The organism is Streptomyces sp. PTL18 (assembly GCF_059510295.1).
In genome coordinates this window covers 1-53,882 of sequence record NZ_JCAJZO010000001.1, presented here as the reverse complement: position 1 = coordinate 53,882, position 53,882 = coordinate 1, and the positions used below count along the sequence as shown (strand labels likewise).

The window sequence follows — 53,882 nt, the reverse complement described above, 5'->3', positions numbered from 1 at the left end:
GACGGGACGAGGACGAGGCGGACGAGGGTGGCGTCGAGGACGACGCTCACGGCGAGGCCGAGGGCGAGCATCTTGACGACGACCGTGGGCGAGGTGGTGAACGACAGGAAGACGGCGGTCATGATGAGGGCGGCGCTGGAGATGACGCGGCCGGTGGCAGCCAGACCGGTGCCGACGGAGCGGGTGTTGTCGCCGCTGGTGTGCCACAGGTCGGCGATGCGGGAGAGCAGGAAGATCTCGTAGTCCATGGAGAGTCCGAAGACGATGGCGAACATCATCATCGGGACGTACGACTCGATGGGCACCGACTCGTGCAGGCCGAGCAGGCTGCTGCCCCAGCCCCATTGGAAGACAGCGGTCAGCACCCCGTAACTGGCCGCGGTGGTGGCCAGATTGAGCAGCACGGCCTTCAGCGGAATGACCAGACTGCGGAAGACCGTCATCAGCAGCAGGAAGGCCGCGGCCAGGACGGTCGCGATGATGACGGGCAGGCGCTGCCGGACGGTGTCACGGAAATCGACCTGGGCGGCCGTGGCGCCGGTGACGTAACCGTGGGCGGCCGTGCCGCGGAGGGCGCTGGGGAGGGTCTCCCCGACCAGGGTGGTCACCAGGGCGGTGGTGGACGCGTCCTGGGGGCTGTGAACAGGGATGACGGTGGTGGTCAGGAGGCTGCCGTCCGGGGTGGACGCGGGCGTGGTCACCTGGGCGACATCGGGGGTCTGCTCCAGGGCCCGCTGCAGAGCAGTGGTGAGACCGGGCGTTTTGGAGCGGTCGGAGCCGAGGTCGATCACCACGGTCAGAGGGCCGTTGGCACCGGGACCGAAACCGGGACCGCTCGCCTCGGCGATGAGGTCGTAGGCGGTGCGGCTGGTGGTTCCGGCGCCGTCCGCGCTCGCGTCGACGTGGCCCAGCCGCATGGACAGGGCGGGGGCGGAGAGCAGAGCGAGGGCCGCAGTGCCTACGGCGAGGAAACGCCATGGGCGCCGGGCGATGCGGGCCGCGTAGCGGTGCCATCCGTCGCGATCGCCGGAGGTCTCGGCTATGGGCCGGCGAACGGAGAAGCGGTCGATGTGGCGGCCGGTCAGGCTGAGAGCGGCCGGGACCAGTGTGACGGCGGCGGTCGCGGTGACAGCGACGGCGAGGGAGGCGGCGAATCCCAGTTTGCCGATGAAACTCAGGCCGCAGGCGTAGAGGCCGAGCATGGCCACGACGACCGTCACCCCGGCGACCAGGACGGCGCGGCCGCTGGTCGCGGTGGTGCGGGTGGCGGCCGAGACCGGGTCGTGACCGTCCCTCAGGTCCTGCCGGAAGCGGGTGGTCAGGAAGAGGCCGTAGTCGATGCCGACGCCCAGACCGATCATGGTGGCCAGGGTCGGGGCGGAGGTCGCGAAGGACACGGTCCCGGCGACGATGCCGACGACGCCGAGCCCGGTACCCACCGCGATCAGGGCGGAGACCAGAGGCAGCACCGCGGCGAGGATGCTGCCGAAGGCGAGGAGCAGTACGAGCAGGGCGGCGACGATGCCGATGAGCTCGCTGGCGCGGTCGTCGGCGGGCTGCCTGGTGACCTGGTCCAGGTCACCGCCGTAGGCGACGTGGACGTGGGAGTCGCGGGCCGGTTGTGTCGCCCGGTCCAGCTGGTGGGTGTAGTCGTGGCCGAGGGCCTTGGCCTCCACGTCGAACCGCACGGTCGTGTATGCGGTACGTCCGTCCTCGCTGACCGCCGGAGCGGAGACGGAGGCCACATGGGGCAGGTGTGCCAGCCTCGACAGCGAGCTGCTCACCGATCGGTCGGAGGCCACTGCACCGCCGGCGCTGTGGAAGACGACACGGCCGCTGGAACGGCCCGCTGCGGGGGAGTGGGCGGCGAGCAGGTCCGCACCGGTGCGGGACTGCGTGCCGGACAGGCTCACCTGGTCGCTGAACGCCGGTGCCACCACGTGACGGCCGGTCAGCGCCGCGGTCAGGGCCAGTACCCAGGCGGCCACGACCACCACGGGGTGGCGGGCGCACCAGCCGCCGAGCCGGGTGAGGCCGCCGACTGGTCGGGCGGAAGCAGGGAGGGCGGACGCGTCCGTCTCGGATGGGGCAGGCGTGGACGGCTGGGATCGGGCAGGCATGGACGGCTCCGGGCGAGGTTCGGTGGGTTGCCGCGAAGGACACTAGACCAAAAGTGGCACGACTGTCATTTGTCATGGGTGTCATTTGGCATACCTGACAAGATAGGCTGACGTCATGCCCACTCCACACGAGTCGTCACCGACCCCGGGACTGCGGGAACGCAAGAAGGACCAGACACGACAGCGGTTGCGTACCTGTGCCGCCCGGCTCTTCGCCGAACGCGGCTTCGCCGACACGACCGTCGCCGACATCGCCGCCTGCGCGGACGTGTCCACCCGCACGTTCTTCCGCTATTTCGACAGCAAGGAGGACCTGCTGCTACCCGACGGCGTCGAACTCTTCGCGGCAGTCGAGCGCGCCTTTGGGCAGCGCCCCGTGGACGAGCCCCCCTTCGACGCCGTCTGCAACGCGCTGCTGGCCGCGGCCGCGCCGTTCCAGAACACCAGCCTGACCGCCCTCACCCACCCTCTGGACGGAACCGAACAACTCATCGCAGCGCGGATGATGCAGGCTTTCACCGAGTTCGAGGACCGTCTCACGCGCCTTGTCCTCGGCCGGCTGGAACCCGGCACACCGGACGCGGATCTGCACGCCGCCGTGGTCGCCGGCGCCGCCCTGGCAAGCGTTCGCGCCGTTCTGCGCACCCAGCGCAGCCGCCGCGCCGCGGGCACCCACCGGCCGGCCGCGATGCTGCCCCAGGCCTTCGACATCCTGCGCGCGATGGGGACCACAGCTTCATGATCCGCAGACGCCTCCTGCCGGCCGCTTGCGCAGCCGTGATCCTCATAGCGCCGCCGGCGGGCAACGCCGTCCTGAGGCATCGGGCCGAACAGCGCATCCGCCACGTCGCCGCATGCCGCCTCGCTCCTGTCGGGAAGGTGAGCGCGACCCTCGACAGCGCGCTGGCAGCCGTGAGCATGCTGCACGGAAGCATCGGCGACGTCGACCTCCATGCCGACGACTTGCGACGCGGCGGCATGGCCCTGCACCTCGATGCGCACCTGCGCCGGGTCATGACAGACGGCGCCACCCACGGCGGAAGCGCCACCGTGACCATCCCCTACACGCAGCTGGCCAAGCGTCTGCCCCGCCCCGGCAGCGGCCCCCCGTGGACCCCTGGCACCGACGGCACAGGCCTCATCCTGACGGGCACCGTCGGAAGCCTGGGCGTGCCCGTCACCGTCCACACCGACATCACGGTGCGTGCCGACACACTCGTCGTCACCCCCACCGAACTCACGGTCCTCGGACGCACCCTTCCCGTCGCCACCCTGCGCAGCAACGTCGGCGACACCTCGGCAGCCCAGCGTCTGAAGCCGCGCTCCATACCCTTGCCCGCGCTTCCCTCCGGCGTCGGGCTGACCGGCGCGCGCGCCACAGCCGACGGCCTCGCGCTCCACCTCCACCTGCCAGACGGGGCCGACGGCACCCGTCCCCAGGCCAAGGGCACCTGTGCGGCGCGGTGAGGGCACCGGCACGCCTGGTGCGTGCCTCCAGACCCCGCGCTCCGTGCGTGCCTACGGCCCCCGGTCGGCCAGGGCCGGTTCCCGCGAGCGCATCACCTCTGTGAGGCTGCGGCCTCGGGGCGCAGGTCGTCGAGACCGAGACGGTGGGCGGGGGGCCGGGGGAGAACGACGTGGCTGGTGGTGTCCCGACGCCGGTCGACATGGAGCAGCTCGCCCGGTTCCATGAGGCGCCAGTGAGGGTTGTCGTCCATGCGCTCGCTGGCGATGACGACGGCGGGGTGGTGGGCCAGATCGGCCGAGTGGACGCGCATGTCCCCATGGCTGCCGCTGTGGTCCAGATGCCGCGCGCCGTGGTGTCCGCCTGCGGGCCGCTGCAGTACGTACAACTCGTGCGTCTCGGGGTAGCGCAGCGCCCACAGCTCATCGGGAGTGGTGAGGACGACGTTGAGGGCGTAGACGGGCAGGTTCTGGGCCACCCACCGTACGGCCTGCCGGATGCCGGCGCAGATGTCACCGCCGTGGTGTTCGATCTCCCGCGTGATGAGGGCGAAGAGCCGCTCCGAGTCGGTGTCGCCCCGGACCAGCGCCCGGTCGCGTCCGAGGTGGTGGTCGAGCTCGTCCAGCCCCTCGATGACTCCGTTGTGCGCGAACAGCCGCCCCTCCTGCTCGAACGGGTGGGTGTTGCGGACCTGCAGATCGCCGGTGGAGGCGTAGCGCACGTGGGCGAGGAAGGTCACGGATTCGACCTGCCGGGCCTCCTCCGCGAAGGCCCGGTCCGCATAGGCTGCGATCGGTGCCTTGTGGACCTGCGGGCTGCCGTCGGGCCGGAAGTAGCCCAGTCCGGTGCCGTCGGGGTCGCGGTGGCTCTGATCGCGGAGGCTGTCCGGCGCATCCAGTAGCCAGAACGTGGCGTGGGTGCGCCGGGGTGCACCGGTCATCCCGAAAAGACGGCACATGTCGTTCCCCTCTCCTCTCCCCGCAGCGTCCGAGGCTGCTCCCCGTCATCCTTTCCCTCGGTCGGTCCAGGTGGCGACCAGGCCCGCCCGGGTTTTCGGCCCCCGGTCGATGGAGGCGGTCAGGCCTACACCGGCGCCTTGTGGGCGGAGAGGTTGCCACAGACCAGGTGGACCGCCGGACCAGGGCTGGTCTGGCGGGCGATCTCGCAGAAACCTGGTCCGCCACCGCGTCACCGTCTTGCGGTCCATCCCCAGCCGCGCGGCAACGGCCGTGTTGTTGCCGCCCGCGGCACAGGCCGGCACGATCCGCGCCCGCTTCGCCAGCCCTTGAGCCGTGGAACGCCGCCTGGCCCAGTTCTCCAAAGTCAGCCGTTCAGCCTCGGTTCAGCCTCTGAAACAGAACACGACTCAGGAGGCGCCCAGAGACCTCAAGACCGGGGCACTAGTCGAGCGCAGCCATCGCGGTTCGGAGTTCGTCGAGTGCGTGGCGTGCGAGTTCGGTGAGCGTCTGCCGGTTGGTTGGATCGGCCCATTGGTCGAAGGCGTGGTAGAAGGCACGGATGCCGAGTTCGGCGGCGAGGCCCGCGGTCGGTTCCGATACGCCGCGCTTGCGGAGCGCGTCTGCCATGGCCTTGGCAAGTCCGTCGCGTTTGAAGGCGGCGCGCTCCTGCAGTTCGCTGTTGCCGGCAGTGACCGAGCGGAGGTTGGCACTGAACTCGCGGCGGTCGTCCGTAAAGGTGGCTGTGATGGCGTCGAGGGCCGCTCCGACCACTTGCAGTGGCGTGGCCGGGCCGGGCGCCTCGCTGATCGCGTCGGCGAGGAGCCGGGCATGCGTGTCCTGGCCGGCGAAGAGCACTTCTCGTTTGTCGGGGAAGTGCCGGAAGAAGGTCGTCTTGGTCAGACCGGCTCGGTCGGCGATCTCGTTGACGGTGGTGGCGTCGTAGCCCTGTTCGGTGAACAGGTCGAGTGCGGCGCGCACCAGCCGTTCTCGTGCGTTCGGTTCCCATCGAGCCATGGGGACAGCCTAAGTGATGTGACTTGGTACCGTCACAGCGGCTATGGTGACGGTACCAAGTCACATCACTTCGCTCCTTCCGGGCGGGGTGCTCGACCCCAGGAGAACTCATGCGTGTATTCGTCACCGGCGCCGGCGGCCACATCGGATCGGCCGTGGTGCCCGAACTGATCCAGGCCGGACACGAGGTCGTCGGCCTGGCACGGTCCGACGCCTCGGCAGTCGCCATCAAGGCCATGGGCGCCGAGGTGTGCCGCGGCGACATCGCAGACCTGGGCGGTCTGCGTCTGGCGGCGGCCGACGCGGACGCGGTCATCCACCTCGCGTTCGACCATGGCGCCATATCCCCGCGGAACTTCGCCGACGCGGCGAGGGCCGACCTGGCCGTGGTGCGGACACTCGGTGAGGCGCTGTCCGGCACAGGCAAGACCCTCATCGGCGTCGGCCTGACACACACCGGTGATGCGAAGCGGGATGCGGCGATCGACGCCAACCCACGCTCCGCCGTCGCACGCGCGATTGCCGGGTTCACCGATCAGGGCGTGCGGACCATGCTGGTCGCGGTCCCGCCGGTCACCCACAGCACGCGGGACCGGCATGGCTTCATCCCCAGGTTGATCAAGATCGCTCGTGACTCAGGCGTGTCCGGCTACGTCGGCGACGGTGTCAACCACTGGGCCGCCGGTCACGTCCTGGACGTCGGCCGGGTCTTCCGGCTCGCGCTGGACAAGGCCGCGACCGGATCCCAGCTGTACGCCGCGACCGAGGAGGGCATCACGGTGCGGGAGATCGCCGGGATCATCGGCCGCCACCTGAACGTCCCGGCCGTGAGCATCCCCGCCGAGCAGGCCGCGGACCACTTCAAGGGCTTCCCGTTCATCACGCTCGACATCACGATGCCGAACGCGGACACCAGGCAGTTGCTGGACTGGGAGCCGGTTCATCCCGGCCTGATCGCGGACCTCGAAGACGGCCACTACTTCACCACCAGCTGACCCCGACCCGGCCCACCGGCCCGGTCGGCGGTTCGTCCACCGGCTGGGTCGGCAAGGGGCTCCGCGGCCCCGTCACATGATCGGCCGGACAGTGCCCAAGAAGGCTCAGGGACCTCATATCCCGGACCGCTGCTCCCTCTTCCTCACACACGTATCCGGGTCACAGCCCAGCACGGCCGACCGCTGCGGGATACTCATCCCAGGTCCAACCATCAAGCAGACGGCCGCCGGCCTCCGGGGTCAGCCCACCGACCTGCTTGAGGAACGGAGCGACCCGAAGATCGACACACCGGTCTCGAATGTCGCGGACCCAGGGCCACGTCCAGCGGCCGGTGAGCCGAGCCGCTCTCGCCGCCGACGATCACCCAGTCGATCCCCGACGGCTCCAGGGACGGCACCGGACCCAGCAATGGCTCCAGCGACAAGAACCGGAGAAGGCCATCCCGGTTTCCTGGCAGGTGTCCCGGATCTGCGTTACCCACGCTTCCTCCAGCGGCCGGTGCCCAGGCCCGGACTCGCCGCCCGCGATGACCCAGTCGATCGCCGTGAGTTCCAGCCCGTCCAGCGGCCCCAGCGGCGGCTCGCACGAGAGGAACTTCACCGCCGCCGGTACCTGCCGCAGGTCGGTCGACGCGCGGCAGTTCCTTCGCGCTCTCCACGGACACGCCCATCCACAGGTTGTCCGGCCACTCCAGCCGGTCGGCGACCTGCGGGACGGCCCGGCTCCCCGGCCAGGGTGCGGGAGCCCGGCAGACCGTCGCCGGCCGGCAGCCGGCCGTCGAGGATGGCGGTGCGGATGCGGTGCGGGAGCTGCCTTTGCAGGGACGCACCGCTGCGCTCCCGTGTCAGCGGCGCCTGAAGAAGAAGGTCGAGCTGCGGCTCCAGGGCCTCGCTGCTTGCTGACATGACTCTCTCCCCGCGCACAGGCCATCCGTGGACCCATGGATTGCCTTGATTGTGGACCTGGCCAAGGAGCCACGCGATGCCTAACGTTCCAGGCGCCGCCACACCGAGAGAAGGGGAAGCAGGATGTCCTCGCAGCTCAACGAATACGCCCAGGCCGTTGGCCGACCGCTGGCCGAGTGGAGCGCCCGCCCGGCGCCCGCCCGCGTCACCATCGACGGCTCCTTCTGCCGGCTGGAACCGCTGGACGCCGATCGCCACGCAGGCGATCTCTATTCCGCCTATCGTCTCGCGCCGGACGACAGGGACTGGACGTATATGACGGTCGGCCCCTTCGGCAGTCACGGCGACTACCACCGCTACGCCGCGACGGTCGCAACGGTAGAAGATCCACTGCATTATGCCGTCATCGATCTCAGCGGTATTGCTGTGGGCACCCTCTCCCTGATGCGGCAGGACCCGTCCAATGGTGTCGTCGAGGTGGGAAACGTCATGTTCTCACCCCTGCTGAAGCAGACTCCGGTATCGACCGAAGCGCAGTTCCTGCTCATGTCCTACGTCTTCGATCAACTCGGCTACCGGCGCTACGAATGGAAGTGCGACAGCCTCAACGCGCCCTCACGCAAGGCCGCAGAGCGGCTGGGCTTCACGTACGAGGGGACTTTCCGCCAAGCGGTCGTGTACAAGGGCAGGAACCGCGACACGGCATGGTATTCCGTCATTGACGCCGAGTGGCCGCAATTGAAGATGTCGTTCCAGGAGTGGCTGTCGCCCGAGAACTTCGAAGCCGACGGCCACCAGAGGCGGTCGCTGGCCGCCGTACGCGCGGTTGACCCGCATGCCGAAGCGCCGAGTACGCGGTGACGGCCGTCGACGTGACCGAGGTGTCAGCCGGGCGTGGGGTGTGGACGCCCACAAAGCGGCCGGAGCGATTCCAACGTTCGGCGAACGAAAGGTGGCGGCCCGAGACGGCAAGATCGATCTGCGGCATCCCGCCGGCATGCAGGAACCACCGGGTGCCCGCTGGCGCCGCTCCGACGGCGACGGTCGCATCCTCACTGGTCAGTCCCTTGGCGATCTCTCGCCAGAACAGTCTCTCGACCTCCCGCTGAGTCGAGGGCCGTCCCGGCGACTTCTTGGGTGAGCGCCCCGTCGACTCCGTTATCCAACCCGCTGGTCGTCCCACAACACACCTCTCTGATCAGGGGTGTTGCAACGACTGGATGAACCTGGGCAGTACACCAGCCGGGCCTTCGCCGACGCCTGCCGCCAGGCCGGCGTCCGCCGGTCCATGAGTGCGATCGGCAGCTCGGCGGACAACGCGCTCGCCGATTCCTTCAACGCGACGTTCAAACGCGAGACGCTCCAAGGCCGCAAGACCTGGCCCAGCGAACGCGAGGCCCGCCTCGACGCGTTCCGCTGGCTCCACCGCTGCAACACCCGACGTCGTCGCTCCCACCTCGGACAACGCAGCCCGATCGCCTACGAGACAGCATCCGAAACAACATCAACTACGCTGACACCAGCCACATGACCCGTGTCCAGGGTTCGGGGTCAAGGCCCGTCGACTGGTTGCCCCCGCTCCTGGCCTCACTCGACCTGCCGTTCGTCATCGAGCGCCCCGATGAACTGCGCGTCGTCGCGCTCGCCGATCGCCACGGCTCCTGAGGGTCGCTGTGGGTCATGGTCGGTCGCTGTGGTTGCTGTACTTCTCTGCTGTACAGCAGGATGTCCCTGTCAGGATCGGGCGTTGACCTCGTCTGCGACAATGCGGCCATGAGTGACGCCTCTGGGCCGCAGACCTTCGCTTCGCCGCTCAAGCCCTTCGACCTGCGCACCATCACCATGGCGCCTGAACGTGAGGCCTTGGCCGGGTGGCTCGACTACCATCGCGCCGAGTTGCTGAGGAAGCTCGATGGGTTGACCGAGGAACAGACTGCCCGGCGTGTCGTTCCGTCCCTCACCACCCTGCACGGATTGGTGCGGCACCTCACCAGGGTCGAGTTTCTCTGGTTTGTTGACGTCATCAAGCAGAGTGAGGAACCCGCGCCCTTCGGTTGGCCGAAGCGCAGGGACGGTGACTTCCTGCTGAACGACGGCGCGACACTGCCCGAGGACGTCGCGCGCTACCTGGCCGCCTGTGAGCACAGCCGCGAGATCTTCGCCGGGGTTTCACTGGATGATGTTCGTACGCACCACCGATTTGGGGATCTCGACGTGCGGTGCATCATGATGCACATGATCAGGGAATACGCCCAACACAACGGTCACGCGGACGTCATTCGCGAGCTCATCGACGGCAGCACGCAGAGCTGAGTCCCCTCACACCTCCGGGCGCGGCCTTCAGTGCCGCCCGGACCGCTCTTCACTGATCCGTCCCGAGCGTGGACGGGCCGCTCGGTCGTCCGGATCACAAGATCGTCGGCAGACCCGTTGAGTGATGGACATGCCTGTCTGTGCGGGGCGGTTCAGACGAAGAATGCGTTCATGCCGGGGACGTCGGAGAGGTAGGTCTCGATGCTCGCGATCTTGCCGTCGCGCAGGCGGCAGACGGTGGAGAGGTACTCGTCGAGCCGGACTTCGCCCCGGCGGGCGGTGTTGTGGAGGGACAGGGCCATGTTCTCGGGGCTGACCAGGATGTGGAGCAGTTCGAAGGTGAGGCCGTAGGAGGCGATCTTCTTCGCCCGCTCCACGACCGCCTCGGCGCCGTCGGCCGTACCGGAGATGGTGTTGTCACCGGGGAGGACCCAGGTGGCGTCGTCGGTGAGCAGGGTCCGGATGCCGTCCCAGTCGCGGGCGGTGAGGTAGGCGTGGAACGCCTTGGCGAGCTGGTACTGGACCTCGTACTGGGTCATTTGGTTCTCCTCAGATCGATACTAAAGCGATGATCTCCGCTTTAAGCACGGTAGGGACTCGCTCACTAAAGCGCAAGTCGATGCTTTAGGATGGATGCATGCCCATCGAAGGCAAAGACATCCGCCCCGGAGGCCGCAGCGCCCGCGTACGCGCCGCCGTGCACCGGGCTGTCGTGGACCTGGTGCAGGAAGTCGGGACCGAGAAGGTGACCATCCCCGCGGTGGCGCGCCGCGCCGGCGTCAATCCCAGTTCCGTCTACCGCCGTTGGGGTACGACCTCCGCGCTCCTGGCGGACGTGGCCGCCCGGCGCCAGGACGAGGGGGCGCCGGAGCTGCTCGGTGACCTGCGCAAGGATCTCGAACGAGCCGCTCTGTGGACGCTCGCCGACCTGTCCCGGCCGGGAGGCGTGGCGTTCTTCCGCGCCGAAGTAGCTCCGGACGTGGACGAGCGCCGAGCAGGACTGCGCGAGTGCCTGGAGCGGGTCAGTACCCGGTTCCACGCCGCCCTGGAAGCCGCGGCCCAACGGGGCGAGGCGACACCCCCACTGGAACGGGTACTGGACCACGTGGTTGCACCCCTCTACTTCCGCGTGGTGTTCTCGATCCCGGAAACCGACGAGGACTACGCACGCGGCCTCGTCACCGACCTGTACGACTCCGCACACGCCACCCCGCAACCACCGCGCCCGCACCCCGACCCTGCCCCGGCCTCGAACGCAAACGCGGCGCAGCCCACCCACACGTAGCAGAGGCAAGGCCCGAACCCCGCCCCGCCACCATCACCTGGGATGGAACGGCCGGGGTGGGACTGAACCGTTCCGGGTCCGGTGGTGAGCTGGAATGTCACGCGCTGACGGGTCCGTTGGCGCGGGTGTGCCGGTGATGGTAGGCGGTTTCGTGCTCGGCTGGTGATGTGTAGCTGAGAGCCCCGTCGACTCGGCGGTGGTTGTACCAGTCGATCCACTCGGCGGTGGCGCGATGTTCAGGACAGGCCCGGTGTACAGGGCCGTGGTGATGCTCAGGTCCAGCCACGACTGCTCGAGGGTCTTTTCGCCCGTAGGAGTTGGTCGTGGTCAACGTCGCTTCCTGGGGCACTGTCGTATCTCGGGGCGGCGAAGTACCAGACGATCGAACGTGATCGTGGCCCCGAACGGTGCGATGCGGCGTACGATCAGCGGATACCTGCGTGCCAACACCCGGCGATGCGAGGGGAATGCGATGAACACGCGTGTCTCCGCCGGCAGCGACGACGACCGCGAGCGGCTCATCGACGGATTCTGGGACGAGGTGTGCGACGGCCTCGAGGTCCATCCCGAATTCGCGTGGCTCCTGCACCGGATGCGGCCGAACCTGCCGTTGGAGCCGACCGCCGCACAACACCAGGCATGGATCGAGCTGGTCGGCCTGCTGCAGGACGACGACTTCCGCCTGGCCGTCCGCTCGTTCTTCCATGACGCGTTCAGCGGCTCCCGGTCGCGCGAGGTCACGGCGCCGTCGATGCTGGAGCGCATCGAGAGGCTGCGGCGGGTGCAGTTGGAGGCGATGGCGGCACAGCGGTCCGGTCTACCGGCGGACGGTGCTGAGGCTCGGGACATCGCCCACCGGGTGGTGGCGTCGATGGCCGATGTCGTCGGGCAGGAGTACGCAGGTGAACTTCGACGGCGGATCGCGACCACCGTCCCGGTCGGGACCGGCGCCACCGCGGGGTTCGCGGGCGGGTTCACCGGTCTGCTCGGCCGCTACCAGGAGCTGATCGCGACGATCAACGAGACACCGCTGCTGGAGCCGGCCGATCTCGCGGCACACCGGGCGTGGCTCGCCACCGCCGCCACGGCGAGCGCCCCCCGCGACACCGAATGAGAGCCGCTGCCCGGGTGCGAGCCGTCGGCAGTGCCCCAGGGGAGAACCGCGAAGTCATGACGCGGTAAGTGCTCGCCCGGTCCCGCCGCAAGCAGGCGGTGCTGAAAGGAACGATGTGAACCGGATCTCGGTTCGGGTCATGTCAGTGGCCTCCGCCACCGCCATGACCGCTGTGGGTGCCGTCGTCGGTGTCGCCTTGCGAATCAAAGCCGACCAGCGTCTGTGACGTGGCGGGCTCGACCCTTCTTGCCGAAGTCCCCAGACGGCGATGGGGCCGGCAACCGGTACTCATGCCGGCGTCGGCTCAATTTGGGCTCTGGATCATTTTCCGTGCAGCGTTGACGGACGGTCACGGACCCTCGGCGGCCGGAGGGCCACGCGGCCGGAAGTCGCGCACGCCGCGCCCAGGACGTTTCTCTTCTCGCTGTGCGTGTCGGCACCTGCCGGACCAGGAGAGCCGTGGACCCCCGGTAAGGTCCATAATGGACTCATTCCATGGATCCACACCGCCCGACCTTGGCGAGGGCGGACGCGTACGAGGGGCGACGGAGCAGTGTCGACCACCAGCAGCGAGCCCCTGGGGCCGCAGCTCGACTTCCTCCAGCACGAGCCCCTCTCCAGGACGCGCGGCGGGGAGTCCCTGCAGAAGCAGCTCCTGCACCGCATCCGCACCGCCGTCCTCGACGGCCGGCTGCCCGCCGGTAGCCGCCTGCCGGGCTCCCGCTCCCTGGCCAGGGGGCTCGGGATCTCACGGAACACCGTGACACTCGTCTACGACGTTCTGGGCACCGAAGGCTACATCGAGCTCAGCAGGCAAGGCACGCGGGTCACCGCGCTCGCCCGACCGGAGCTTGACAGCCGCGCCCACCACCCCACCCCACCCGCGTTGTCGCAGCGCAGCGCCCGGATCCGCAAACCCCTCCCGGGAAGCGCCGACTCCCTCGCCTTCGAACCAGGGGTCCCCGCGCTGCCCCAGTTCCCCCTGGCGGCCTGGCGACGCTCCCTGGACCGGACACTCCAGCAGGGCGGAACGGGCCTGTTGGGCTACGGCCCGCCCCAGGGGGAACCGGCGCTGAGAACCGCCGTCCTGCGCCACCTCGCGCTGGCCCGCGGCCTGCACTGCGCCCCCCAACAGATCGTCATCACCGAGGGAGCGCAGGAGGCGCTCTCCTTGTGCGTCCGGCTGGTCACCGACCCGGGAGACACCGCCTGGATCGAGGACCCCGGCTACCGCGGCGCGCAGACCGCACTGGCCTCCGGTGACCTGAACGTCGTCCCGCTGCCGGTCGACGCGGAGGGCCTGCGGATCTCCGCAGCTGACTGGAGGGACCGCACACCCCGCCTCGTCTACACCACGCCCGCGCACCAGTACCCGACAGGTTCGGTCCTCACCGCCTCCAGACGCCTCGACCTCATCGAGAAGTGCCGCGATCACGGTGCCTGGATCATCGAGGACGACTATGACAGCGAATTCCGCCACAGCGGAGGACCCCTGGCCTGCATGCAGGGCCTGTCGCCGAACGCACCCGTGTTCTACGTGGGGACCTTCAGCAAGACCCTGTTCCCCTCACTGCGCCTGGGGTTCCTCGTGCTGCCCGAGGCGCTGGTCGACCGGGCGGCGCCGGTCGTGGACGAGATGCTGCGCGGCGGCCACCGCTGCGAGCAGCTGGCCCTGGCGCACTTCATGGAGACCGGCCAGTACAGCAGGCACCTCGCACGCATGCGCCGCCTGTACCGCAGCCGCCGGGACGCACTCCGGGCGGCACTGGCCGAACACCTCGACGTGCCGCACACCGTGACCGGCGGCGAGAGCGGCATGCACCTGACCCTGCGCCTGCCGGCGGACTTCCCGGATCAGCCCGTTGCCCGTGCCGCCCGGCGGTACCGGATGGCCCCCTGGCCCCTGTCACAGAGCTCACTGCTCCCGAACTCCGGCCACAACGGGCTCGTCCTGGGATACGGCAACACCTCCGAATCCTCGTTCGTGTCCGGTGCGCAACAACTCGCGCAGCTGATCAGGAAGTCCGGCTTCGACGGACTTGGCTAAACCTTGGCGCCCCTTGCCGCTCCCGGGCGTCTCGCCGACCCACGCGGTCGACCTCGCGCCACTCCGGCCGCAGCCCGGTCAGGTTCGTGGTGAGGAAGTACGCGGCCCCGCAGGCGACCAACACCGGTGCAAGTCCGACGGAGGCCACGGCCGCCCCGGCGATCAGTCCACCGAGAGGGATACCGGCCCAGGCCAGAGAGTCACCAAGGGCGTTGACCCGGCCCAGCATTCGGCGTGGCACCCGCTCGAAGAGGACGGCCCCCAGCACCGGGTTCAGGAAGCCCGCCCCGAATCCACTGACGGCGAACACGGCCAGTACTGCTCCCATCGGTGCATCGGAGGCCAGGATCAGGAATCTCGGCGCCCCGGCCAACAGGAACCCGGTGAAGAACACCATCCGGCGTCGCAGCCGGTGCGCCGCCGCCGCAGCGATCAGACTCCCGGCGATCGCAGCGGCTCCCAACACGCTGCCCATCAGGCCGATCGCAGTCGGCCCGTTGCCGGATTCCTTGGCCCGGACGGGCATGAGAACGGTGGCGAATCCCGCGTCCAGCAGGTTGGTGACCCCGACCATGACGATGACGGTCAGCAGCAGCAACTCGCCGCGCAGGAACGTGAAGCCTTCGCCGAATCGTCGCCAGTAACCCGGTTCCGTCTCCCCGGCCTGGGAGGGGGCTTCCTCGACCGTATGTCCCATCCAGCGGGGCAACGCCAGTGCGATGATCACCGATCCGAGAGCAAAGCAGCCCGCGTTGACGACAAGTCCCGTCAGTGGGCCGAGCAGTGCCACCAGGGAGCCGCCGGCCGCTGGTCCAATGGTGGAGGCGAGCCGCTCGGTCACGCCGGACAGACCGGTGGCCCGCCCCAGCGGCATGGAGCTGTACTCGGCCGCCTCCGGGACCATGACTTCCTTGGCCAGGTCGAACCCGAACGGCACGAAGATCGACGTGGCGGTCTCCCGGCTGTCCACCGCCAAACCCGGGAAGCGACATGGCGTCCTGCTGCTGAACCCCGGCGGGCCGGCCCTGGGCGGTCTGGACATGCCCGAAACCATGGCGTCCACACTGCCGAAGTCCGTGCTGGACCGCTACGACCTGATCGGCTTCGACCCGCGCGGCGTCGAACACAGCACCCCACAGAGCTGCGGTCTGAAGAACCCCAGCGTGTCCGGGCTCTTCCCCTATCCCGCCGCGGACGGCTCGATCACCAAGAACGTGGCCCTCGCCAAAGCCGACGCCAAGCAGTGCGCCGACACAGCGGGCAAGAACCTGCGGTACTACAACACCGCCAACACCGCCCGCGACATGGACCGCATCCGCCAGGCGCTCGGCGAGAAGAAGATCTCCTACTGGGGCCAGTCCTACGGCACCTACCTCGGCGCCGTCTACCGAGCCCTCTTCCGGGACCACACCGACCGGATGATCCTGGAAGGCAACGTCGACCCCACCAAGGTATGGGCCAACCAGGTCGCGGACACCTGGGGCAAGGGCATGGCCGACCGGTTCCCCGACGCCGCACGCGTCGCCGCGGCCAAGGACGGCACCCTCAGGCTGGGCACCAACGTCGCGCAGGTGACCCACGCCTACCTCACCCTTGCCGACCGGCTCGACCGCACGCCCGCAGCGATTCCCGGCGCATCGGCGTCGCTGGACGGGGCGCTGCTGCGGAACATGACCTACGCCCTGCTTCTGCACAACAACACCCTTCCCGTGCTCGCCAACTTCTGGAAAGCCGCCGACGACCTGACCCACGGCAGCACCACGGCCGCCGACACCGCCGTTCTCAAGCAGGTGTTCGCCGACACACCGATCTCCCAGGGCATCCCCGCGGACAACCAGGCCACCATGTTCATGGCTCTCACCTGCGGCGACGCCGAATGGCCGCACGACGTCGACGGCTACGCCACCCGCACCGCCGCCGACCGCGAGAAGTGGCCGCTCACCGCGGGCATGCCCGCCAACATCTGGGCATGCGCCTACTGGGACAAGCCGGCTGAGGCGACGGTCAAGGTAGTGCCCGGCGGCCCGCGCAACACCCTGATCCTCCAGAACCGCCGGGACAACGCCACGCCGTGGGAAAGCGGCGTCGGCCTGCACAAGGCCCTCGGAGACGGCTCCGCCTTCGTCGGCGTCGACAACGGCGGGCACTACGTCTACAACGCAGGGTCCGCCTGCGCCGACAGGGCCACCGTCGGCTTGCTGACCACCGGCCACCTGCCGGACAAGGACGTCTACTGCACCGACGTCACCCAGAAGTAACCCGCCGGAACGCGGCCCACCTCGCCCCGGAGATCGACTCGCAGAGGTTCAGCCCGATGGGAGGCGCCGCTCCGGGCCGGAACCGATGTTCACGAGAACGGACAGCTGCCCCGACTCACGTGGTCCGTCCCCTTCTCACGGCGTCGTGTCGGGTTCGCCGCCGGCCTCACCCGGTGGTGTCCGCACGAGCTGACGGGAGGCGAGAAGCCTCGTCGTCTTCGTCGGTGCGGTTTGTCTCTGCGGTTCATTTATGTGAGACGGTTCCGTCTCGTCCGGCTCTCCCTCGCCGGGCGATTTGGGTCGAGATGTCGCCACCGCGGACATGGAGGATGCCCAAGACGAACCCCCAGGACCCCGCCATAACCATGTCGGCGAAGCCGGACGGGAAGCCTGCGAGACGCGCGGCCCGTACAGCACGGCCACAGCGGCGGTACCACGGCGGCGTCTGCTCCAGCAGGAAGGACCCGGCGAGCTGTCCCTCGTCCGGGTCTTCGGTTCCTCGACCCCGTCTCGGCGAGACTCCCGAGCCCGCTTCAAGGACGCGCGCCGGTTGGCCGCCTTGACGCAAACGGTTCGCGTTAGAGTAGGGGCATGGCTAGCCGAACCGCAGTACGCCCGGGCGGGCGTAGCGCGCGCGTCCAGCAGTCCGTGCACCAGGCCGTTCGGGACCTGGAGGCCGAGGTCGGCCGGGCCGGGCTGACCGTGCCCCTGATCGCCGCCCGCGCCGGGGTCACTCCCTCGACGATCTACCGGCGCTGGGGTGACCTGCAGGCGCTGCTGGCCGACGTGGCGGTGCAGCGACTGCGCCCCGAGCAGCCCCCGGCCGACCACGGCAGCCTCCGGGCGGACCTTCAGGCATGGGCGGAGCAGTTCTTGGAGGAGATGTCCTCGCAGGTGGGCATGGTCTACATCCGCGATGCGCTGGCCGGTGACCCGGCGGGCGGCGCCGCCGCCCGCTGCTCCGACTACGCGGTCGAGCAGCTGAAGGCCATCGGGGTGCGTGCGGCCGGGCGCGGTGAGGCGGTGCCGGAGGTGGAGAGCCTGCTGGACCGCGTGGTGGCGCCGGTGATATACCGCATCCTCTTCCGTCCCGACGGTCTTTCGACGGAGTACGTCCACCGCCTGGTGGCGGCTGCGCTCGACCCGTCCTGAGCGTTCGGACGCGCGCGGTCGGCCCCCACTGCCCCCCTGCCCGCGCGTCGGCGCGGTAGCGCGTGGGTGGCGTGCACCGGCGACGTCCACTCGCGTCACGCCCGACACAAAAGGCCCCGCGCAAAAGCTAATCCATTGCGTTAGTAGTTCAACGCACCTAGGATTCTTATCGCAAAGATGTAGCCTTAAGCGCCTGGAGGTGTCCGTGTCCGTGTCCGTTGCCACCGCCACCGCCACCCCGCCTCGCCCCCGCGCTCTGCTGCCTCGCCGAGGATCGTTCGCGCTCCAAGCCTCCGTCCTGATCGGTCTCCTGGCCGCCTCCGGTGCGCCCACCCCGCTGTACGTCCTCTACCAGGCCGAGTGGCACTTCTCGGCGCTCACGGTCACGGTCGTGTTCAGCGCCTACGCGCTCGCCCTGCTCGTGGCACTGCTCGCCGCCGGCACCCTCTCCGACCACCTGGGCCGACGTCCGGTGCTGGCCGGAGCGCTGCTTGCCGAGGCCGCCTCCATGGCGATCTTCGCCACCGCGCACGGGGTGGCCGACCTCATCACCGCCCGGGTCGTCCAGGGCCTGGCCACCGGCGCGGCATCCGGAGCCGCCGGGGCCGCACTGCTCGACTTCGAGCACCCCGATCGCCCGGGCCGGGCCCGCACTGGCCAACAGCGTCACCCCGCTGAGCGGCATGGCGGCCGGCGTTCTGGCGTCCACCGCTCTCGTGCAGTTCGCCCTCGAGCCCACCCGCACCGTGTACCTCATACTGCTCGCGCTGTTCACCGCCCAGGCCGCCGCTGTCGCCCTCACCCCCGAGACGGCACACCCGCACCCCGGCGCGTGGCACTCGTTGCGCCCCAGCATCGCCATCGCCGCCTCCGCCCGCCGGACGATGCCGCTCACCGCCCCCGGCGTCATCGCAGCCTGGGCCCTCGGCGGCTTCCACTCCTCGCTCGGCCCCTCCCTGACCCGTACGATCGCTCCCCTCGCGCCCCGGGCCGTCGGCGGCCTGGTGTTCTTCGCCCTGAGCCTCGCCGCCGCGCTGGCGGTGCTCGCCGCCAGGTCACTGCCGGCGAGCAGGGCGAGCATCGCCGGCTCGGCCCTGCTCGTCCCCGGCGCCCTGCTCACCCTCCCGGCGATCCTCGCCGGAGTCCCGACGAACCGGTACGGCCTCACCACCGCCGTGTCCCTCTACGGCGCCACGGTCATCCTCCTGGCCCTGGCCGCCCTCGCCGTACCGCTCCTGACCCGGCACCACACCGCAGTCCGCTGAACCCACCCGCACAGACCCCGCACTCCGCCGTACCAGCCCGACGGCGCACACCGAAAGCCAGAACGATGACCCAGCCCACCCCCTCCACGACCGACGCCCCGCTCTCCTGGGACTTCGGCGGGATCACCGTCCACCGCATCGACGAGATCGCCCTACCGCCGCAGACCGGCCCCTGGCTGCTCCCCGGAGCCACCAAGGAGGTCATCGACCAGGCGCCGTGGCTGCGCCCGCACTTCGCCGACGCCGAGGTGCCGTACCTCGCCAGTCACACCTTCGCCGTCGAGGCCGGGGGCCTGCGGATCCTGGTGGACACGGGCATCGGCAACGGCAAGGAGCGCGCCAACCCCGCCTGGAACGGCCTTCACACCGACTACCTGCGGCGCCTCACGGCCGCGGGATTCGCGCCCGAGTCGGTGGACCTGGTGATCATCACGCACCTGCACACCGACCACGTCGGCTGGAACACCCGCCTGGACGGCGACCGCTGGGTGCCGACCTTTCCCAACGCCCGTTACCTCACCAGCCGTACGGAGTGGGACTACTGGGCCGCCGCCGACCTGGACGCCAACCGCCGCCAGATGTTCCGCGACTCCGTCCTGCCCGTCCACGACCACGGGCAGTTCGACCTCGCCGACGTCCCCGCCGAAGGGCACCAGGTGGAAGCGGGCATCCGCCTGGTACCGGCCGCCGGGCACACCCCCGGCCAGCTCGCCGTGGAGCTGCACGGCACCAACCGCTCGGGCCTGATCACCGGCGACAGCATCCACCACCCCGTGCAGCTCTCCCACCCCCACCTGACCAGCTGCGTCGACATCGACCCCGAGCAGGCCGTGAGCACCCGCCGCCGCCTCCTCGACCGTCTGGCCGACACCGACGACCTGCTGCTCGGCACCCACTTCCCCCACCCAACCGCCGGCCTGGTCCGGCGCGAACAGGGCCGCTACCGCCTACTGCCGGAGCCCGGAACCCCGACCGCAGCCACGGCCGGGTGACCGCGCGCCTCCCTGATTACAGAAAGCTACTTGTCACTTCCGGGCAGCTTCGGGAGAACAGGACCTACCTGGAGGATTTCGCCTCCACCAGTAAGAACGCCGACGGCCGCAGCCGGCCGCGTGGTTCCTGCGCTACGGCCCGAAGGCCAACGAGGGCCTGCCGCCGGTCGCCCTGGTCTTCGGCGGCGCCGGCCCCCGCACCCTGGCCGCCGGCATGCGCCGGGTGGAGGAACTCTCCCGCACCTGCTGGCGGCCCAAGGCCTACCGGGACTCGGCATACCGCTGGTACGACGAGGCGATCCCGATCGTGACCCCCACCCGGTGCCGCCTCGTTGAACACGGCGCGGCCGGCCGGATCTGGCACGGGTTCGGCCGGCCGAACCCACACCCTGCGCGAGGCACTGCGCAACCCCGACGGCTGCGTCATACGCGAAACGCGAAGCCCGCGAACAAGAGGAGAAACAGCAGGCCGAGCAGCGCGAACGACCGAGCACACCGCATCCACCTGCACCGCATGCACGCCGATGACGGCGGCTTGCGTACGCCAGCGGAGCGTATGCGGGCCGGACGGCCAGGAGCTGCCGCCGGGACCAGATCGCTGCGGCGCCGAACTCCCGAACGGGCAGATGCTGGTGCTGACGGACGAGGACCTCCAGCAGCTGTCGACTCCGGACAGCAAGGAGATCCTCGGTGGCCACCGAACACTTCACGTCCGCGCCCGCAGCGCGAAGTCGTTCCGCCCAGCATCGCGCGGCTGGTACAGACCCTTGGCCTGCCGTCGTCAAACGCCATCCGTACGGTGTCCTTACGCAAAAATTACGCCTGAGGTACGGTTTGGGGGTAGACTGTCGGGCAGGAGGTGTTTCATGTCCGAGTTGTTCGACGCGGTCGACGCGCTGGTCGCGTCCCGCGCTCCACTGCCGCCGGCGGAGGAGCGCAAGCGGCTGCGCCAGGCCCACGGGCTGACGCTGGACGACGTGGCCGGCGCGCTGAAGGTGCGCCGGGCGACGGTGTCCGGCTGGGAGTCGGTCAAGAAGCCGACCGAGCCCCGCGGCCCCGAACGTGAGGCGTACGCGCGGCTGCTGAACAAGCTCGCGGAGCTCTACCCCGCGCCCGCCGCCGCCCCGGACCCGGCGCCCGCCACGTTCACCAGCCAGACCGCCCCGGCGGAAGCGCGGACTCTGTCCACAGGCCCGGCCTCCGAGGCTGCGGCCATGACTGAACACGAGAACACCCGGATCGCCCCCACCCCCGCCGCTGCCGAGCAGGCCGCGCCGCGCCCGGCGCGCACCGCCAGGAGCACTTCAACGTCGCGCCGCCCGGGCGCGCGGAAGGCGGCCCCGGTCAACACCCTGGCGGGCAGCAACGACCCGCGCTTCGAGAACGGGCCGCTCGCGGTCGTCGACGTCGACGCCGAGGGGCAGGTGCTGGCGTACTGTACCGGCGGCCTGGTCCTGGACGTGCCCGCCAAGTCCCTCCCGTCCCTGGTGGAGTGGACCCTGAAGGAGGCGAAGCTCGGGCAGCCGAAGCTGTCCGGCCCCGGCAAGGACGCCGACCCGCTGCTCGTGCTCACCGAGGCCGCTCTGCAGCGCTACGGCCTGCCGGTCGCCCTCACGGATGAGGAGCGGCTCGCCGGGCGGATCCCGGAGGGCCACAAGGTCGTCAAGCAGCTGGCGCGCGCCGACTGGAAGCTCACGAAGCGCGGGTTCGGGCCGTGGGCGCGGATCTACCGCCCAGCGCAGGGTTCCGAGCGCAACTGCGTGCAGCTGTGCATCCCGTCCTGGCACGCGCTCGACTCCCGGCACTGGGGCAACGCCGCGCAGCTTCCGCCGGCGGACCTCGCCCAGCTCCTGGGTGTGTACGCGTCCCGGGTGATGACGCCGCGCGGCTCCACCGCCGTCACCGGCCTGGAGCTGATGACCGCGCTGCACCCGCCGACTCGCGCCTCCGAGCCCGACGCCGATGGCAAGCGGCATTCCGAGCACAACCCCGGCTCGTTGGGCAAGGACCCGGTGGACTGCGCCCCGTGCGAGGCCCCGGACGGGCACCCGCTCCTGAAGGACCTGCCGCGCTTCCACGTCCGCGGCCCGGCGGAGAAGCTGTTCGAGGAGGCGTACGACTGGGCGCGGCCGATGACGGATGCCGAGTGCACCCTGCGGCACCTGGTCGGCATCGACGTGAACATGGCCTTCGCCGCCGGCGCCAACGGCCTGGTCGTCGGCCTTGGTGCGCCGACGCACGTCAAGGCACCGGTGTTCGACCCGAAGCTGCCCGGCTCGTGGCTGGTGGACCTGTCCCACGTCGACCTGTCGAGGGTGAAGGTCGGCAAGCAGTGGGTGGAGCTGGACGGCGACCTGCTGCCCAGCCCGTTCACGCCGAAGGGTGAGCGCCCGGAGGGCCCGGCCTGGTACGCCACGCCCACTGTCGCCTACGCGGCGGAGCTCGGCTACGAGGTGCGGCCGATCGAGGCGTACGTCCGGTATGAGAACGGCCGGTACCTGGACGGCTGGTACAACCGGCTACGCGACGCCTACCTGGCCACGATGGCCGACCTCGGCGTGCACGCGGACATGGAGCCGGCCGACTTCCTGGCGGCCATGGACGGCTACAAGGAGCGCGACCCGCAGCTGGCCATTGTCGTCTCGGCGATCAAGGCGACCGTCAAGGGCGGCCTGGGTAAGCTGCGCGAGCGGCCACGCGGTGAAGGATGGCGGCCCGGTGAGCCGTGGCGGGCCCTGTCCCGCCCGACGTGGCGGCCCGACATCCGCGCAGCCGTCATCTCCCGCACCCGGATCAACCTGCATCGGAAGATCGTCAAGCATGCGTCGTTCACCGGTCAGTACCCGGTCGCGATCCTGTCCGACTGCGTCGTCTACGCGGCCCACGGTGAATCGCCGCTGGACTTCCTGCCCTACCGGGACGGCAAGCCGCTGCCCGGCGGCTTCAAGCTCGGCATCAACCCGGGCCTGGTCAAGCACGAGGGCACCCAGAGCGTCCTGTGGGGCGAAGAGGTCCGCGAGCGGTTCAACGCCCCGGAGCTCAACCTCGCCCGCTACATCAAGGACGGCACCGTCACCGACGTCGACAGCGGAGAGTAGGAGAGGGCGACGATGAGCCTGTTCGGGGACGGCCTGGACGCCGCGGTGCAGAAGGCGTTCACCCGCCCGGCGCCCAAGAGCGCGGGCGCGCAGATGCGGTACCTGGTCAAGCAGCTCAAGGGCACCAAGCCGGTCGCCCAGATGCTGCGGATCTCCCAGCGCACCGTCGAACGGTACGTGAAGGACCAGATCAAGAAGCCCCGCCCCGACCTCGCCGCCCGCCTCGAGCGCGAGGTGAAGAAGCGGTGGCAGCCACAGGTCCGCGCCAAGGCCCGTCAGAGGGCGGCGACCACCGGCGGCATCGTCATCGACACCCGCGCCCGGATCGGCTACACCGCGCCGATCGGCTCCACCGACGATGCCCGCCTGCGGCACCTGACTGTGGCGCTGCCACCGCAGTACGCCGCCCGCCTCTTCGAAGCTCAGGAGGCCGGCGCCGGCGACCAGCAACTGCGCGAGATCGCAGCCGAAGGGCTCAAGGACATGTACTTCCAGGACAACGGCCGCCGCGCCGGCCAGCTGGAGGAGGTCCGCTTCACGGACATCGAGCACCTCGAGTTCGACCTGTAAGCACTGTACGTGAACATCAATGACGAGAAGTTGCAGTCACTGCACTGTCATGACCGGCTCAGGGGCACGCGCTGAGGGCTGGAGTTCGTGGAGAGTGCCGTCGCGGAGCAGCACCCGGTTCAGCCTCCGAGGCGGTGTGCAAGGTGGAGCAGATCTGCTAGGTGCAGTACCCGTCCGTTGAAGCCTGGGAGGGGGACATGGAGTGGCTGGGTCCAGCGGGCAGGGATTGCGTCCAGCCCGTAGTACGCCCCCGCGAGGCCTCCGGTGACCGCGGCGACGGTGTCCGTGTCGCCGCCGAGGTCGATTGCCGCGCGTATCGCGTCTTCGAAGCTGGTGGTGGTGCGCAGGGCCCAGACGGCGGAGCCCAGGCAGGGCCAGACGGCACCGTTGAACTCGGTTGCCTGATCGGGGTGCCAGTCGGGCGAGAGGACGGTGGCGTAGCGGCTGCGGTGGTCGGGGTGGACCTGAGCCAGGATGTCCGGGAACGCGGTGAGGGGGTCAGTGTCCTCGAACGTGACGCGGATGAGTTCGTGGAAGATCGCGGTTCCTTCCCAGGCCGCGCGGTCACCGTGGGTGAGAGCAGCGATGCGGCGCGCGGCGTCCATGGTGGCTTCTTGGCCGGCGGCCGCGAAGTGGACTGCGGAGGTCGATGCCCGCATCAAGGAGCCGTTTCCGGCCGCTCGTTGGTTGACCTGGAAATGGATCGCGGCGGCGAGGTCCCAAGACATGCCGTTGGTCAGGACGTCTTCGGTCTGCAGGCCGATGTCCTTGGGGTCTGATGCCGCCCACCGCTGGAAGCGGGCGAAGATGTCCGGAAGATCCAGTCCGCCCTGCTCCAGCAGCGACTCCGCGACCAGGATGGCCATCTGCGTGTCGTCAGTGGCCTCGCCGGGGTCCCAGCCACCGCCTCCGCACATCTCGCCACCGGCACCAGGCGCGGGGAACCGCGCTGAGAACGCTCCCTGGGGACCGAACTCGAAGGGGCCGCCCAGGGCGTCACCCACCGCTGAGCCGACGACCGCGCCAGCGGCCCGCTGAATCCGCTTCATTCGCGCAGGTTATCTGTGCCGCGCTGACGGCCGCACGGCCCTGTTCCTTCTTCGGCTCCCTGAACCATCGGCGGCGAACGCCTCTCGTCCACAGAGGTGCGCCACCTGAGACACCCTGGGGCTGAGACACCCGCGCAGGTCACATAACGCCATCCAGCCCGGTGTCCGCCGCCAACTGCGCGAGGGCCGTGTCCCGGATCTCGGGGAACGAGTCGGTCATGTCCGTTCCCTGCTGGGAGCGCAGGAGCACCCGCCCGTCCGCGTACACGGTGAGCTGGGCACGGTAACCGTCCCACTTCGGTTATGCGCTGTTGAGCTGTCCACGGGCTGTCGTCCAGCGTCATGTCGATCACGGGTTGGCGGGTGCACTTCACCAGTACGGGCCGGTCACCAGCCCTGCCCGACGACCTCACCGCGCAGTAGGTCCTGCTTCTTGGCGCGTGACTGCCGCCCGCCTCGGGCCGGTGCGTTCGTCCCGCCCGTGGCCACCTGACCGACGCTGTCGGCCTGGGTGTCACCACAGGTCGGCGAACTGAGGGTGGCGGCTGCGCTGTTCATGAACGTCTGGATGAGGGGCGAGTGCGGGAACGGTTTCGCCGCTGCGAGGGCGCCTTGGGCACCGGAGCGGGCACGGAGCCTGTCGGCGGGGTGTTGTCAGGGGTGGGCGGCGTTGTGTTGTGCGGTCGTGGTCTGTTGAGGCGGGTGCGGGTGCGGATGTGGAAGGCGAGCAGACCGGTGAGGGCGGTGGCCGTGAACCATCCGGCCTGGATGGCCAGGTATGTAGGCAGGGGTGTGGCGGAGAATCCGGCGCCGGTGGCGGCCTGCATGGCGCCGTAGGAGGGCAGGTAGCGCACGGTGCCGCCGTTTGAGCTGGAGCTGTAGAGGGGGTTTTGGAGGGCGAGGTCGATGACGCTGGTCATCACGATGGCGAACATGCCTTCCACTTCGCGGCGTAGCAGTGAGCCGAAGGCGACGCCCAGGGTGCCGTAGGTGATGCCGGCGAGGAAGAGGGCTGCTGCGAGCAGGGCCGGTTGTTGCGGATTCCAGAAGAGGCAGGTGAGGGCTGTCGCGTAGGCGGCCACGGCTGCGGAGATCAGTGTGAGGGAGATGAGCTTGGCCAGGACGAGGTGGGTGCGGGGGTAACCGGCCAGGGCGAGGCGGCGGTCGAAGTGGCCGCCTGCAAAGGATGCCGCGAACATCATGAAGCCGATGATCAGGGTGACGGCGTTGAGGGCGCCGGTGATCTCGGTGAGCTGGTTGCCGTGAGGGGTGATCAGGCGTCCGGTGGCGCGCAGCCGGAAGCGGGTGCGGGTGTCGGGAACGGAATAGAATGCCAGCGCCGTCCATACCGGGATGAACAGGGCCACGAGCACCATGGCGAAGCGGTTGCGCGCATGCTCGGTCAGCGCGTAGCGGGCCGCGGTCGTGAAGAACATGCGGTGGCGGTGCCAGGGCGGGCGGGGCGTCATGCCGCACGCTCCGTGGTCTGTTCATGCAGAAGACCGCCGTCCAGGCGCCACAACACGTCGAGGCGTTCGGCGTCGTAGGCGAGGTGGGAGACCACGAGTACCGAACGGCCTTCATCGCGCAACCACGTGGCCAGGCCCCAGAACCGCTGGTAGGTATCCCAGTCGAAGCCCTGGTAGGGCTCGTCCAGCAGCAGGACGTGCGGGTCGTGCATGAGGGCGAGGGTCAAATTCAGCTTCTGCCGGGTTCCGCCGCTGAGAACTGCGGTCCGCTCGTCGGCGTACTCGCTGAACTGCAGCGCGTTCATGACCTCTTCGGCGCGGCCCAGGTCGCTCAGGCCGTACGCGACCTTGAAGTAGTCCAGGTGCTGACGGACGGTGAGTGCGTCGTTGAGGACGGCTGCCTGAGGGCAGTACCCGAACCTGCCCTCGTGGATGACCGTGCCTTGATCCGGGGCCAGTTCGCCCGAGAGAATCTTCAGTAGGGTCGACTTGCCCGCGCCGTTCTCTCCCACGACACCGGCCATGACTCCCGCATCCAGCTGTAGGTCGATGCCGCGCAGGACCTCACGTCGGCCGTAGGCGTGGTGCACGCCCCGTACTTCCATCGATGGTCTCCTCCCCTTGGCGTTCCGCTCTAACGAGTAGCAAGCGGTTACGACACGGCGATCCGGATGTTTATCGACGGGGTGTTCATCCGATCTGATGGTCGGATGGTCGATGACCCGTCATGGAAGTGACGGACGTCTACGTTCCCGGTATGACCACCTCCTCCCGCCCTGCGGCGCATGTTCCGTCGCAGGCCGCACCGTATGACGTCACCGACCCGGCGGCCTTCGGCTTACCCCATCCCTCCGCCGGCGTCGAAGTGTGGTACCTCAATGGTCATCTGCGCGACGAGGACGGCAACGCGTACACGTGGATGATCATCATGCTGCGCCACCACGACGTCCACGACGATGCTGCCGCCCCCGGCCACGCCCTGATGTCCGTCTGCTCGGGCCCGACGGGCGCGTCCCAAAGCGCCTGGCTCACGCCCTCCATGCACGACACGCTCCGCACGGTGATCGCCGGCGACGCCGCACTGGATCACCGGGTCCGCGAATCACTGACGCAGGCTCTCGCGGAAGGCCCCCTGCTGCCCGACCGGCTGCTGACCCAGCCCGTCGCCGAGTCGGCCCAGACCCTGGACATCTCCTTCGGTGATCTGGCGGCCCTGCGCCGCCAGGAGGACGGCAGCTACCGACTGGCCTTCCGGGACGGGGACCGCTTCGAACTCGTCCTTGCCCCCGCCAAGCCCGCAGTCCCGCAGTTCGATGCCCAGGGCCGTTACCCGGGACGGCTGCCCGCTGACGCGGACGCGATGACGACGTACTTCGTGCCGAGGCTGCAGGCCCACGGCACGGTCAGCCGGGAGGACGGCACCCAGAGACGGCTGGAGGGCCACGCCTGGTTCGAGCAGGACTGGGGTGCGACCTACTACGCCCCCCAACGATCCTCGGGGACACCTGACCACACCTGGGAGTGGGCCGGTATCCAGCTCGACAGCGGCTGGGAGATCAGCTGCATCCACTCGCGCACGAGTGATCCCGCCACCGGTGCCAGCGGTCTGGAGCTCACCCGCGCCACAGCAGTCGCGCCCGACGGCACCGTGAGCTACCACGACCTGACCTGGCGGCCCCTGAAGCACTGGACCTCACTGGCCACCCTCAACACCTACCCCACGGCAGTGCACGTGAGCATCCCCGATCTCGGCCTGGACGTCGAGATCACCGCAACAACCGCCGAGGGCGAGATCCGTACGCTGATTCTGGGCCGCGCCATGTGGGAGAGCCCCGCGGCCGTCCACGGCACCCTGGGAACCGCACCCGTCAGCGGCACCGCCTTTCTGGAGACCCTCCCGGCCAACACCATCGGCGACATCGAGCACTACATGCGCCGCACCCAAGAAATCGCCGGTGCGGAAGCCGCAGCCCTGTATTCCGCCGACCCGCGCGACGACGCCGCGCTCGGACTCCTCACCGGCACCAGCAATCTGACTGGCCTCGACGCGAGCGCACGTGCCCGCCTCCACCAAGCGGTCTCCGCTCCCCTCCTCCACCTGCTGAACAACCCCGGACGCTCCTGGCGCCCCTACGTCGCCGCTGCCGTCCTGTGCCTCCTCGATGCCGACCCCGAGCCCTACCGGCCGCTCACCGCGATCACCGAGCTCCTTCACGTCTCCGCGCTGGTCATCGATGACATCCAGGACGACTCTCCCACCCGTCGCGGCCGTCCCAGCGTGCACGAGGTCTTCGGCACTGCTCCCGCCATCACCGCCGGCACCCTCGGCTACTACACCTTCGACGCCCTCATGCAGCGAGTCCCGCAGGTCGACCCGGCCACCATGCTGCGGATCTACCGTCTCTACCTTCGAGACCTGCGCGCCGCCCACGCCGGCCAGGCCCTCGACATCGCCGGACACCACACCGCGTTCGACGAAGCCGTCACCACTGGCGACGCCCGCCCGCTCCTCGACGAAGTCCGCACCGCACACCGCCTCAAGACCGGGATGCTCGTCCGCAGCACCGCCGAAGTCGCCGCGATCCTCGGCGGCGCCGACGAGCGGCAACTCGACGCCATCTGCCACTACTTTGAAGCCGTCGGAACCTCCTACCAGATCACCGACGACGTCGCCGACCTGTACGGGCTGGTCACCGCAGAGGAACACCAGCAGGGCATCACCACCCGATCCCCCGCCGAGGACCTGCGCAACGGCGAGGTCACCTACCCCGTGGCCCACGCTGTCGCACGCCTCGACGCGACCGACCGCCAACGCCTGCGCGACGCGCTCCGGCAACGCTCCGACACCGGCGCCTGCACAGCCTCCCAGCTCATCCTCCACAGCGGGGCGCTCGAGGCCTGCACGACCGAAGCCCGCATCCTCGTCGACGAAGCCTGGATCAGCCTGGATCCTCTCCTCCCGCCCACCCCGCACAAGGCCATGGTGCGTGCCCTGGGCTGGTACGCCGCACAACGTGAAAGCGACCTTCTTCCGCAGAACGGATGAAGCCCTGCCGGCCACGCAGAACTGACAACGGTGAGTGGATCGATGTTGCTCGAAATCGGTTTGTCGTCCGACACCAGGCATGAACCGGGAGCCGTTCGCCCCCCCAATCAGCACTGCGGTCCCGTTGGGCGGCGGATGAAGATCACTCAAGTCCTGGCCGCGAACCACCCTTCCCGGCGGATCACTCCCTCCAGTACTGCTGGTCTGTTCACGTACGCGACGACGGGGGAAGCAGGATGAGCCAGTTCGGTGTCGACCCCGACACGCCGACCGACCTCGCCGGGAAGTTCGACAGGGAAGCGAAGGGCCTGGCGAACCCGGTCGACGACTTCGCGGCGACCGTGTCCGAGGTCGGAGAAGCCTTCGGCCTGCTCGGCGCCTGCGACGGTGCGGCGCAGAAGTACCAGATGCTGCTGGACAGCACCGTCAAGGCACTCGGGCACCTGCCCGGCGTGCTCACCAGTGACGGCGACCGGCTGCGTCTCAACGCCGCCCACTACAAGGACTCGGACCGGACCGCCGTGGACCACCTCCGTGCCGCGACCCAGCCGGCGGGAGGCCCGGCGTGAGCATCAACGGCTGGATCGACGGCAAGTTCTGGAGATCCTCGAGGCCTGCGGGGTGGAGCTTCCTGGTGGTGACGGCGACACGCTCCGCTCGGTCGCCCGTGCCTGGGACACCATGGGCGACGAGCTGACCGAGGTCGTGCACGCCCTTGACGTCGCTGTCGAGGGCGTCGACAAGCAGGGCTGGCAGGTGAGGCCCGCGATGCCTTCGAGAGGCACTGGGCGGAGCAGAAGCGCGTCATCGACGACGTCGCGCACAACTTCCACCAGGTGGCCGACGGGCTGCGGGCGTACGCCGACGAGATCGACAAGATCAACGAGGAGGTCATCGACATCTGTGTCGAGATCGCCGAGATGGAGGTGGCCGGCACGGCGCTGTCCTTCTTCACCGGTTTCCTCTCCGACCTCGTCGCGAACACGGCCGTGGCCGCGCGGGTCGCCAGGATCGTCGACCTGGTGAAGCTCTTCACCTCGGCCGCTGAAAAGGTGGCGGCCCTGCTGGAGCGCTTCGGTGCGCTCAACGAGGCGGGGGCTGCGAGGCTGGCGAAGCCGGCCGAGTTCGCCGCCAAGTTCCTCAAGAAGGGTGCGGAGAGTTTCGTCCCCGATTTCGTGGCGGACTCGGGCAGCATGATGCTCAACCAGGCGCTGAATGGGCAGCCGATCACGGTTGGCCAGGATTTTTCCACCGGCGCCAAGGAGGCCCTGGGCACGGCCGCATTCACCGCAGGCGGCGGGACGCCGGCCGGGGGCGCCCGTCTGACGGGCGCGGTCGGCAAGGTCCTCGGCGGCGAGGGCCGGGTCGGCAGCGCCGGCAACGGCGCGCTGGGCAACATCAGCGGCGGCCTCACGGCTGACGTATGGAACCACCAGGACGGCGCGACCATCGGTTGGGACGCGGCGACGAACGCGCTGACCGGAGCGAGCGGAAACGCCGCCAACGACGCCCACTTCCATCAGATGGAGGAGCCGGCAGCCTCGGCGGCGAGAACCTCAGCGACAGGGGCAGCCTCGCCGACGCCGCATACAAGAACTCCGCCGGCACCGGCCTCGACACGGCGGTCTACGCGGCGGGCTCCGGCATCGAGTCGGATGCCCAGAACCTCGTCAAGGACACCAAGAAGGCGAGCGAGCGATTCGTGCACGGTGAGTTGGGGGGCATGATCCTTGCCGGGGTCGCGCACAACAACCCGAACTACGACCCCGGCTGGGTTCCCTTCTTTGCGGCGCTCGTCGTGCTCGCGGGGTGCTTGATCGTCCTTGTCGGTGGAGCCATGTCCATCGGTATGCGGGACCTCGTAGGCCGAAGGAAGTGGGCCGGTCACACGATCGGGCCGACGATCGTCGCGATCGGCATTGCTGTCGTCGCCCTTGGCGTGTGGCTGTGGTGACCATGTGACGTCGGATCCGCGGACCATTCCCGTGCTGGGACAGCACCCGAGGCGGCTCTACGGACGGCAGGCGTTGACCCGAACCCTACCCGGAAGGCTGCGGGCGTCACGGCCGAGCTCGGCCGTCACCGATCGGCTCGGGCGCCATGATCCGGGGCGGTGGGGGAGCGGCCTCCGATGATCACTTGTGGCGCCCGGCTCGTGCGGTGCCCACCGAGTCGACTCAACCCGGTACAGCACTCTTCCGCATGTTTGTGCGAGAGAAGCCGCGGATCACCCTTTCAGAAAATCTATCGCGGTGGCGGTAGACATTGCCTCATCGCGAGGTTACTGTTTTGTCGTACCAAGGAAGTCGAAGAGGGCGCGGCAGACACGAAACGGCCGTGCAAGCAGGCCAAGCAGGAAGCGGCCCATGGGGCCGCCAGCAGTACCCGCGGTACCAGCAGTACGACGGAGCAACCGAAGGTAAGGAGCGAGACGCCATCAGGATCGCCCGGGCGAGGAAGCAGTCCGCCCGGGTACCGCAGGCCCCGGATTGGAAGGTGGTCCCCGGTCACGCATCCGCGATCCCCGCAGCCCCGCCTCCCAGGCGGAACCTGCGGACCAAAGAAGGCCGGTGCAGTCTGCCGGTAGATGGTGTAACAAGCTCGGGGCCCGGGTGCCGACACGGTACTCGGGCCCCCCGACGCGTCCTTGGAAGAAGAGGTCTATGCCCCCTCGCGGTACCCGCCCCGTCACCCCTCTCGATGACGACGACTATCCCGCCTACACCATGGGCCGCGCCGCCGAGATGCTCGGGACCACCCCCGCCTTCCTCCGCGCCCTCGGCGAACACCGCCTGATCAACCCCCTGCGCTCCGAAGGCGGCCACCGCCGCTACTCCCGCTACCAGCTGCGCATCGCCGCCCGCGCCCGCGAACTCGTCGACCAGGGCACCCCTATCGAGGCCGCGTGCCGCATCGTCGTCCTCGAAGACCAGCTCGAAGAAGCCCAGCGCATCAACGAGCAACTGCGCGCCCAAGGCGGCGAGCCGCAGCCCAAGACCACGACCTGATCACGGTGGCGCCGGCTGACCGCCGACGGTCAGCGGAGGAGACCGGCCGACTGGTGACCCGGACCAGGGAACGCTACACCGCCGTGCAACAACCCCTGGACGACGGCAGCACGCTGGAGGAGATCTGCCGGACACTGCGGCTGGACCGGTCCACCGTGCGCCGCTTCGCCCGCGCCACCAGCATCGACGAACTGCTGGTCAAAGCGACGAACCGCTCCACCATCCTGGACAAGTAGAGGCCCTACCTCCACCAGCGGTGGATTGAGGGCTGCCAGAACAGTGCCCAGCTCTACCAGGAGATCGTCGCCATGGGCTTCGCCGGAAGCATCCAGACAGTCCAGCATTACCTCCGCCCCTTCAAGGCAGCCACCGCCGCGTCACCCTCGCACCGCCCAGCTCCACGGCCCCGCCGCATCGTCCGCTGGATCATGACCGACCTCGGCAACCTGACCGCCTATGATGCCGCCGGCCTCAAGGAAGTCCGGACCAGCTGCTCCGAACTCGATGCCGTCACCCACCACCTTCGCGACTTCGCCACCATGATGCGCGAGCTGCAGGACGATCAATTACCCGCCTGGATGGAGCGCGTCCTCGCCGACGACCTCCCTGCCCTTCACTCCCTGGTCAACGGGCTGAGCCGCGACATCGACGCTGTCACTGCCGGGCTCTCCACTCCCTGGAGTTCCGGCCAGGTAGAAGGACACGTCACAAGGACGAAACTAATCAAAAGGCAGGAATTCGGGCGAGCCAATCTCGACTTCCTCCGCAAGCGCGTGCTACTTCCGCCCTGACCCGCCTGTGTGTCTGTGGCCAGTTCGGATCCCCCACCGGCGTCCACCTGACGGGGAGCTGTCTGGCCGCGCCCCCCTCACCTTCCGTGACTACCAGTTCAGATCCCCCACCGACGACGTATCTCCGACGAGGCGGTGGCCACCAGCATCCGCGGAAGCGGCCTGACCGGGCCCGCGGCCACGCGTGCACCGGGCCGCGGAGCCTTCTTCGACCGGGAGCGCCGCCTGTCACCGTAGCTGGTTGAATGCCTGGTCGGCGTCGGCTACGGCCTCGGGGTGGACGTCGTGGGCGGTTCGACCGTCGGCGATCTTCTGCCAGTTGGTCCGGGCGAGCACTCGTTGGACCGCGAGTACCTGGGCGGCTCGCAGGCGTGCCTGGATGCCTTCGCCGAGGGCGTCCGCCAGTGCTTCCTCGTCCTCGAGCTGGTACTGCGTGAGCCGTCCCGCCAGGCTCGGTGTGGTGAACACCAGCCGGTGGAACGCCACCACCTCGGGATGATCGTTGAGGCCGGTGACGGGGTCGTACCGATCGAGACCGGCCCGGAAGTGCCGGTGCAGCGCCGTCACCGGCTTGATGCCGGACCTGCGGTCACGTACGACGCGTGCCGCCTCGCCCTGATGGTCCGCAAACCGGTGCAGCACCAGGTCTTCCTTGGTGGGGAAGTACCGGAAGAGGGTCGGCTTGGAGATCTCGGCCGCCGCGGCGATGTCGTTGACCGAGACGCAGTCGAAGCCGCGCTCCAGGAACAGTGAGACGGCCGCGTCGCCAATGGCGTCGCGCGTCCGCTCCTTCTTGCGGGCCCGCAGTCCCGTCGGCTCGCTCATCTGACCACCGTAACATTCATTACCAGGTTGTGTTTTTAACCGAGTAACGTTTTCATGGGTGGCGTGAATCAGACAGACGTTCATCCCGTGCTCGTAACCGGGGCGACAGGCCGGGTCGGCCGCGTTGTCATCGACCAACTCCTCGACGCGGGCGTACCGGTCCGCGCCCTCACCCATCGCGCCGAGGCGGCGGCGACGCTGCCGGCGAAGGTCGAGGTCTTCACCGGCGACCTCACCGCGCCCGAGTCACTCGACCCGGCATTGAATGGCGCCGGTGCGGTCTTCCTCGTCTGGACCGCCCCACCTCAGACCGCCGCGGCAGCCGTCGAGCGGCTGGCAGCCCACGTGCGGCGGGTCGTCTTCCTCTCCTCCCCGCACCAGACGCCGCATCCCTTCTTCCAGCAGCCCAATCCCATGGCGGTGCTGCACGCCGACATCGAGCGGCTCATCGCGGCCACCGGACTCGAGTCGACTGTCATCCGGCCGGGGATGCTCGCGTCGAACTCGCTGGCCTGGTGGGCACCCGCGATCCGGGCCGGCGAGGTCGTCCGGTGGCCTTACGGCGCTGCCGAGACGGCACCGGTCGACGACCGCGACGTCGCAGCCGTCGCGGCGCGGACGCTCTATCAGGACGGATACGCCGGAGGCGACTACGTCCTTACGGGCCCCGAATCACTGACCCAAGCCGCGCAGGTGGACGTCATCGGTGACGCCCTGAAGCGCCGCATCGCATTCGAGGAGATGACACCGGACGAGTTCCGAAGTTTGTTGGAGGCTACGGCGCCCAGCGTGGTCGTCGACATGCTGCTCGCCGCGTGGAGCGCCGCGGTCGGACAGCCCGCGTACACCACCACTGCGGTGGCCGACATCCTCGGAACGGCGCCGCGAACGTTTCGCCAGTGGGCCGCCGACCACGCCACCGCGTTCACGGAGGGTTCGTAACCTCATCGACTGCGACCTGCGCCCCGGCCGCAGTCCTCAGTACGGCCGTCGCCCCGCCCCCGCCCCCGGGACGTGCCGGGCGCGTGGGCGCGCGAGGCTCAGGCAGCCCGGGGCCGTACCTGGGGAAAAGATCTTGGCCGTCGACACCTGCGTCACAAGATCAGCGACAGAGCCGAATTGCGTGAAGCTGATCACGCAGATCGTGGGGAATTACGGGCTCTGTGGATCTTGTGATGCCGATCAGCCAGGCGGATAGAGTTGCCCGCAGGCTGAGAGGGGTGACGGTGAGCTCGACAGGTGCGTGGGTGGTCGGCGTCATCCCTGACGCGGAGGCTCGGGAACTTCCGAACCGTTACGTCCATCTCATAGGGCCCGGCGACTGGGACAAGCCGCGAGATTTCAGCCAGGCGCTGGCCTGGTGGTTGAACGGCGGCGAGGAAGAGGCGTTTTTCGAGCGTTCCGTGGGTCCTTCCGGCTCCTTGGTGCCCACGTCGGTCGCCCATCGATTCGCGGACTTCATTGAGGACGCCAACGTGTCCACCGCGGCCACGGACGCGATGCAGGACGCGAGTATGACGTTGATGCCCGAGGCAGTTGGCGCTGGTCTCTTCGTTGCGACTGCCCGAAAGGCTAACCCGGTTGCGGCCCTGTACTACGGCCTTGGCGCTCAACGATCGGCGATGCTCCCCGGCTGGTTCGGGAACTTTCTGCTTCCCGCCGACGAGGTTCGGGCCGCTCTGCCTCGGGCTGAGGAAGCCCTGCTCATGTCCGACGCGCAGCGAGGCACCGCCCTCTCCCGGATTACCGACTGGATGACCGCGATGGGCGGCGACACACCCGACAGCGATGCGGTGGCGGAACTCATCGACGCCCCCCTGCGGGTTATTCGATACGCCGCAGAGGCCGGATCCGGTGCTGCTGCGTTCAGCCGTTGGTACTGACCTCCGTCTGGCACTCACGGGCTGCTGAGGACGCGCCGCCGGAGGAGGTCGAGGTTGGCCCGGCCGTAGCCCTTCCGCTTGATCAGCTTGACTCTCGTCACCTGGCCTTCGACCTGCCCGGAGCTCCAGGCAGTGGACAGACCAGCGACGACGGCGTCCTGGTCCCGGCGGAGCCCGGCGACCAGGGAGTGCAGCGCGGGCAGGTCGTCGGCCAGGACGCGGTCCATCCAGGCGGGCAGCAGGTCGCCACGCAGATCACGCATCATGTCGGCGAAGTCGCGGACGTGCCGCGCGACGGCGTCGAGGTGCGGGCAGGCGGCTCTGATCTCTTTGAGTTCTGCCGTGTCGGCGTCGGCGAGGTGCCCAGGGGTCGTCATGATCCAGCGCACGATTCGGCGAGGCTTCGGTGCCGGCCGCGGTGCGGGAGGAGGTGCTGGCGGCTGCCTCGGCCTGGGGCTATGGGGCTTCTTGAAGGGGCGGAAGTAACGGCGGACGCACTGGATGTCGCCGCTGAAGCCCTGCTCGCGCAGTTCGCGGTGGAGTTGGTGAATGTCGTGGTAGCCCTCGTTCCACCGTCGGTGCAGGTAGGGCTTGTAGGCGTCCAGGATCGAGTTCCGGTTGACCGCCTTGACCAGGAGTTCGTCAAGGCTCTGGGCGCGGGCGAAGCGCCGCACGGTCGAGTGGTCCAGCCGTAGCTCGCGGCGGATCGCGGCCAGCGACATCCCTGCGGACAGCCTCTGCTGGACCGCCTCGTACCGCTCGGTCGTACGGGCGACCAGCCTCCGCGGTTTCCCCGTGACGTCGAGCGTGCCATCGGGCGGGAGGAACGGCACGACCTCCACCGGTGGCGCCGCGGTGACCAGGGCCTCCTCGGATGCTTTTTCGGTGACCGGGGGCAAGGCGAACGCGGCCCGGATGCAGGGATGGTGGGCGCCGACCGTTTTCTTCACGGCCTCGGCGAGGTTGCGCCACAGATGCCAGCCGTCCGCGATCTGCTGTGCCTGCGGGGCTCCGGAACGAGCCCCCTCGGCGTAGGCGCCGGCCCGGTCACGGCAGATGATCTCCACCTCTGGGTGGCCGCGCAGCCATGCGGCCAGCGGCTCGGCGTTCCGGCCGGCAAGTACGTCGAGCGGCTGGCGGGCCTCCAGATCGACCAGGAGGGTGGCATAGGTATCGCCCTTGCGCAGAGCGAAGTCGTCGACGCCCAGGACACGGACTTCTGAGGGAGGCGGGTCCGGTATCGCGCGCAGGAGATTCAAGAGCGTGTCCTTGGCGACCCGGATCTTCAACGCCGCAGCCAGACGAGCGCCCGGGCGGCCCGCCAGGCACAGCGCGATCGATGCAAGCGCGCTTCGTAACAGCGGGGTGTAGCGGGCATGCGGGCTGGTCAGCCCGGGGACCTGCTCAGCGAGCGTCACCGCCGGGCAATGGGAGTTGAGGCATTTGAACCGGCGCACCGCCAACTCGATCACGACGGACGCACCGCCCAGCGGAGCGTCGGCCAGCCGACGGGCGTAGCGACCGTGCACTCGCCACGACGGCATCCCGCACGCCGTGCATCTCGCCGGGAGTGACTGACTGGACGCACGTAACGTGACCGCCCCCGCCGTCCGCTCGACCGACTCCACCACCACATCAGCTAAATGCGGCAGCAACCGCCCCAAACCCCCTGAACCGCACACCCGGTATATGCCCAGCTCAAGCGAGTGGCATCACAAGATCTTCGCCAGAGCCGAATTACGCGACCGTCGACACGGCGGTGGGAGGGCGTGTCCGGGCACCACCGAAGCGCGGCTCGTGCGTCGTCGAGCGGGCGGAGCGGACGGGAGATCGCCCGCCACTCGACCCGGTCCGGGGCATAGCCGCGGCGTCGGCGGACTTCCCAGCCCAGACTGGCCAGTGCTGCACGCTCGCGTTCGGTGAGTTCGGGGCGACGGTCGGCCAGGTACTGACTTCGGCTCGTCAAGGTGATGCTGGGTCGTCGAGGGTCAGGCCGGTGCCGGGTATGAAGCCGCCGAGGGTGCCGGGCCGGTACTGAAGGCGCTTGAGCCGGTTGCGTACGAGTGCTTCGAGCCGGTCGAGGGCGACGACGGCGAGGTTGGCCAGGCTGCGTTTGACATGCGCCCATACCCACTCGACCGGGTTGAGGTCGGGTGAGTAGGTGGGCAGGAGGAACACCGTCAGCCACTCACGCTCGGCGATCAGCTCGCCCATGGCGCGGGAGACGTGGGTGTTCAGGCGGTCCCACACCAGCACGATGGGCGCCTTGACGAGCTGATGGACGCCGTCGACCAGCGCGATGAAGTCCCGCTCGTCCATGCTGCGACGCTTACCTTTGCCCGCCCGGTGGGTGCGCGGGCGGTGGGCACAACCGGGTCCGGGAGTGGGGCCGCACGGCGATCAGCCCGGCCACGGACAGGCGTCCCGAGCGCCGACCGCTCACCGTCACCTGCGGAGTCACTCCGCGTCGGCCCCAGGTGCGTCCCCTGGGTGGCCGGCGGGTGAAACCTGCCTCGTCCTCGAAGCAGATGTAGCCCCCGCAGGCCGCCCGGGCACTTTTACCTCGGCCCAGGTCGCCTCCTTCTACGCGGTGACGGCCCGCTCGTCGCGCTCGGCAACCCGCCGCGCGGGGACCTGCGGACTGAAGCCGAGCCGGTGCATCAACCGAGTGGCCCCCGAGACGCTGTAGGAGACGTGAAACTTCCTGCCGATCAGCGTGGCCACCCGCGCCGCGGTCCACACCTGGTCCTCCACCCAGCCGTGCGCGGCCGGCCCCTGCTCCAGATACACCGCCAGCTTCTGAAGACAGTGCCGGGACAGACGGCACCGCGAACCGCTCGGACCCCGGGAGGCCAAAGCCTGCACACCACCGTCCCGCCACAACTGGTGCCACTGGTAGGTCGACTTCGGGCTCACCCGCAGGCGCCGTGCCACCTCCATCGGCTGATCTGCTGCTCGAACAGCTCGGCCGCCTGCATCCGCACGGTCTCCCGACGCTTGCGTCCCGCAGCCGTCAGCCCGCCCCCATCCGCGTATCTCACACAGCAAGGGATACGGCCACCACCCCAGACCCATCAGGGACTTCGCCGAAGTTCACCCTGACGAGCCGAAGCCAGTAACTACCTGGCCAGCCCCGGCCTGCGTCGAGAGGTCCACGGCGGGCTCCAGGTCGTGGAGAACTGGAACAGCGCGAACACCGTCCTGCACTACGGCAAGGACGGCGCCCTGACCGGCCCGGACAAGGAACACGCCGAGACCTCGATGCTCGCCCCGCACCTGCTCCAGAGCAGTCTCGTACATATCAACACCCTGCTGCTTCAGCGGGTACTCGCCGAGCCGGCCTGGGCGAAGAAGCTGAGCGACGAGGACCGGCGTGGGCTGACCGCGCTGTTCTGGTCGAACATCAACCCGTACGGCACGTTCCGCCTCGACATGAACAAGCGCCTCGACCTGTCAGGCGTGACCATTCCCGGTCAGCGTGCCGCCGTGAGCGAGTGAGCCGAGGCGGCCCCCGCCACCCGCTGAGCAGAATGATCACTCACGCCAATGAGTAGACAGTGTCTACGAATGCATGGTAGACACCGTCTATGACTGATGGGAGCTCCCTTCGGGAGCGGTTGATCGATGTCGGGGTCGACCTTGTGCTGTCCGAGGGCTCCGCGTCCGTGGGTCTGCGGGAAATAGCCCGTCGAGCGGGGGTGTCGCACGGGGCGCCGCGTCGGTACTTCCCCACGCACCACGCGCTGCTCTCGGCTATCGGCCGTCGCGGCTTCGAGGATCTCGCAGCCATGTTCGAGGTCGCGGTCGCCGGCACGAGCACACCGCGCGGCCAGTTGGAGGCTCTTGCGCGGGCGTACGTCGGGTACGCACTGGAACGCCGCGGCATGTTCGAACTCATGTGGCGGCACGACCTGCTCGACGGCGCGGCGCAGGCATCAGACCAACCGAGGCTGCGCGAGTCGACCCTCCCGCTGTTCGGACACTTCACCGGACTCGTCGCCCGATGCCGATCGGAGCGGGATGCCGCGCGACGCGCCGACGAGCCGAACGAGGCCGGACCGCCGCCTGCGGTGACCGCCGCCGCTCTGTGGTCAAACCTGCACGGCATCGCCCAGCTGTGGGCCTGGGGCAGCTTGCAACTCGCCCTCGGCGCCCCACCGCTGGACGGCGACCCCGACGACAACCAACGCGACCGGCTCATCGCGGCAGTTCTGGACGCCCACCTCGGCCCGGTGACCTCATGACCACACCCGCACAGCGGCAGATTGCACTTCTGGTCAGCGTGGTCGGCGCGGTGATCGTCGCACTGGACGGAACCATCCTGCTCATGGCGCAGCCCGGCATGCAGCGTGATCTCGGCGCGAGCGTGGCGCAGATCCAGTGGACGAGCACCGGCTATCTGGTCGCCGCGGCCGCATTACTCGTGATCGCCGGGCGCCTCGGAGATCGGCACGGGCACCCGCGCCTGCTGTTCGTCGGCGTCCTCGGTTTCGGGGCCGCCTCGGCCGGGATCGCGCTCGCGCCGGCCGTCGGCTGGGTGATCGTCCTGCGCGCGGTGCAGGGCGGGTTCGCCGCGTTCCTGCAACCTGCGACGCTCGCGCTGCTACGGCTGGCGTATCCCGCGGACCGGCTCGGCAAGCCGATCGCCATCCGCACCAGTGCGATCGCGGTGGCGGCAGGGTCCGGTCCGCTCCTGGGCGGTGTTCTCGTGGCTCATCTGGGATGGCGCGCCGTCTTCTGGGTCAACGTGCCCCTCGCGTTCGTCATCGCCGTCCTCGCCCTCGCCGTACGGAGGTCGGCACCTCAACGTGCCAACTCTCCACGGCTCAACCTCACCAGCGCGGGCCTGCTAGCGGTCGCGCTCGCCATCCTGGTCCACGCCTTGGCCGATGTACCCGCGCGGGGATGGACCGCCGCGCTGACGCTGCTCGAATGCCTCGCCGTCATCGGCGTCGCAACGGTGCTCACCTGCCACGAACGCCGCACCACCCACCCGATCGTTCCGCCGGCCGTGGCGCGGTCCGTACCGGTGACCGCGTCGATGGCGATCCTGCTGGTCACCACCGCCGGCCTGTTCGGCGCGCTGTTCAGGGCCACCTTCTACCTCCAGGACGTACTTCGACTCGACCCACTCGACAGCGGTCTGCGGGTACTCCCGCTGACCGTGCTCATGGTCCTCGGCTCACCTGCGGCGGTTGCCGCACTACGCCGGTACGGTGCGCGCCGCACCGCGATCGCCGGTACGGTCCTCGTCGTGGTCGGCATCGCGGGGCTGTCCCGGCTCGGTTCCGCCAGCACATGGATGGCCGTGGCTGCAGCCTTCGCCGCCATCGGTGCCGGGTTCGCCACCGTGATGGTCACCGCCACCGGGACCGTCGTCGGTGACGCGCCGCCCGGGTACGCCGGGGTCGTCAGCGGACTCAAGCAGACCGCCATGAATATCGGGCCGACCCTCGGCATCGCCGTCGCGGCCAGCGCAGCCGGCACGGCTGCTTCAACCATGAACTCCACACTGCTGATCCTGGCCGCACTCGTCGCTCTCGGCCTGCTGCCCGCGTCGCGGCTGCCCCGGCGCCCGGCCCACCAAGAAGGAGACGACACGACCGCCTCACGCCCGGCGCAAGCACCAACACCACAGGCAGCACCCGCTCGACACTCAAACAGTTGAGCAACCGCCGAACACACCCAGGCTGATCCGGTCATGCATCAGACCGATCTTCCGTGTCGGCAAACGATCGTTTGCCGACAGGCAGGCTCCTTCATGCGTCGTCGTGGAGTTCGGCCTGAACGCGCCGGGAGGGGCGGAAGGTGTAGAGGTCCAGGATGTCGGGCGGGTCGGCGAGGCCGGGGCCGCCGTCTCGGACCCAGGTGGTGATGTCGGTGGTGGCCTCGGGGTCGTTCACGAGGCCGAGCCAGACGGGGCGTCCGCCGTTCTTGCGGCCGGCCGCCGAGGGCTGGACGACGATGACGTTGGCGCGCTCGCACGCGTCGAGGCAGTCGGTGACGCGTACGGTCGCGGCGTTGTCGAGGGCCTGACGCAGGTCGCGGAGCTGTGCGGTGTGGTCGAGGCCGGGGATCTTGGGGCTGCCGCAGCAGCAGCCGCGGCAGACAGTGACGGTGGGCCGTGCGGCGCCCGGGGCGGGGGCCGCACGGCGGGTGCGTTTGCTCACGCGGTGTCCTTGCCGATGCGGGGCCAGGCTGCTTCGCGCAGCAGGCGCAGGCCGTTGAGGCCGACGATGACAGTGGAGCCTTCGTGGCCGGCGACGCCGAGGGGCAGGGGGAGGGTGCCGATCAGGTCCCAGGCGACCAGGACGATGATGAACGCGCCGGCGATGACGAGGTTCTGGACGACGAGGCGGCGGGCGGTGCGGGAAAGCTGCACGATGGCCGGGATGGTGGCCAGTTCGTCGCGGACGACGACGGCGTCGGCGGTCTCCAGGGCGAGGTCGGAGCCGGCCTTGCCCATCGCGATCCCGGAGTGGGCGGCGGCCAGCGCGGGGGCGTCGTTGACGCCGTCGCCGACCACCAGTGTCCGGCGCCCTTCGGCCTCCCACTGCTTGACCGCGGCGACCTTGTCCTGCGGGAGGAGTCCGGCGCGGACGTCGGTGATGCCGACCTCGGCGGCCAGGTGGCGGGCGGCGCGTTCGTTGTCGCCCGTCAGGAGGACGGGGGTGCAGCCGGTCAGCTCGGTGAGCGCGGCCACGGTCGCCGCCGCGTCGGGCCGCAGCCGGTCGGCGATGCCCAGCACCCCTACGACCGTGCCGTCTTGCAGGACGGCCACCGCGGTGCGCCCGGCGTCCTCCAGCTCGCCCACCAGCGCCCGGGCCGGGTCGCCGGCGGTGCCTGCCAGGCGGGAGGGGGAGCCGACCTGGACGGTGCGACCGCCGACGGTGGCGGTGACGCCCTGGCCGGGTACGGAGGAGAAGTCCTCGGCGCCGGACAGGCGGATGCCTCGTCCACGGGCGGCGTCGACGACCGCGCGGGCGAGGGGGTGTTCGCTGGGGTGCTCGGCGGCGGCGGCGAGGGCGAGCAGCGTGGCCTCGTCCAGGCCGGTGCCGGGCAGGGGGCGGATGTCGGTGACGTGCGGGGTGCCCTCGGTGAGGGTGCCGGTCTTGTCCAGAGCGACGGTGTCGATCTGGCCGAGGCGCTCCATGACGACGGCCGACTTGGCCAGCACACCGCGCCGTCCGGCGTTGGCGATGGCGGACAGCAGTGGCGGCATGGTGGAGAGCACGACCGCGCACGGCGAGGCCACGATCATGAAAGTCATGGCGCGCAGCAGGGCCGACTGGAGCCCGTCGCCGAAGGCGAGAGGCACGGCGAATACGGCGAGGGTCGCAATCACCATGCCGATCGAGTAGCGCTGCTCGATCTTCTCGATGAACAGCTGGGTGGGGGCCTTGGTCTCGGAGGCTTCCTCGACCATCTTCACGATCCGGGCGATCACCGAGTCAGACGGGTCTCGCTCGACGCGTACCCGCAGCGCGCCCGTGCCGTTGACGGTGCCGGCGAAGACCTCGTCCCCGGCCTGCTTGGCCACCGGCAGCGGCTCGCCGGTGATGGTGGCCTGGTCGACGTCGGAGGTCCCGTCGGTCACCTGGCCGTCCGCGCCGATCCGCTCCCCGGGCCGCACCAGGATCGTGTCGCCGACGTGGAGGGAGTCGGAGGGCACGCTCTCCTCGCCGCCGCCGGGCAGGAGCCGCGTCGCGGTGGTCGGCGCGAGGTCGAGAAGGCCGCGCACCGAGTCGGCGGTCCGGGCAGTCGCGACCGCTTCCAGGGCGCCGGAGGTGGCGAAGATGACGATCAGCAGCGCGCCGTCGAGGACCTGGCCGATGGCGGCCGCGCCGAGCGCGGCCACCACCATCAGCAGATCCACGTCCAGGGTCTTGTCCTTGAGGGCCTTCAGCCCCTCCCGTCCCGGCTCCCAGCCGCCTGTGATGTAGGTGGCGGCGAACAGCGCACCCCACAGCCAGGCCGGGCCGCCCGTCAGGTGGACGGGCAGAGCGATCAGGAACAGGACCAGCGCAGCCAGCGCCCACCAGGCCTCCGGCAGCGCCAGGACCCTCGTCCGTCGCCGCGGCGACACCGGACGCGGGCTGGCGACGGGCGGCGCGGGCCGCTGGTCGAGGACTGAAGACATGGCAAAAACAACCCTTCACGGGCGGGCTGGGGCAACACCTCCACCATACAGGAACGTATGAATAGGTCTTCAGGTGTCATGGGTATGATGGCCTCATGGGCCACGGAACGGACAGTGCCGGCAACGCCACCACGCGCGAGCGCCTCGACGCGGTGGGAACCGTCGACGTCGCAGCCACCCTCCAGGCCCTGGCCACGCCCTCGCGGCTGCACATCCTGGCCCGGCTCCAGGAAGGCCCATGCTCGGTCAGCGACCTCGCCGAAGCCGTCGGGATGGAAGCCTCCGCCTGCTCCCACCAGCTGCGCCTGCTGCGCAACCTCGGCCTGGTCACCGGCGAACGCCACGGACGGTCGATCGTCTACGCCCTCTATGACAACCACGTCGCCGAACTGCTCGACCAGGCGCTCTACCACGTCGAGCACCTACGCCTCGGCGTCCGCGACACCCCCGCCCGCACCGCCGAACCGGCCGCTGCCGGGCAGTAGCGGCGCACCGCGCCCGCACCGGCTCAGTCCTGCCCGGCTTCCTCGTCCTCGTCCGCATCCGGCGCGGTCCGGGTCGCGCAGCGGGCGCAGGGCTCCGGCGGCCGGGAGCTGGGCGGTGAAGCGGCGATGTCCTCTTCCCGGATCTCGTGGCCCTCGGCACGGAGCTGGGCGACGGCGGCGTCGATGTACTTCGTCGTCCGCACGGCGGGTGCCGGCGCTGCTTGTGCTCGCCATCGTCTACCGCGTGCTGAAGGCCGCCCACAACAGGCCGACCGGCGCCGCACCGCACCAGCACAGTCGCTTCGACCGGGCGGTGCTCTCCCAGGTGTCGCGCGCCATCAGGCTCCTGGTCCGCTCCGGCGTCCGGCTCGGCCCGGTGATGATGCTGACCGTGCGCGGCCGCAAGAGCGGCCAGCCGCGCACCAACCCGGTGGACCTGTTCGAACACGACGGACGCCGGTGGCTCGTCGCCACCCACGACGCAGACGCGCAGTGGGTGCGCAACCTCCGCGCGGCCGGCGAGGGATCAGTCTCCCGCGCACGCCGAGAGTACGCCTTCACCGCGGTGGAGTTGCCGCAGGACGAAGCCGCAGCAGTACTGCGGGAGGCCCTGGGGCCCCGGCTGGCCCGGCCCATCGGCGGCTTAGGGCGCGTATCGGGTCGTGATCAATCTGCGGGATGTGCCTTCGTGGCATGGTCTGGTCCGGTAGACCGTTGTACGTGACGCGAGTGCAACTGACCGACCCGGCATGGGAGTTCATCGAGCCGTACCTGCCGATCGGCGAGTACGGCCCGTACCCCGAGCGGCTGCGGCAGCAGTTCGAGGGCGTGATCTGGCGGTTCAAGACGGGCGGTCAGTGGCGGGAGATGCCGACAGAGTTCGGTGCATGGTCAACCGTCCACAACCGGTTCCGGCAGTGGCGTGACGCCGGGGTCTTCGAGGCCCTGCTGGAGGGCCTGATCGCGGAAGCCGCGAAGCGCGGTGAGGTGGACCTGTCCCTGGTCAGCATCGACTCCACCACCGCCCGTGCCCACCACGACGCGGCCGGGATGCACCTCGACGAGGACGTCGTCACCGCCCTGGAGAAAGCCGCCGTCGAGGAGGAGACGGCCAGGTCAAAGGGGGCGGCCTCGAAGAACAAAGAGGGCAGGAGACCGAAAGCGATCCAGCGCGGGAAGAACGACGACGCGTCCGGCGGCGGCGGAAACTCCGGCTGAAGGCCGCCCTCCTCGGACGCTCCAGGGGCGGGCAGACCAGCAAGGTCCATCTCGCCGCCGACCGCAAGTGCCGCCCGCTGGCGTTCATCCTGACCGCGGGCCAGGCGGCGGACAGCCCACAGTTCATCCCCGTCCTGAAGAAGGTGCGGGTGCGCGGGCCCGTCGGCCGCCCCCGCACCCGGCCGGACGCAGTCGCCGGAGACAAGGCTTACTCGTCTCGCGGCAACCGTGCCCACCTGCGCAAACGCGGTATCAAGGCGGTCATCCCGGAGAAGAAGGACCAAGCCGCCAACCGGAAGAAGAAGGGCAGCGGAGGCGGTAGGCCCGTCAGTCACGACACCGAGCTCTACAAGGAACGGAACACCGTCGAGCGGGCGATCAACAGGATGAAGGCATGGCGAGGCATCGCCACCCGCTACGACAAGACCCCGGGGAGCTACCTCGCCGGACTCCACCTCCGGGCGTCCGTGATCTGGATCAAGGACCTCACACGAGCGACCCCTTGATCACAACCGAATACGCTCCCTAGTCCTGCGCCGGACACTCGCCCTGCCGCCCCACGCCACACCCCAGACGTTCACCGCGGCCGCCGCAGAGCACCCCGTCTTCGAACTCACCCCTGCGCGGCGCGGACGAGCAGCAGGAGCGGCCCGTCGCACGGCGGCCGGTCAACGTCCCCGCCCCTCACCGTCGGCGCCGGCGTCTTGGTTGCTCTCGCCCACGTCGTCCTGGGGGCCAAGGCCCCACCCGGATCACATGGGAACCCATACACCACTTCTCAGGACGCAACCCGCCGCCGGCAAAGAAGCATCACAACCTCACCGTCAAGACCCTCGGCCGCCTGAAGGACACATCCGGGTTCGGCCTGTTGCCCCGCTGCTGGGTCGTCGAACACTCGCGGGCCCGGACGATGGACGCCCATCGTCATGCGAACGCCCGCCGTCATGCGAGAGATCACGAACGGCACATCCAGCACTCGGACCGCAGTGGCGCAACAGTGCGGCCCTGTCGCAGGGCGTAGGCGTACTCGGTGCGGTGAGCCGCACGTCAACGCCGTCCACAATGAGACCCTCGCCGTCTTCGGCACGAGCGCCCGCCCCCTCTGCGGTGTGCACGGCGGTGCGGGAGCCTTCCCGTACGCGTCGGGCGGTACGGCGCCAGCGCCGCCCGACGCGCACCCACGGGCGCTCTCGGCGGGGCGCGCCAGTCACCCCCTGGAGGCGCTCCAGTGTTCCTCGAGGGCGGCGGCGACCTCGGCCGGCCTCTGGATCGGCGTCCAGTGGCTGCTGTCCAGCCTCAGAAAGCGGGTGGCGCGTACGGCCGCGGCCATCTTCTCGCCGAACTCGACGGGGCAGACTGGGTCGAACGCCCCCCAGAACACCAGGGACGGTCCGGCCAGGTACGCGAGATCCGGTTCCCACTCCGCACCGACGGTCAATGCGGAACGGTAGAGCTTGAGGATGCTGTCGCGCATGATCTCGTCCACGCGGCGGGCCGTCTGTTCGGCCGGCTCAGCCGGGATCTGGAGGTTGTCGGTCAGGTCCTTGGCGAACGCGGCGGCGTCGTACTCCTCGGCCCAGCGGTCGCCCGCGACGGGGTCCTGCCACAGCTTGGCCAGCGGATGCCAGTCGTACTCGGCGCTGACCGGGCCGTTGCTGCCGGCCCATGTGCGGATCAGATCCGGCCGTACGGAAGCCACGCGCGCGGTGAGGAGGCAGCCCCAGTCGTGGCCGACCAGGTCGACCGGCTCGCCGAGTGCCTCCAACCGCTCGATGAGCCAGGAGACGTACTCCTCCTTGGTGCAGTGGAAGCCCTCGGGTCGCGGCCAACCGAAACCGGGCAGGTCCCAAGCCTCCACGTCGCTGCGGGTCAGGTGCTCGCGGATGCCGTCCCACACATGGTGGGTGTCGGGTACGCCGTGGATGAGAACGGCAGGCATGACTGAACTCCTACAAGGGTGAAATTTCTGAACAGATGCGAAACAGTGACACAGGAAGGGTGAAGACGCGGAAGTGTCGTGCCGCAGGCACGCGCCTCCGCGCCGACGCGGACTGGGACCGGGTGCCACGGGCACTTCCCGCCTGCAGCGTCTCGATCGACGCTGGTCAACGAGCCGGTACGGCGTCCTGACCGGGGCGGCCACCAGTACGGTGCACCGTGCGGAAACCGCTGTGCGGGATGTCGACCGGATCGCCGGGCCTGCTCGCCCGTCGCAGCCGGGCATCGCTCCGGCATGTCGTCACCGCATGGGAGAAACCTCGTGCTCGTGCAACATGGCTCGGATCCGGCGCGATGCGATCTGTGGTGCTACGCCGGCGGCGACGAGGAACGCGGTCGCCGCAGCCTCACCCGTGGGATCCGTCCAGGTGGACACAGCGTTCTCCTCGGCGAGTGCCAGCATCAGTGCTTCCAGCGCCTGGGCGAGGACAGGCGCGGGGACATGGTTCGCGAACACGCCTTCGTACTGGCCACGTCGTATGGCTGTGATGGCCTCTTCGCGGGCCGGTGCCAAAATGATGCGGACCGTCTCCCCTCCCAGATGGCGGCGACTCAAAGAGATGAGCATGCGGTACTGGTCGGCCACCGACCATGCCGCCAGGGCCATCCGCGCCATCGCCTCCAGCGGATCAGCACCTCTGACACGGGCTGCGGCGAGCGCCCGGTGGATCGCCTGGCCTGCTTCCTGCGTCAGGTCGGCGACCAGCGCTTGCCGACTGGAGAAGTGTCCGTAGAGGGTGCGCCGCGCAACGCCGGCTGCCCGAGCGATGCTGTCGAGACTCGCATCGGGGTCATCCCGCAGCTTCTGCCGGGCGGTGGTGAGAATGCGTCGGCGGTTCGAGCAAGCATCCCTGCGCTGCACGGTGTGGCCCGGTGCGTCGGTCGTGTGCATGGTTCCGTCTCCACGGGTTCTGGTTGCCGGAAAGCCGTGGGCGCCGGTGCTCCCTCACGCACCGGCGCCCACTCTGGGCCCGGCCCGGCCCGGCCCTGTCCGGCGACGGCCAGTACCGCCACGGCTTGCTCCTCTGCGTGGAGGGGACGGGCAAGGGCGCGCTGCGCATGTCGATGCCGTGGCGCCGCCGGAAACATACGTCGTATGGAATTGAAACCGTACGCGGTACGGAAAGCAGAGCGCAACCCGGACGGAAGTGCGACCGCAGTGGCGAAGATCAGTTCCATACGGTGTATGGCACTGGTACCGTACGTGGTATGGAAAAGTCGAGGCGTCCCCCACGGGGAACCAGGAAGAGGGACGTACCCCTGACCGAGGCCGGGATCCATGCCGCCGCCCTGCGGCTCATCGACGCGGACGGGGTCGAGTCGCTCACCATGCGCAAGCTCGCGACCGTGCTCGATGCGAACCCGATGTCGCTGTACCACCACGTGTCGAACAAGGAAGCCGTGCTGCGCGGCGTGACGAGAAGGGTCGGCGCCCGGTTCCGCACTGTGACGCTGGAGGACGCCCCCTGGCAGGAGCGCATCCGTCTGCTCGCCACGGACTTCCGGACGCTGGCACACCGTCACCCCAAGCTGATGGTCTACTCGTTCAGCCACCAGCCCGACGACCCGTTCTGGACCGCGCTCACGGCGATCGTGGCGGCCGCCGGGGTACCGCGGTCGGAGGCCCCGGAGATTGCGGCGCTGATCGCCGCCGTCGTCGTCGGTGTCCTCACCGCCGAACTCAACGGCTCGCTCCACCAGTGGTCGACCCTCAAGCCCCCCGGCCCCGACGCCGACGAAGACGGGGCCGCGGACGCAGAGTCCGGCTCTTCGGATGCAGCCCCTGAGGGCCCTGATCAGGACCACATGTTCCGCCTCGTGATGGACACGCTGATCACGGGCTTGGAAAGCCGGCTCGCCGACGATCCGGACGGCCGGGCGCGCCGACCTCTGAGCCAGTCATCCTGAGGCGCTGCGCCCCAGGCACTGGCGCCTGAGGCGCGCCCCGCAGTCGGGCGATGTCAGGCTGCGACACGCGGGAGCCCCCGTCACATTGGGTGAGACCGCCCGGCGGGGTGGTTCCACATCCAGCCTCTACACGGCAGCCGTATGCCGACGCTGCACCGTGAAATGACCATGGTCGTCGGCTTGTTCCTGGTCTCCCTCCTGAAGGGGGAGACCGTCGGCCTCGTCGAGCTGAATCACCCGCGTTCAGCGAGGCGGCTTCGCCGCCGAGTGCTCCCGCCCGTGAGCGCGAAGTGGCGCCCCGTACCGGATGAGCCCTACCCGATCTCTCGATCCATTCCTTTCTCTCTTCCTCCATCCCCCATCCGCTGTCCGGAGGGCTGCCCCCATGGCCCAGAACGCCACCTTCGCCGCTTGCGGCGCCGAGACCACACCTGAGAATGCGTCTGTCGACCCGTCGCACCGGCGTCTCTGGTGGATTCTGCTGGTTATATCCAGGTCGATGCTGATGGGTGTCCTCGACGGCACCATCGTGAACGTCGCCCTGCCGTCCGCCCAGCACGACCTGGGCTTCTCGGACGCCTCTCGGCAGTGGGTGGTCACCGCCTACGCGCTGGCCTTCGGCAGCCTGCTGCTGCTCGGCGGCAGGGTCGCGGACCTGGTCGGGCAGAAGGTGACGTTCCTGGTGAGGTTGGTCGGCTTCGCGGCCGCTTCCATGGTGGCGGGCGCGGCGAACGGTTTCGCCACGCTCGTCATCGCGCGCGCCGTCCAGGGCCTGTTCGCCGCCCTGCTGGCCCCGTCCGCGCTGTCGATCCTGATGACCACCTTCACCGATTCGCGCGAGCGGGCGAAGGCCTTCACCGTGGCGGGCTCGGTCGCCGGTGCCGGCGGAGTCGTCGGCCTGATTCTCGGCGGTGTGCTGACCCAGTACCTGGACTGGCGCTGGACCATGTACGTCAACGTGATCTTCGCGGTGGTGGCGTTCGTCGGTGGGGCGGCCCTGCTGCACCGCACCCCGCGCGACACGTCCTCCGAGCTCGACGTCCCCGGCACCCTGCTGGCCTCCATTGGCCTCTTCTGCCTGGTCTACGGTTTCTCGAACGCCGAAACGCACGGCTGGGGCTCGCCCGCGACCTGGTGCATGCCGGCGGCCGGCGCCGTACTGGTGGCCCTCTTCGCCTGGTGGCAGACCAGGGCGCCGTATCCGCTGATGCCCCTGCGAGTCCTGCTGGACCGCAACCGCGGCGCCTCCTTCGCCGCCCTCTTCGTCACCGGCGCGGGCATGTTCGTCGTGTTCCTGTTCACCGGTGCCACCTCATGTCCTGTGCCGGGCATTCTCCCCCCGTGACAAGGGTTATTGGACGCCGACCCCATGCCGAGGCACCGGCCGCGCGGGAACCGTCAGCGCAAGGGTGAGTCGGCGGAGGGTGTCAGCACGGTTTCGGTGACGCCGACGATCTGACTGAGGTCGAAGCCCTCCATGTCGGCGCGGAATTCCGGGCTGGCCAGGTACGCGTGCAGTCGCTCCTGCACGTCGTCGGCGTCATGGTAGGAGACGAGGACGTACAGCTGGGGCGTCTCACTTCCGGAGCCGCGGCACCGTCCAGATGCCCTGCGTGGTGATCCGATGCTTCGCCATACCGGGGATGTGCCTGGACCAGATGTTCTCGTAGGCGACGAGCGCCTCAGGGCTGCACAACGTGTAGACACGGAGCTGGTACCGGGACATGGACACTCGTTCCGTTTCTGTCTGGGCGCGGACGGTCAGTGGTCAGCTTGGCGAGAGCAGGTACGCCAGTTCGGCGTCCCAGTCGATGCGTCCGGCTTCGGTGCCCCGTGGCACCAGAGCCTCCGTGCTCTCCAGGAATGCCTTGACGTCCTGTACGGGAACCTCGAGCAGGGCGGTGCCCGCGCGAGACCCGAGAGCGATGTACATGGCCTGGTCGCCGCGGCCGGCGGCCGACCAGATCCGGACGTCCCCATGACCTGCGGAACCTTTCAGACCATCGGCCAGAAGAGCACGTCCCAGGACCCATTCGACAGGCTCGTCACTATGTGGGAAGAAGGCGGCACGAACGACATAGGGATCGGCGGGCTCGTATCGCAGACGCATACACAGGGGCAGCGAGTAGGTGCGCGAGACGACGAGCTGCGCGGTCACCACCCGGACCACGGTCCTCAAAGACTCCATCGGCGTTCACTCCAAGGCACCCCCCTTGCCCTCGGCTGCGCCCCGGCGCTCGTGGCGACGAAGACGCGTCGAAGGAAGAGGGCTTCAGCAGGGGCTCGGGCGCCGGATAGCATCGCGGACCGCGCGAGTCGTGGCGTCGCGGCAGCTGGGCGACGCGCGCCTGCGGCACAAGGTGGATGCCGACAGGCAGGTTCAAGGGCCTCGCTCAATCGCCCGCCGGGGCGGCGGTCAGGGATTCGCTGATCCTTGACCAGCGGTCGCATCCCTGCCGCCGACGGCATCAAGGCAAGGGGCACGGCTCCCGCTCATGGGCACAGGCGGGACCTGTCTCACTGGTCACCGTGGTCCCGGCCGTAGTGGTCCCAGCTCAGGTAGTCGCAGTCGCCGCGGTACTGGTCGTGGTGGTACCAGTTTCGGCCGTCGCGCTCGTAGCGGTTCCAGTTGTGCCGGTACGACCTGTCGGACTTCCACCCGCGCCCCTCGTCGTCCCAGCGGTAGCAGCGACCGTCGCGGCTGTGCCAGGACGAGTCCGTGACACGGTCGTCGTGGTGCCAGCCACGGTTCTCGTCCCAGCAATAGCCCTGCTCGATCAGGTAGCCGACACCGTGGTCCCACCGGTAGTCGGCGGCGTTGACGCCGGCCGACCGCTGGACGTGCACGGGTGCAGTAGTCGCGGCCGAAGCGGTGCCCCCGGCACCGACAACGGCGACACCGGCGACCGCCACGGAGGAAACAGCGACAGCAATCCGCTTCGTGAGCTTCTTCATGATCTTTCCTTCCGGTTGGTGTGATCTGCACCAGTTGGTGTGATCTGCGCCAACGGCTGCTTGCGGGCGATGTGAGGCGCCTGGCGTTGTCTGGCGTTGATCAGCCAAGCAGTTCCATACGTTGTATGGAATCGCCCTGCCAGGATAACCATACGCCGTATGGAAATGAGGGGGCGGTGACAGTGACTCGGGTCACCCGGACGAGCTGACTGCGGCGCGCACCACTCCTTCGTCGAGGTGTCACCGCTGAACGCTGATGAGCAACTGGAAGGTTCTCCCCAGGAATTCATTCATCTCCCTCTCATCGTGCTGGCCCCCATCCCGGCTCTCGAGCACAAGGCGTGCAGGCACCCGGGTCTGGCCCCATGCTGGAGATGAGGGGGGCGTGACAACGGAGGAAGAAGTGGTGGAGATGCGGACCGTTGTCGACCTCACACGCTGTCAGGGCTATGCGCAGTGCGTGTTCCTCGCACCGGACGTGTTCGAGCTGCACGGCGAGGAGGGGCTGCTGTACGCCACGGCCGTGCCGGACGACCAGGTGGAGCGTGTGCGCCAGGCTGCGGCGGCGTGCCCGGTGCAGGCGATCCTCCTCGGGGAAGAGGTGAGGACCGGTGCCCGGTGACCTGAAAGACGGCCGCATCGTCATCGTCGGCGCGTCGCTGGCCGGTCTGAGGGCTGCGGAGGCGTTGCGCGGGGAAGGGTTCACGGGCTCACTGACGGTGGTCGGGGACGAGCCCCATGCGCCCTACGACCGGCCGCCGCTGTCCAAGCAGGTGCTGCTGGGCCAGGCGACGGCGGACACCCTCGAGCTGCCGATGCGGCGGGATCCGGACGCCGAGTGGCGCCTCGGCGTGCGCGCCACCGGTGTGGACCCGCTGGCGAAACGGGTACTGCTGGCCGACGGTGAGTCGCTGCCGTACGACCGGCTGCTGATCGCCACCGGAACCCGCGCGCGGCCCTGGCCCAACCCGGACGAAGGGGCCCTGGACGGGGTGTTCACCCTGCGCACGCGCGAGGACGGCGCGGGACTGGCCGAGCGGCTGGCCGCGAGGCCGGAGCGGGTACTGGTGATCGGCGGGGGCTTCACCGGCTCCGAGATCGCCTCGGCCTGCCGGGAACTGGGCCTTGAGGTGACCGTCGCAGAACGCGGCCCCGCACCCCTGGTAGGTGCGCTCGGCGGCACCCTGTCCAAGCTCGCCGCCGTCATGCAGCGCAACCACGGCGTCGACCTGCGCACCGGGGTGACGGTCACCGCCCTGAACGGCAACGGAAGCTTCACCGGTGCGCAGCTGTCCGACGGCAGCCGCGTCGACGCCGACGTGTGCGTCGTGGCCCTGGGCGCCCTCCGCAACGTCGAATGGCTGGCCGAGTCCGGGCTGGCGGCGGGCCCGCGCGGCATCGCCTGCGACGCCGGATGCCGGGCCTTCAACATGTACGGGATCGTCACCGACGACGTCTTCGTGGCCGGCGACGTCTCCCGCTTCCCCCACCCGCTCTTCGGCTACCAGATGCTCTCCCTTGAACACTGGGGCAACGCGGTCGAGCAGGCCGAGG

General features: G+C 69.4%; 55 protein-coding genes and 9 pseudogenes (1 of these 64 running past the window's edge). 37 read left to right on the top strand and 27 right to left on the bottom strand.

What is annotated here, in order from left to right; all coding sequences use genetic code 11:
- On the bottom strand, positions 1-2,120 hold the 5' portion of the coding sequence (locus AC5WS8_RS00320) for an MMPL family transporter (protein WP_496101184.1). The gene continues 79 nt to the left of window position 1, outside the view; only the first 2,120 of its 2,199 coding nucleotides appear in the window; it begins with the start codon at positions 2,118-2,120; its stop codon lies off the left edge, out of view.
- Positions 2,121-2,235: 115 nt separating this feature from the next.
- Here AC5WS8_RS00320 and AC5WS8_RS00315 point away from each other — a divergent pair, with 115 nt between their 5' ends.
- Positions 2,236-2,862, top strand: coding sequence for a TetR family transcriptional regulator (locus AC5WS8_RS00315; protein ID WP_496101183.1), 627 nt, complete (start codon positions 2,236-2,238; stop codon positions 2,860-2,862).
- Entirely contained in the window at positions 2,859-3,587 is a 729-nt protein-coding gene (locus AC5WS8_RS00310; RefSeq protein ID WP_496101182.1) for an LmeA family phospholipid-binding protein, read from the top strand. The genes AC5WS8_RS00315 and AC5WS8_RS00310 overlap by 4 nt, the downstream gene beginning before the upstream one ends.
- Before the next feature lie 92 nt (positions 3,588-3,679).
- On the opposite strand, the gene AC5WS8_RS00305 is transcribed toward AC5WS8_RS00310, so the two are convergent.
- The 3 genes from AC5WS8_RS00305 to AC5WS8_RS00295 all read right to left on the bottom strand — a co-directional run bounded on the left by AC5WS8_RS00305 (position 3,680) and on the right by AC5WS8_RS00295 (position 5,558).
- On the bottom strand, positions 3,680-4,543 hold the full coding sequence (locus tag AC5WS8_RS00305) for a class II glutamine amidotransferase (RefSeq protein ID WP_496101181.1): 864 nt from the start codon (positions 4,541-4,543) through the stop codon (positions 3,680-3,682).
- Between the two features lie 45 nt (positions 4,544-4,588).
- Complete coding sequence (locus AC5WS8_RS00300) at positions 4,589-4,906, bottom strand: helix-turn-helix domain-containing protein (RefSeq protein WP_496101180.1); 318 nt, start codon at positions 4,904-4,906, stop codon at positions 4,589-4,591.
- Between the two features lie 79 nt (positions 4,907-4,985).
- Positions 4,986-5,558, bottom strand: coding sequence for a TetR/AcrR family transcriptional regulator (locus tag AC5WS8_RS00295; RefSeq protein WP_496101179.1), 573 nt, complete (start codon positions 5,556-5,558; stop codon positions 4,986-4,988).
- Between the two features lie 110 nt (positions 5,559-5,668).
- Here AC5WS8_RS00295 and AC5WS8_RS00290 point away from each other — a divergent pair, with 110 nt between their 5' ends.
- On the top strand, positions 5,669-6,553 hold the full coding sequence (locus AC5WS8_RS00290; protein WP_496101178.1) for an SDR family oxidoreductase: 885 nt from the start codon (positions 5,669-5,671) through the stop codon (positions 6,551-6,553).
- A 160-nt stretch (positions 6,554-6,713) separates the two neighbouring features.
- Here the strand turns inward: AC5WS8_RS00290 and AC5WS8_RS00285 are convergent.
- The 3 genes and pseudogenes from AC5WS8_RS00285 to AC5WS8_RS00275 form a co-directional block, all read right to left on the bottom strand.
- Positions 6,714-6,809, bottom strand: a pseudogene (locus AC5WS8_RS00285) (hypothetical protein); the annotation flags it as partial.
- Complete coding sequence (locus AC5WS8_RS00280; protein WP_496101177.1) at positions 6,766-6,951, bottom strand: hypothetical protein; 186 nt, start codon at positions 6,949-6,951, stop codon at positions 6,766-6,768. The pseudogene AC5WS8_RS00285 and the gene AC5WS8_RS00280, both read right to left, overlap by 44 nt.
- Positions 6,915-7,484, bottom strand: coding sequence for a DUF5131 family protein (locus AC5WS8_RS00275; protein WP_496101176.1), 570 nt, complete (start codon positions 7,482-7,484; stop codon positions 6,915-6,917). Before AC5WS8_RS00275 ends, AC5WS8_RS00280 begins: the two co-directional genes overlap by 37 nt.
- Positions 7,485-7,582: 98 nt before the next feature.
- Here AC5WS8_RS00275 and AC5WS8_RS00270 point away from each other — a divergent pair, with 98 nt between their 5' ends.
- The gene (locus AC5WS8_RS00270) at positions 7,583-8,320 is read left to right on the top strand and encodes a GNAT family N-acetyltransferase (protein WP_496101175.1); all 738 of its coding nucleotides are present in this window, start codon (positions 7,583-7,585) and stop codon (positions 8,318-8,320) included.
- Positions 8,321-8,393: 73 nt separating this feature from the next.
- Here the strand turns inward: AC5WS8_RS00270 and AC5WS8_RS00265 are convergent.
- Positions 8,394-8,621 (bottom strand): annotated as a pseudogene (locus AC5WS8_RS00265) (IS30 family transposase); the annotation flags it as partial.
- Positions 8,622-8,666: 45 nt separating this feature from the next.
- On the opposite strand from AC5WS8_RS00265, the gene AC5WS8_RS00260 reads away from it, so the two are divergent.
- The 3 genes and pseudogenes from AC5WS8_RS00260 (at position 8,667) to AC5WS8_RS00250 (ending at position 9,772) form a co-directional block, all read left to right on the top strand.
- Positions 8,667-8,990 carry an integrase core domain-containing protein gene (locus tag AC5WS8_RS00260; RefSeq protein WP_496101174.1) on the top strand — a complete coding sequence of 108 codons (324 nt, stop codon included), beginning with the start codon at positions 8,667-8,669 and terminating at the stop codon, positions 8,988-8,990.
- 29 nt (positions 8,991-9,019) lie between these two features.
- Positions 9,020-9,124 (top strand): annotated as a pseudogene (locus tag AC5WS8_RS00255) (transcriptional regulator); the annotation flags it as partial.
- Between the two features lie 108 nt (positions 9,125-9,232).
- Positions 9,233-9,772, top strand: coding sequence for a DinB family protein (locus AC5WS8_RS00250; protein ID WP_496101173.1), 540 nt, complete (start codon positions 9,233-9,235; stop codon positions 9,770-9,772).
- Between the two features lie 152 nt (positions 9,773-9,924).
- Here AC5WS8_RS00250 and AC5WS8_RS00245 read toward each other — a convergent pair whose 3' ends face one another.
- Positions 9,925-10,311: a nuclear transport factor 2 family protein gene (locus tag AC5WS8_RS00245; RefSeq protein ID WP_496101172.1), complete on the bottom strand. Its 387-nt coding sequence runs from the start codon at positions 10,309-10,311 to the stop codon at positions 9,925-9,927.
- Positions 10,312-10,409: 98 nt separating this feature from the next.
- Between AC5WS8_RS00245 and AC5WS8_RS00240 the strand changes: the two genes are divergently transcribed.
- The 3 genes from AC5WS8_RS00240 to pdxR all read left to right on the top strand — a co-directional run bounded on the left by AC5WS8_RS00240 (position 10,410) and on the right by pdxR (position 14,218).
- Positions 10,410-11,057: a TetR/AcrR family transcriptional regulator gene (locus AC5WS8_RS00240; protein WP_496101171.1), complete on the top strand. Its 648-nt coding sequence runs from the start codon at positions 10,410-10,412 to the stop codon at positions 11,055-11,057.
- Between the two features lie 472 nt (positions 11,058-11,529).
- Positions 11,530-12,171: a hypothetical protein gene (locus tag AC5WS8_RS00235; protein WP_496101170.1), complete on the top strand. Its 642-nt coding sequence runs from the start codon at positions 11,530-11,532 to the stop codon at positions 12,169-12,171.
- A 553-nt stretch (positions 12,172-12,724) separates the two neighbouring features.
- A complete protein-coding gene (pdxR, locus tag AC5WS8_RS00230; protein WP_496101169.1) occupies positions 12,725-14,218 on the top strand; it encodes a MocR-like pyridoxine biosynthesis transcription factor PdxR in 1,494 nt (497 codons plus the stop codon).
- Here the strand turns inward: pdxR and AC5WS8_RS00225 are convergent.
- Positions 14,187-15,140: pseudogene (locus tag AC5WS8_RS00225) on the bottom strand (MFS transporter); the annotation flags it as partial. The gene pdxR and the pseudogene AC5WS8_RS00225 sit on opposite strands and share 32 nt — an antisense overlap.
- On the opposite strand from AC5WS8_RS00225, the gene AC5WS8_RS00220 reads away from it, so the two are divergent.
- The 7 genes and pseudogenes from AC5WS8_RS00220 to tpg all read left to right on the top strand — a co-directional run bounded on the left by AC5WS8_RS00220 (position 15,130) and on the right by tpg (position 23,553).
- Positions 15,130-16,476, top strand: coding sequence for an alpha/beta hydrolase (locus tag AC5WS8_RS00220; RefSeq protein ID WP_496101168.1), 1,347 nt, complete (start codon positions 15,130-15,132; stop codon positions 16,474-16,476). The pseudogene AC5WS8_RS00225 and the gene AC5WS8_RS00220 overlap by 11 nt on opposite strands.
- A gap of 591 nt (positions 16,477-17,067) precedes the next feature.
- Positions 17,068-17,628 carry a TetR/AcrR family transcriptional regulator gene (locus AC5WS8_RS00215; protein WP_496101167.1) on the top strand — a complete coding sequence of 187 codons (561 nt, stop codon included), beginning with the start codon at positions 17,068-17,070 and terminating at the stop codon, positions 17,626-17,628.
- 199 nt (positions 17,629-17,827) lie between these two features.
- Positions 17,828-18,208, top strand: a pseudogene (locus AC5WS8_RS00210) (MFS transporter); the annotation flags it as partial.
- Positions 18,209-18,311: 103 nt separating this feature from the next.
- Positions 18,312-18,893, top strand: coding sequence for a hypothetical protein (locus AC5WS8_RS00205; RefSeq protein ID WP_496101951.1), 582 nt, complete (start codon positions 18,312-18,314; stop codon positions 18,891-18,893).
- Between the two features lie 65 nt (positions 18,894-18,958).
- Entirely contained in the window at positions 18,959-19,885 is a 927-nt protein-coding gene (locus AC5WS8_RS00200; RefSeq protein WP_496101905.1) for an MBL fold metallo-hydrolase, read from the top strand.
- A gap of 866 nt (positions 19,886-20,751) precedes the next feature.
- The gene (gene tap, locus AC5WS8_RS00195; RefSeq protein ID WP_496101166.1) at positions 20,752-22,983 is read left to right on the top strand and encodes a telomere-associated protein Tap; all 2,232 of its coding nucleotides are present in this window, start codon (positions 20,752-20,754) and stop codon (positions 22,981-22,983) included.
- A 12-nt stretch (positions 22,984-22,995) separates the two neighbouring features.
- On the top strand, positions 22,996-23,553 hold the full coding sequence (tpg, locus tag AC5WS8_RS00190) for a telomere-protecting terminal protein Tpg (RefSeq protein WP_496101165.1): 558 nt from the start codon (positions 22,996-22,998) through the stop codon (positions 23,551-23,553).
- Positions 23,554-23,672: 119 nt separating this feature from the next.
- Here the strand turns inward: tpg and AC5WS8_RS00185 are convergent, their stop codons facing one another.
- The 5 genes from AC5WS8_RS00185 to AC5WS8_RS00165 form a co-directional block, all read right to left on the bottom strand.
- A complete protein-coding gene (locus AC5WS8_RS00185) occupies positions 23,673-24,602 on the bottom strand; it encodes an ADP-ribosylglycohydrolase family protein (RefSeq protein ID WP_496101164.1) in 930 nt (309 codons plus the stop codon).
- 139 nt (positions 24,603-24,741) lie between these two features.
- Positions 24,742-24,870 carry a hypothetical protein gene (locus AC5WS8_RS00180; protein ID WP_496101163.1) on the bottom strand — a complete coding sequence of 43 codons (129 nt, stop codon included), beginning with the start codon at positions 24,868-24,870 and terminating at the stop codon, positions 24,742-24,744.
- 119 nt (positions 24,871-24,989) lie between these two features.
- Positions 24,990-25,160 (bottom strand): hypothetical protein, encoded by a 171-nt coding sequence (locus AC5WS8_RS00175; protein WP_496101162.1) that lies wholly within the window; start codon positions 25,158-25,160, stop codon positions 24,990-24,992.
- A complete protein-coding gene (locus AC5WS8_RS00170) occupies positions 25,157-26,071 on the bottom strand; it encodes an ABC transporter permease (protein ID WP_496101161.1) in 915 nt (304 codons plus the stop codon). Before AC5WS8_RS00170 ends, AC5WS8_RS00175 begins: the two co-directional genes overlap by 4 nt.
- Entirely contained in the window at positions 26,068-26,676 is a 609-nt protein-coding gene (locus AC5WS8_RS00165) for an ABC transporter ATP-binding protein (RefSeq protein WP_496101160.1), read from the bottom strand. Before AC5WS8_RS00165 ends, AC5WS8_RS00170 begins: the two co-directional genes overlap by 4 nt.
- Before the next feature lie 152 nt (positions 26,677-26,828).
- Between AC5WS8_RS00165 and AC5WS8_RS00160 the strand changes: the two genes are divergently transcribed.
- The 7 genes from AC5WS8_RS00160 to AC5WS8_RS00130 all read left to right on the top strand — a co-directional run bounded on the left by AC5WS8_RS00160 (position 26,829) and on the right by AC5WS8_RS00130 (position 32,916).
- On the top strand, positions 26,829-29,117 hold the full coding sequence (locus AC5WS8_RS00160; RefSeq protein WP_496101159.1) for a polyprenyl synthetase family protein: 2,289 nt from the start codon (positions 26,829-26,831) through the stop codon (positions 29,115-29,117).
- 236 nt (positions 29,118-29,353) lie between these two features.
- Positions 29,354-29,686, top strand: coding sequence for a WXG100 family type VII secretion target (locus AC5WS8_RS00155; protein ID WP_496101158.1), 333 nt, complete (start codon positions 29,354-29,356; stop codon positions 29,684-29,686).
- Positions 29,687-29,953: 267 nt separating this feature from the next.
- Positions 29,954-30,844 (top strand): hypothetical protein, encoded by an 891-nt coding sequence (locus tag AC5WS8_RS00150; protein ID WP_496101157.1) that lies wholly within the window; start codon positions 29,954-29,956, stop codon positions 30,842-30,844.
- Complete coding sequence (locus AC5WS8_RS00145) at positions 30,841-31,071, top strand: hypothetical protein (protein ID WP_496101156.1); 231 nt, start codon at positions 30,841-30,843, stop codon at positions 31,069-31,071. The genes AC5WS8_RS00150 and AC5WS8_RS00145 overlap by 4 nt, the downstream gene beginning before the upstream one ends.
- Positions 31,072-31,780: 709 nt before the next feature.
- A complete protein-coding gene (locus AC5WS8_RS00140) occupies positions 31,781-32,125 on the top strand; it encodes a MerR family transcriptional regulator (RefSeq protein WP_496101155.1) in 345 nt (114 codons plus the stop codon).
- 53 nt (positions 32,126-32,178) lie between these two features.
- Entirely contained in the window at positions 32,179-32,361 is a 183-nt protein-coding gene (locus AC5WS8_RS00135; protein ID WP_496101154.1) for a helix-turn-helix domain-containing protein, read from the top strand.
- 72 nt (positions 32,362-32,433) lie between these two features.
- Entirely contained in the window at positions 32,434-32,916 is a 483-nt protein-coding gene (locus tag AC5WS8_RS00130) for a transposase (RefSeq protein WP_496101153.1), read from the top strand.
- A 228-nt stretch (positions 32,917-33,144) separates the two neighbouring features.
- Here the strand turns inward: AC5WS8_RS00130 and AC5WS8_RS00125 are convergent, their stop codons facing one another.
- Entirely contained in the window at positions 33,145-33,741 is a 597-nt protein-coding gene (locus AC5WS8_RS00125) for a TetR/AcrR family transcriptional regulator (RefSeq protein WP_496101152.1), read from the bottom strand.
- 87 nt (positions 33,742-33,828) lie between these two features.
- Here AC5WS8_RS00125 and AC5WS8_RS00120 point away from each other — a divergent pair, with 87 nt between their 5' ends.
- Both AC5WS8_RS00120 and AC5WS8_RS00115 read left to right on the top strand, forming a co-directional pair.
- Positions 33,829-34,683 (top strand): NAD(P)H-binding protein, encoded by an 855-nt coding sequence (locus tag AC5WS8_RS00120; RefSeq protein ID WP_496101151.1) that lies wholly within the window; start codon positions 33,829-33,831, stop codon positions 34,681-34,683.
- A 233-nt stretch (positions 34,684-34,916) separates the two neighbouring features.
- A complete protein-coding gene (locus AC5WS8_RS00115; protein ID WP_496101150.1) occupies positions 34,917-35,624 on the top strand; it encodes a hypothetical protein in 708 nt (235 codons plus the stop codon).
- A gap of 14 nt (positions 35,625-35,638) precedes the next feature.
- On the opposite strand, the gene AC5WS8_RS00110 is transcribed toward AC5WS8_RS00115, so the two are convergent.
- Together AC5WS8_RS00110 and AC5WS8_RS00105 are read right to left on the bottom strand one after the other, a co-directional pair.
- The gene (locus AC5WS8_RS00110; protein WP_496101904.1) at positions 35,639-37,252 is read right to left on the bottom strand and encodes an ISL3 family transposase; all 1,614 of its coding nucleotides are present in this window, start codon (positions 37,250-37,252) and stop codon (positions 35,639-35,641) included.
- Between the two features lie 334 nt (positions 37,253-37,586).
- Positions 37,587-38,665: pseudogene (locus tag AC5WS8_RS00105) on the bottom strand (IS630 family transposase).
- A gap of 82 nt (positions 38,666-38,747) precedes the next feature.
- Here AC5WS8_RS00105 and AC5WS8_RS00100 point away from each other — a divergent pair.
- The 3 genes from AC5WS8_RS00100 to AC5WS8_RS00090 all read left to right on the top strand — a co-directional run bounded on the left by AC5WS8_RS00100 (position 38,748) and on the right by AC5WS8_RS00090 (position 41,292).
- Positions 38,748-39,122: a Tn3 family transposase gene (locus tag AC5WS8_RS00100; protein WP_496101903.1), complete on the top strand. Its 375-nt coding sequence runs from the start codon at positions 38,748-38,750 to the stop codon at positions 39,120-39,122.
- An 89-nt stretch (positions 39,123-39,211) separates the two neighbouring features.
- A complete protein-coding gene (locus AC5WS8_RS00095) occupies positions 39,212-39,868 on the top strand; it encodes a TetR/AcrR family transcriptional regulator (RefSeq protein WP_496101149.1) in 657 nt (218 codons plus the stop codon).
- Entirely contained in the window at positions 39,865-41,292 is a 1,428-nt protein-coding gene (locus AC5WS8_RS00090) for an MFS transporter (protein ID WP_496101148.1), read from the top strand. The genes AC5WS8_RS00095 and AC5WS8_RS00090 overlap by 4 nt, the downstream gene beginning before the upstream one ends.
- A 91-nt stretch (positions 41,293-41,383) precedes the next feature.
- On the opposite strand, the gene AC5WS8_RS00085 is transcribed toward AC5WS8_RS00090, so the two are convergent.
- Together AC5WS8_RS00085 and AC5WS8_RS00080 are read right to left on the bottom strand one after the other, a co-directional pair.
- Complete coding sequence (locus AC5WS8_RS00085; protein WP_496101147.1) at positions 41,384-41,794, bottom strand: (2Fe-2S) ferredoxin domain-containing protein; 411 nt, start codon at positions 41,792-41,794, stop codon at positions 41,384-41,386.
- A complete protein-coding gene (locus AC5WS8_RS00080; RefSeq protein WP_496101146.1) occupies positions 41,791-43,764 on the bottom strand; it encodes a heavy metal translocating P-type ATPase in 1,974 nt (657 codons plus the stop codon). The genes AC5WS8_RS00085 and AC5WS8_RS00080 overlap by 4 nt, the downstream gene beginning before the upstream one ends.
- A 95-nt stretch (positions 43,765-43,859) precedes the next feature.
- Between AC5WS8_RS00080 and AC5WS8_RS00075 the strand changes: the two genes are divergently transcribed.
- Positions 43,860-44,249, top strand: a complete 390-nt coding sequence (locus tag AC5WS8_RS00075; RefSeq protein WP_496101145.1) for an ArsR/SmtB family transcription factor — start codon at positions 43,860-43,862, stop codon at positions 44,247-44,249.
- 23 nt (positions 44,250-44,272) lie between these two features.
- Here the strand turns inward: AC5WS8_RS00075 and AC5WS8_RS00070 are convergent, their stop codons facing one another.
- Positions 44,273-44,452, bottom strand: coding sequence for a hypothetical protein (locus AC5WS8_RS00070; RefSeq protein WP_496101950.1), 180 nt, complete (start codon positions 44,450-44,452; stop codon positions 44,273-44,275).
- A gap of 5 nt (positions 44,453-44,457) precedes the next feature.
- Here AC5WS8_RS00070 and AC5WS8_RS00065 point away from each other — a divergent pair, with 5 nt between their 5' ends.
- The 3 genes and pseudogenes from AC5WS8_RS00065 to AC5WS8_RS00055 all read left to right on the top strand — a co-directional run.
- Positions 44,458-44,973: a nitroreductase family deazaflavin-dependent oxidoreductase gene (locus AC5WS8_RS00065; protein WP_496101144.1), complete on the top strand. Its 516-nt coding sequence runs from the start codon at positions 44,458-44,460 to the stop codon at positions 44,971-44,973.
- Positions 44,970-45,973: pseudogene (locus AC5WS8_RS00060) on the top strand (IS5 family transposase). Before AC5WS8_RS00065 ends, AC5WS8_RS00060 begins: the two are co-directional and overlap by 4 nt.
- A gap of 290 nt (positions 45,974-46,263) precedes the next feature.
- Positions 46,264-46,449: pseudogene (locus tag AC5WS8_RS00055) on the top strand (hypothetical protein); the annotation flags it as partial.
- A gap of 225 nt (positions 46,450-46,674) precedes the next feature.
- On the opposite strand, the gene AC5WS8_RS00050 reads toward AC5WS8_RS00055, so the two are convergent.
- Positions 46,675-47,406 carry an alpha/beta fold hydrolase gene (locus AC5WS8_RS00050; RefSeq protein WP_496101143.1) on the bottom strand — a complete coding sequence of 244 codons (732 nt, stop codon included), beginning with the start codon at positions 47,404-47,406 and terminating at the stop codon, positions 46,675-46,677.
- Positions 47,407-47,706: 300 nt separating this feature from the next.
- Positions 47,707-48,357 (bottom strand): TetR/AcrR family transcriptional regulator, encoded by a 651-nt coding sequence (locus AC5WS8_RS00045; protein WP_496101142.1) that lies wholly within the window; start codon positions 48,355-48,357, stop codon positions 47,707-47,709.
- Positions 48,358-48,674: 317 nt separating this feature from the next.
- On the opposite strand from AC5WS8_RS00045, the gene AC5WS8_RS00040 reads away from it, so the two are divergent.
- Together AC5WS8_RS00040 and AC5WS8_RS00035 are read left to right on the top strand one after the other, a co-directional pair.
- Positions 48,675-49,373 carry a TetR/AcrR family transcriptional regulator gene (locus tag AC5WS8_RS00040; RefSeq protein WP_496101141.1) on the top strand — a complete coding sequence of 233 codons (699 nt, stop codon included), beginning with the start codon at positions 48,675-48,677 and terminating at the stop codon, positions 49,371-49,373.
- A gap of 385 nt (positions 49,374-49,758) precedes the next feature.
- Positions 49,759-50,673 (top strand): annotated as a pseudogene (locus AC5WS8_RS00035) (MFS transporter); the annotation flags it as partial.
- A 98-nt stretch (positions 50,674-50,771) separates the two neighbouring features.
- Here AC5WS8_RS00035 and AC5WS8_RS00030 read toward each other — a convergent pair.
- The 4 genes from AC5WS8_RS00030 to AC5WS8_RS00015 form a co-directional block, all read right to left on the bottom strand.
- Positions 50,772-50,903, bottom strand: a complete 132-nt coding sequence (locus tag AC5WS8_RS00030; RefSeq protein WP_496101140.1) for an NIPSNAP family protein — start codon at positions 50,901-50,903, stop codon at positions 50,772-50,774.
- A 46-nt stretch (positions 50,904-50,949) separates the two neighbouring features.
- A complete protein-coding gene (locus AC5WS8_RS00025) occupies positions 50,950-51,099 on the bottom strand; it encodes an NIPSNAP family protein (protein WP_496101139.1) in 150 nt (49 codons plus the stop codon).
- Between the two features lie 42 nt (positions 51,100-51,141).
- Positions 51,142-51,561: an SsgA family sporulation/cell division regulator gene (locus tag AC5WS8_RS00020; protein WP_496101138.1), complete on the bottom strand. Its 420-nt coding sequence runs from the start codon at positions 51,559-51,561 to the stop codon at positions 51,142-51,144.
- Between the two features lie 329 nt (positions 51,562-51,890).
- Positions 51,891-52,328: a hypothetical protein gene (locus AC5WS8_RS00015; protein ID WP_496101137.1), complete on the bottom strand. Its 438-nt coding sequence runs from the start codon at positions 52,326-52,328 to the stop codon at positions 51,891-51,893.
- A gap of 412 nt (positions 52,329-52,740) precedes the next feature.
- On the opposite strand from AC5WS8_RS00015, the gene AC5WS8_RS00010 reads away from it, so the two are divergent.
- Both AC5WS8_RS00010 and AC5WS8_RS00005 read left to right on the top strand, forming a co-directional pair.
- A complete protein-coding gene (locus AC5WS8_RS00010; RefSeq protein WP_496101902.1) occupies positions 52,741-52,950 on the top strand; it encodes a ferredoxin in 210 nt (69 codons plus the stop codon).
- Positions 52,940-53,882 (top strand): NAD(P)/FAD-dependent oxidoreductase (locus tag AC5WS8_RS00005; protein WP_496101136.1); only part of this gene is annotated, 943 nt, incomplete at its 3' end. The genes AC5WS8_RS00010 and AC5WS8_RS00005, both read left to right, overlap by 11 nt.

What these genes read in the sequence shown, in the direction of transcription:
- AC5WS8_RS00315 (WP_496101183.1), top strand. Translation starts at nt 2,236, where the DNA reads ATGCCCACTCCACACGAGTCGTCACCGACCCCGGGACTGCGGGAACGC.
- AC5WS8_RS00310 (WP_496101182.1), top strand. Translation starts at nt 2,859, where the DNA reads ATGATCCGCAGACGCCTCCTGCCGGCCGCTTGCGCAGCCGTGATCCTC.
- AC5WS8_RS00305 (WP_496101181.1), bottom strand. Translation starts at nt 4,543, where the DNA reads ATGTGCCGTCTTTTCGGGATGACCGGTGCACCCCGGCGCACCCACGCC.
- AC5WS8_RS00295 (WP_496101179.1), bottom strand. Translation starts at nt 5,558, where the DNA reads ATGGCTCGATGGGAACCGAACGCACGAGAACGGCTGGTGCGCGCCGCA.
- AC5WS8_RS00290 (WP_496101178.1), top strand. Translation starts at nt 5,669, where the DNA reads ATGCGTGTATTCGTCACCGGCGCCGGCGGCCACATCGGATCGGCCGTG.
- AC5WS8_RS00275 (WP_496101176.1), bottom strand. Translation starts at nt 7,484, where the DNA reads ATGGCCTGTGCGCGGGGAGAGAGTCATGTCAGCAAGCAGCGAGGCCCT.
- AC5WS8_RS00270 (WP_496101175.1), top strand. Translation starts at nt 7,583, where the DNA reads ATGTCCTCGCAGCTCAACGAATACGCCCAGGCCGTTGGCCGACCGCTG.
- AC5WS8_RS00250 (WP_496101173.1), top strand. Translation starts at nt 9,233, where the DNA reads ATGAGTGACGCCTCTGGGCCGCAGACCTTCGCTTCGCCGCTCAAGCCC.
- AC5WS8_RS00245 (WP_496101172.1), bottom strand. Translation starts at nt 10,311, where the DNA reads ATGACCCAGTACGAGGTCCAGTACCAGCTCGCCAAGGCGTTCCACGCC.
- AC5WS8_RS00240 (WP_496101171.1), top strand. Translation starts at nt 10,410, where the DNA reads ATGCCCATCGAAGGCAAAGACATCCGCCCCGGAGGCCGCAGCGCCCGC.
- AC5WS8_RS00235 (WP_496101170.1), top strand. Translation starts at nt 11,530, where the DNA reads ATGAACACGCGTGTCTCCGCCGGCAGCGACGACGACCGCGAGCGGCTC.
- AC5WS8_RS00215 (WP_496101167.1), top strand. Translation starts at nt 17,068, where the DNA reads ATGGCTAGCCGAACCGCAGTACGCCCGGGCGGGCGTAGCGCGCGCGTC.
- AC5WS8_RS00205 (WP_496101951.1), top strand. Translation starts at nt 18,312, where the DNA reads ATGGCGGCCGGCGTTCTGGCGTCCACCGCTCTCGTGCAGTTCGCCCTC.
- AC5WS8_RS00200 (WP_496101905.1), top strand. Translation starts at nt 18,959, where the DNA reads ATGACCCAGCCCACCCCCTCCACGACCGACGCCCCGCTCTCCTGGGAC.
- tap (WP_496101166.1), top strand. Translation starts at nt 20,752, where the DNA reads ATGTCCGAGTTGTTCGACGCGGTCGACGCGCTGGTCGCGTCCCGCGCT.
- tpg (WP_496101165.1), top strand. Translation starts at nt 22,996, where the DNA reads ATGAGCCTGTTCGGGGACGGCCTGGACGCCGCGGTGCAGAAGGCGTTC.
- AC5WS8_RS00185 (WP_496101164.1), bottom strand. Translation starts at nt 24,602, where the DNA reads ATGAAGCGGATTCAGCGGGCCGCTGGCGCGGTCGTCGGCTCAGCGGTG.
- AC5WS8_RS00175 (WP_496101162.1), bottom strand. Translation starts at nt 25,160, where the DNA reads ATGAACAGCGCAGCCGCCACCCTCAGTTCGCCGACCTGTGGTGACACC.
- AC5WS8_RS00170 (WP_496101161.1), bottom strand. Translation starts at nt 26,071, where the DNA reads ATGACGCCCCGCCCGCCCTGGCACCGCCACCGCATGTTCTTCACGACC.
- AC5WS8_RS00165 (WP_496101160.1), bottom strand. Translation starts at nt 26,676, where the DNA reads ATGGAAGTACGGGGCGTGCACCACGCCTACGGCCGACGTGAGGTCCTG.
- AC5WS8_RS00160 (WP_496101159.1), top strand. Translation starts at nt 26,829, where the DNA reads ATGACCACCTCCTCCCGCCCTGCGGCGCATGTTCCGTCGCAGGCCGCA.
- AC5WS8_RS00155 (WP_496101158.1), top strand. Translation starts at nt 29,354, where the DNA reads ATGAGCCAGTTCGGTGTCGACCCCGACACGCCGACCGACCTCGCCGGG.
- AC5WS8_RS00145 (WP_496101156.1), top strand. Translation starts at nt 30,841, where the DNA reads ATGATCCTTGCCGGGGTCGCGCACAACAACCCGAACTACGACCCCGGC.
- AC5WS8_RS00140 (WP_496101155.1), top strand. Translation starts at nt 31,781, where the DNA reads ATGCCCCCTCGCGGTACCCGCCCCGTCACCCCTCTCGATGACGACGAC.
- AC5WS8_RS00130 (WP_496101153.1), top strand. Translation starts at nt 32,434, where the DNA reads ATGGGCTTCGCCGGAAGCATCCAGACAGTCCAGCATTACCTCCGCCCC.
- AC5WS8_RS00125 (WP_496101152.1), bottom strand. Translation starts at nt 33,741, where the DNA reads ATGAGCGAGCCGACGGGACTGCGGGCCCGCAAGAAGGAGCGGACGCGC.
- AC5WS8_RS00115 (WP_496101150.1), top strand. Translation starts at nt 34,917, where the DNA reads ATGCCGATCAGCCAGGCGGATAGAGTTGCCCGCAGGCTGAGAGGGGTG.
- AC5WS8_RS00095 (WP_496101149.1), top strand. Translation starts at nt 39,212, where the DNA reads ATGACTGATGGGAGCTCCCTTCGGGAGCGGTTGATCGATGTCGGGGTC.
- AC5WS8_RS00090 (WP_496101148.1), top strand. Translation starts at nt 39,865, where the DNA reads ATGACCACACCCGCACAGCGGCAGATTGCACTTCTGGTCAGCGTGGTC.
- AC5WS8_RS00080 (WP_496101146.1), bottom strand. Translation starts at nt 43,764, where the DNA reads ATGTCTTCAGTCCTCGACCAGCGGCCCGCGCCGCCCGTCGCCAGCCCG.
- AC5WS8_RS00075 (WP_496101145.1), top strand. Translation starts at nt 43,860, where the DNA reads ATGGGCCACGGAACGGACAGTGCCGGCAACGCCACCACGCGCGAGCGC.
- AC5WS8_RS00050 (WP_496101143.1), bottom strand. Translation starts at nt 47,406, where the DNA reads ATGCCTGCCGTTCTCATCCACGGCGTACCCGACACCCACCATGTGTGG.
- AC5WS8_RS00045 (WP_496101142.1), bottom strand. Translation starts at nt 48,357, where the DNA reads ATGCACACGACCGACGCACCGGGCCACACCGTGCAGCGCAGGGATGCT.
- AC5WS8_RS00040 (WP_496101141.1), top strand. Translation starts at nt 48,675, where the DNA reads ATGGAAAAGTCGAGGCGTCCCCCACGGGGAACCAGGAAGAGGGACGTA.
- AC5WS8_RS00025 (WP_496101139.1), bottom strand. Translation starts at nt 51,099, where the DNA reads ATGTCCCGGTACCAGCTCCGTGTCTACACGTTGTGCAGCCCTGAGGCG.
- AC5WS8_RS00020 (WP_496101138.1), bottom strand. Translation starts at nt 51,561, where the DNA reads ATGGAGTCTTTGAGGACCGTGGTCCGGGTGGTGACCGCGCAGCTCGTC.
- AC5WS8_RS00015 (WP_496101137.1), bottom strand. Translation starts at nt 52,328, where the DNA reads ATGAAGAAGCTCACGAAGCGGATTGCTGTCGCTGTTTCCTCCGTGGCG.
- AC5WS8_RS00010 (WP_496101902.1), top strand. Translation starts at nt 52,741, where the DNA reads ATGCGGACCGTTGTCGACCTCACACGCTGTCAGGGCTATGCGCAGTGC.